Source organism: Halobacillus sp. B23F22_1 (assembly GCF_043497005.1).
Lineage (GTDB): Bacteria > Bacillota > Bacilli > Bacillales > Halobacillaceae > Halobacillus_A.
This window is the reverse complement of sequence record NZ_JBIEKE010000001.1, coordinates 1,268,076-1,325,746: the sequence shown is the minus strand read 5'-3', so window position 1 is coordinate 1,325,746 and position 57,671 is coordinate 1,268,076. Positions and strand designations below refer to the sequence as shown.

General features: G+C 39.2%; 55 protein-coding genes and 1 riboswitch (1 of these 56 only partly in view). Of the genes, 12 read left to right on the top strand and 43 right to left on the bottom strand.

Going from position 1 to position 57,671, the window contains the following annotated elements; all coding sequences use genetic code 11:
* Positions 1-133: 133 nt before the first annotated feature.
* The 13 genes from ACGTNH_RS06695 to hpf all read right to left on the bottom strand — a co-directional run bounded on the left by ACGTNH_RS06695 (position 134) and on the right by hpf (position 13,151).
* Positions 134-1,546, bottom strand: coding sequence for a murein hydrolase activator EnvC family protein (locus tag ACGTNH_RS06695; RefSeq protein WP_394585882.1), 1,413 nt, complete (start codon positions 1,544-1,546; stop codon positions 134-136).
* Between the two features lie 26 nt (positions 1,547-1,572).
* The gene (ftsX, locus tag ACGTNH_RS06690) at positions 1,573-2,466 is read right to left on the bottom strand and encodes a permease-like cell division protein FtsX (RefSeq protein ID WP_394585880.1); all 894 of its coding nucleotides are present in this window, start codon (positions 2,464-2,466) and stop codon (positions 1,573-1,575) included.
* Positions 2,456-3,142, bottom strand: coding sequence for a cell division ATP-binding protein FtsE (gene ftsE, locus ACGTNH_RS06685; RefSeq protein WP_394585878.1), 687 nt, complete (start codon positions 3,140-3,142; stop codon positions 2,456-2,458). The genes ftsX and ftsE overlap by 11 nt, the downstream gene beginning before the upstream one ends.
* 409 nt (positions 3,143-3,551) lie before the next feature.
* Positions 3,552-3,917: a cytochrome c551 gene (gene cccB / locus ACGTNH_RS06680; RefSeq protein ID WP_394585877.1), complete on the bottom strand. Its 366-nt coding sequence runs from the start codon at positions 3,915-3,917 to the stop codon at positions 3,552-3,554.
* Between the two features lie 53 nt (positions 3,918-3,970).
* Positions 3,971-4,810 (bottom strand): YitT family protein, encoded by an 840-nt coding sequence (locus tag ACGTNH_RS06675; protein ID WP_394586149.1) that lies wholly within the window; start codon positions 4,808-4,810, stop codon positions 3,971-3,973.
* 132 nt (positions 4,811-4,942) lie between these two features.
* The gene (gene galU / locus ACGTNH_RS06670; RefSeq protein ID WP_394586148.1) at positions 4,943-5,827 is read right to left on the bottom strand and encodes a UTP--glucose-1-phosphate uridylyltransferase GalU; all 885 of its coding nucleotides are present in this window, start codon (positions 5,825-5,827) and stop codon (positions 4,943-4,945) included.
* Between the two features lie 113 nt (positions 5,828-5,940).
* Complete coding sequence (locus ACGTNH_RS06665; RefSeq protein WP_394585876.1) at positions 5,941-6,315, bottom strand: hypothetical protein; 375 nt, start codon at positions 6,313-6,315, stop codon at positions 5,941-5,943.
* Positions 6,287-6,847 carry an acyl-CoA thioesterase gene (locus tag ACGTNH_RS06660; RefSeq protein ID WP_394585875.1) on the bottom strand — a complete coding sequence of 187 codons (561 nt, stop codon included), beginning with the start codon at positions 6,845-6,847 and terminating at the stop codon, positions 6,287-6,289. The genes ACGTNH_RS06665 and ACGTNH_RS06660 overlap by 29 nt, the downstream gene beginning before the upstream one ends.
* 164 nt (positions 6,848-7,011) lie before the next feature.
* Positions 7,012-7,908: a cidABC operon transcriptional activator CidR gene (gene cidR, locus ACGTNH_RS06655; RefSeq protein ID WP_394585874.1), complete on the bottom strand. Its 897-nt coding sequence runs from the start codon at positions 7,906-7,908 to the stop codon at positions 7,012-7,014.
* Positions 7,909-8,296: 388 nt separating this feature from the next.
* Positions 8,297-9,398, bottom strand: a protein-coding gene (gene prfB, locus ACGTNH_RS06650; protein ID WP_394585873.1) for a peptide chain release factor 2 whose coding sequence is annotated in 2 segments (ribosomal slippage) — positions 8,297-9,325 and positions 9,327-9,398 — 1,101 coding nt in all. Because the reading frame shifts where the segments join, the coding sequence is not laid out codon by codon here.
* Between the two features lie 75 nt (positions 9,399-9,473).
* Positions 9,474-11,987, bottom strand: coding sequence for a preprotein translocase subunit SecA (gene secA / locus ACGTNH_RS06645; protein ID WP_394585872.1), 2,514 nt, complete (start codon positions 11,985-11,987; stop codon positions 9,474-9,476).
* Positions 11,988-12,161: 174 nt separating this feature from the next.
* Complete coding sequence (locus ACGTNH_RS06640) at positions 12,162-12,362, bottom strand: hypothetical protein (protein ID WP_394585871.1); 201 nt, start codon at positions 12,360-12,362, stop codon at positions 12,162-12,164.
* A 225-nt stretch (positions 12,363-12,587) separates the two neighbouring features.
* Positions 12,588-13,151, bottom strand: coding sequence for a ribosome hibernation-promoting factor, HPF/YfiA family (gene hpf, locus ACGTNH_RS06635; protein ID WP_394585870.1), 564 nt, complete (start codon positions 13,149-13,151; stop codon positions 12,588-12,590).
* Between the two features lie 371 nt (positions 13,152-13,522).
* Here hpf and ACGTNH_RS06630 point away from each other — a divergent pair, with 371 nt between their 5' ends.
* The 4 genes from ACGTNH_RS06630 to ACGTNH_RS06615 all read left to right on the top strand — a co-directional run bounded on the left by ACGTNH_RS06630 (position 13,523) and on the right by ACGTNH_RS06615 (position 17,603).
* Positions 13,523-14,650: an acyltransferase gene (locus ACGTNH_RS06630; protein WP_394585869.1), complete on the top strand. Its 1,128-nt coding sequence runs from the start codon at positions 13,523-13,525 to the stop codon at positions 14,648-14,650.
* 397 nt (positions 14,651-15,047) lie between these two features.
* Positions 15,048-15,842 carry an ABC transporter ATP-binding protein gene (locus ACGTNH_RS06625; protein ID WP_394585867.1) on the top strand — a complete coding sequence of 265 codons (795 nt, stop codon included), beginning with the start codon at positions 15,048-15,050 and terminating at the stop codon, positions 15,840-15,842.
* Positions 15,820-16,578, top strand: a complete 759-nt coding sequence (locus tag ACGTNH_RS06620; RefSeq protein ID WP_394585866.1) for an ABC transporter permease — start codon at positions 15,820-15,822, stop codon at positions 16,576-16,578. Before ACGTNH_RS06625 ends, ACGTNH_RS06620 begins: the two co-directional genes overlap by 23 nt.
* A 20-nt stretch (positions 16,579-16,598) precedes the next feature.
* Positions 16,599-17,603: an aliphatic sulfonate ABC transporter substrate-binding protein gene (locus ACGTNH_RS06615; RefSeq protein WP_394585865.1), complete on the top strand. Its 1,005-nt coding sequence runs from the start codon at positions 16,599-16,601 to the stop codon at positions 17,601-17,603.
* A gap of 153 nt (positions 17,604-17,756) precedes the next feature.
* Here ACGTNH_RS06615 and fliT read toward each other — a convergent pair whose 3' ends face one another.
* From fliT to ACGTNH_RS06525, 18 genes are all read right to left on the bottom strand, one after another.
* Entirely contained in the window at positions 17,757-18,170 is a 414-nt protein-coding gene (gene fliT / locus ACGTNH_RS06610; protein ID WP_394585864.1) for a flagellar protein FliT, read from the bottom strand.
* The gene (gene fliS, locus ACGTNH_RS06605) at positions 18,110-18,499 is read right to left on the bottom strand and encodes a flagellar export chaperone FliS (RefSeq protein WP_394585863.1); all 390 of its coding nucleotides are present in this window, start codon (positions 18,497-18,499) and stop codon (positions 18,110-18,112) included. The genes fliT and fliS overlap by 61 nt, the downstream gene beginning before the upstream one ends.
* Positions 18,500-18,523: 24 nt before the next feature.
* Positions 18,524-19,999: a flagellar hook-associated protein 2 gene (locus tag ACGTNH_RS06600; protein ID WP_394585862.1), complete on the bottom strand. Its 1,476-nt coding sequence runs from the start codon at positions 19,997-19,999 to the stop codon at positions 18,524-18,526.
* 11 nt (positions 20,000-20,010) lie between these two features.
* Entirely contained in the window at positions 20,011-20,379 is a 369-nt protein-coding gene (flaG, locus tag ACGTNH_RS06595) for a flagellar protein FlaG (RefSeq protein ID WP_394585861.1), read from the bottom strand.
* 516 nt (positions 20,380-20,895) lie between these two features.
* Positions 20,896-21,918 (bottom strand): flagellin N-terminal helical domain-containing protein, encoded by a 1,023-nt coding sequence (locus ACGTNH_RS06590; RefSeq protein ID WP_394585860.1) that lies wholly within the window; start codon positions 21,916-21,918, stop codon positions 20,896-20,898.
* Positions 21,919-22,044: 126 nt separating this feature from the next.
* A complete protein-coding gene (gene csrA / locus ACGTNH_RS06585) occupies positions 22,045-22,272 on the bottom strand; it encodes a carbon storage regulator CsrA (RefSeq protein ID WP_394585859.1) in 228 nt (75 codons plus the stop codon).
* Complete coding sequence (gene fliW, locus ACGTNH_RS06580; protein WP_394585858.1) at positions 22,259-22,711, bottom strand: flagellar assembly protein FliW; 453 nt, start codon at positions 22,709-22,711, stop codon at positions 22,259-22,261. The genes csrA and fliW overlap by 14 nt, the downstream gene beginning before the upstream one ends.
* 15 nt (positions 22,712-22,726) lie before the next feature.
* Positions 22,727-23,278, bottom strand: a complete 552-nt coding sequence (locus tag ACGTNH_RS06575) for a DUF6470 family protein (protein ID WP_394585857.1) — start codon at positions 23,276-23,278, stop codon at positions 22,727-22,729.
* A gap of 58 nt (positions 23,279-23,336) precedes the next feature.
* A complete protein-coding gene (gene flgL, locus ACGTNH_RS06570) occupies positions 23,337-24,212 on the bottom strand; it encodes a flagellar hook-associated protein FlgL (protein WP_394585856.1) in 876 nt (291 codons plus the stop codon).
* Between the two features lie 11 nt (positions 24,213-24,223).
* Positions 24,224-25,762, bottom strand: a complete 1,539-nt coding sequence (flgK, locus tag ACGTNH_RS06565; RefSeq protein WP_394585854.1) for a flagellar hook-associated protein FlgK — start codon at positions 25,760-25,762, stop codon at positions 24,224-24,226.
* Positions 25,763-25,780: 18 nt separating this feature from the next.
* Positions 25,781-26,275, bottom strand: coding sequence for a flagellar protein FlgN (locus ACGTNH_RS06560; RefSeq protein WP_394585853.1), 495 nt, complete (start codon positions 26,273-26,275; stop codon positions 25,781-25,783).
* Positions 26,272-26,547, bottom strand: a complete 276-nt coding sequence (gene flgM / locus ACGTNH_RS06555) for a flagellar biosynthesis anti-sigma factor FlgM (protein ID WP_394585852.1) — start codon at positions 26,545-26,547, stop codon at positions 26,272-26,274. Before flgM ends, ACGTNH_RS06560 begins: the two co-directional genes overlap by 4 nt.
* A 63-nt stretch (positions 26,548-26,610) precedes the next feature.
* Positions 26,611-27,033, bottom strand: a complete 423-nt coding sequence (locus tag ACGTNH_RS06550) for a TIGR03826 family flagellar region protein (RefSeq protein WP_394585851.1) — start codon at positions 27,031-27,033, stop codon at positions 26,611-26,613.
* A 65-nt stretch (positions 27,034-27,098) separates the two neighbouring features.
* Complete coding sequence (locus ACGTNH_RS06545) at positions 27,099-27,770, bottom strand: ComF family protein (RefSeq protein WP_394585849.1); 672 nt, start codon at positions 27,768-27,770, stop codon at positions 27,099-27,101.
* Positions 27,767-29,194: an ATP-dependent helicase ComFA gene (locus ACGTNH_RS06540; RefSeq protein WP_394585848.1), complete on the bottom strand. Its 1,428-nt coding sequence runs from the start codon at positions 29,192-29,194 to the stop codon at positions 27,767-27,769. The genes ACGTNH_RS06545 and ACGTNH_RS06540 overlap by 4 nt, the downstream gene beginning before the upstream one ends.
* Before the next feature lie 43 nt (positions 29,195-29,237).
* Complete coding sequence (gene fakB, locus ACGTNH_RS06535; protein WP_394585847.1) at positions 29,238-30,083, bottom strand: DegV family protein; 846 nt, start codon at positions 30,081-30,083, stop codon at positions 29,238-29,240.
* A 281-nt stretch (positions 30,084-30,364) separates the two neighbouring features.
* On the bottom strand, positions 30,365-31,039 hold the full coding sequence (locus tag ACGTNH_RS06530; RefSeq protein ID WP_188378606.1) for a response regulator: 675 nt from the start codon (positions 31,037-31,039) through the stop codon (positions 30,365-30,367).
* 151 nt (positions 31,040-31,190) lie between these two features.
* Positions 31,191-32,321 (bottom strand): sensor histidine kinase, encoded by a 1,131-nt coding sequence (locus ACGTNH_RS06525; RefSeq protein WP_394585846.1) that lies wholly within the window; start codon positions 32,319-32,321, stop codon positions 31,191-31,193.
* Between the two features lie 159 nt (positions 32,322-32,480).
* Between ACGTNH_RS06525 and ACGTNH_RS06520 the strand changes: the two genes are divergently transcribed.
* The 3 genes from ACGTNH_RS06520 to ACGTNH_RS06510 all read left to right on the top strand — a co-directional run bounded on the left by ACGTNH_RS06520 (position 32,481) and on the right by ACGTNH_RS06510 (position 35,882).
* The gene (locus tag ACGTNH_RS06520) at positions 32,481-33,119 is read left to right on the top strand and encodes a YigZ family protein (protein ID WP_394585845.1); all 639 of its coding nucleotides are present in this window, start codon (positions 32,481-32,483) and stop codon (positions 33,117-33,119) included.
* Between the two features lie 49 nt (positions 33,120-33,168).
* Positions 33,169-34,209: an LCP family protein gene (locus tag ACGTNH_RS06515; RefSeq protein WP_394585843.1), complete on the top strand. Its 1,041-nt coding sequence runs from the start codon at positions 33,169-33,171 to the stop codon at positions 34,207-34,209.
* A gap of 212 nt (positions 34,210-34,421) precedes the next feature.
* A complete protein-coding gene (locus tag ACGTNH_RS06510) occupies positions 34,422-35,882 on the top strand; it encodes an APC family permease (protein ID WP_394585842.1) in 1,461 nt (486 codons plus the stop codon).
* Positions 35,883-36,159: 277 nt separating this feature from the next.
* On the opposite strand, the gene ACGTNH_RS06505 is transcribed toward ACGTNH_RS06510, so the two are convergent.
* The 8 genes from ACGTNH_RS06505 to ACGTNH_RS06470 all read right to left on the bottom strand — a co-directional run bounded on the left by ACGTNH_RS06505 (position 36,160) and on the right by ACGTNH_RS06470 (position 43,109).
* On the bottom strand, positions 36,160-37,419 hold the full coding sequence (locus ACGTNH_RS06505) for a YvbJ-related protein (protein ID WP_394585841.1): 1,260 nt from the start codon (positions 37,417-37,419) through the stop codon (positions 36,160-36,162).
* A gap of 128 nt (positions 37,420-37,547) precedes the next feature.
* Entirely contained in the window at positions 37,548-37,691 is a 144-nt protein-coding gene (locus ACGTNH_RS06500) for an anti-repressor SinI family protein (RefSeq protein WP_394585840.1), read from the bottom strand.
* 25 nt (positions 37,692-37,716) lie between these two features.
* A riboswitch (cyclic di-GMP riboswitch) is annotated at positions 37,717-37,803 on the bottom strand.
* A 65-nt stretch (positions 37,804-37,868) separates the two neighbouring features.
* Complete coding sequence (locus ACGTNH_RS06495) at positions 37,869-38,075, bottom strand: YkvS family protein (RefSeq protein WP_188378599.1); 207 nt, start codon at positions 38,073-38,075, stop codon at positions 37,869-37,871.
* Between the two features lie 467 nt (positions 38,076-38,542).
* Positions 38,543-39,244: a CpsD/CapB family tyrosine-protein kinase gene (locus ACGTNH_RS06490; protein ID WP_394585839.1), complete on the bottom strand. Its 702-nt coding sequence runs from the start codon at positions 39,242-39,244 to the stop codon at positions 38,543-38,545.
* A complete protein-coding gene (locus ACGTNH_RS06485) occupies positions 39,234-39,992 on the bottom strand; it encodes a YveK family protein (protein ID WP_394585838.1) in 759 nt (252 codons plus the stop codon). The genes ACGTNH_RS06490 and ACGTNH_RS06485 overlap by 11 nt, the downstream gene beginning before the upstream one ends.
* 132 nt (positions 39,993-40,124) lie before the next feature.
* The gene (locus tag ACGTNH_RS06480) at positions 40,125-41,171 is read right to left on the bottom strand and encodes a glycosyltransferase family 4 protein (protein WP_394585837.1); all 1,047 of its coding nucleotides are present in this window, start codon (positions 41,169-41,171) and stop codon (positions 40,125-40,127) included.
* Positions 41,172-41,217: 46 nt separating this feature from the next.
* The gene (locus ACGTNH_RS06475; RefSeq protein ID WP_394585836.1) at positions 41,218-42,336 is read right to left on the bottom strand and encodes a glycosyltransferase family 4 protein; all 1,119 of its coding nucleotides are present in this window, start codon (positions 42,334-42,336) and stop codon (positions 41,218-41,220) included.
* Positions 42,337-42,377: 41 nt separating this feature from the next.
* Positions 42,378-43,109: a WecB/TagA/CpsF family glycosyltransferase gene (locus tag ACGTNH_RS06470; RefSeq protein ID WP_394585834.1), complete on the bottom strand. Its 732-nt coding sequence runs from the start codon at positions 43,107-43,109 to the stop codon at positions 42,378-42,380.
* A gap of 132 nt (positions 43,110-43,241) precedes the next feature.
* On the opposite strand from ACGTNH_RS06470, the gene ACGTNH_RS06465 reads away from it, so the two are divergent.
* The 3 genes from ACGTNH_RS06465 to ACGTNH_RS06455 are packed head-to-tail and all read left to right on the top strand — an operon-like array spanning position 43,242 to position 47,390.
* Positions 43,242-44,705, top strand: a complete 1,464-nt coding sequence (locus tag ACGTNH_RS06465; protein ID WP_394585832.1) for an O-antigen ligase family protein — start codon at positions 43,242-43,244, stop codon at positions 44,703-44,705.
* Complete coding sequence (murJ, locus tag ACGTNH_RS06460) at positions 44,692-46,203, top strand: murein biosynthesis integral membrane protein MurJ (protein WP_394585830.1); 1,512 nt, start codon at positions 44,692-44,694, stop codon at positions 46,201-46,203. Before ACGTNH_RS06465 ends, murJ begins: the two co-directional genes overlap by 14 nt.
* On the top strand, positions 46,200-47,390 hold the full coding sequence (locus ACGTNH_RS06455; protein WP_394585829.1) for a glycosyltransferase family 4 protein: 1,191 nt from the start codon (positions 46,200-46,202) through the stop codon (positions 47,388-47,390). The genes murJ and ACGTNH_RS06455 overlap by 4 nt, the downstream gene beginning before the upstream one ends.
* Before the next feature lie 14 nt (positions 47,391-47,404).
* On the opposite strand, the gene tagH is transcribed toward ACGTNH_RS06455, so the two are convergent.
* The 4 genes from tagH to ACGTNH_RS06435 form a co-directional block, all read right to left on the bottom strand.
* Positions 47,405-48,211: a teichoic acids export ABC transporter ATP-binding subunit TagH gene (gene tagH, locus ACGTNH_RS06450; RefSeq protein WP_394585828.1), complete on the bottom strand. Its 807-nt coding sequence runs from the start codon at positions 48,209-48,211 to the stop codon at positions 47,405-47,407.
* Positions 48,212-48,228: 17 nt separating this feature from the next.
* Positions 48,229-49,044, bottom strand: a complete 816-nt coding sequence (locus ACGTNH_RS06445) for an ABC transporter permease (RefSeq protein WP_394585827.1) — start codon at positions 49,042-49,044, stop codon at positions 48,229-48,231.
* Between the two features lie 80 nt (positions 49,045-49,124).
* Entirely contained in the window at positions 49,125-51,170 is a 2,046-nt protein-coding gene (locus tag ACGTNH_RS06440; protein ID WP_394585826.1) for a CDP-glycerol glycerophosphotransferase family protein, read from the bottom strand.
* 34 nt (positions 51,171-51,204) lie between these two features.
* Positions 51,205-54,051 (bottom strand): CDP-glycerol glycerophosphotransferase family protein, encoded by a 2,847-nt coding sequence (locus tag ACGTNH_RS06435; protein WP_394585825.1) that lies wholly within the window; start codon positions 54,049-54,051, stop codon positions 51,205-51,207.
* Between the two features lie 492 nt (positions 54,052-54,543).
* On the opposite strand from ACGTNH_RS06435, the gene ACGTNH_RS06430 reads away from it, so the two are divergent.
* Entirely contained in the window at positions 54,544-57,117 is a 2,574-nt protein-coding gene (locus ACGTNH_RS06430) for an SH3 domain-containing protein (protein WP_394585824.1), read from the top strand.
* Between the two features lie 378 nt (positions 57,118-57,495).
* Positions 57,496-57,671, top strand: the 5' end (the start) of a protein-coding gene (gene tagD / locus ACGTNH_RS06425; protein WP_394585823.1) for a glycerol-3-phosphate cytidylyltransferase. Its footprint extends 223 nt past the window's final position; 176 of the gene's 399 nt are visible here — the first part of the coding sequence; the start codon lies at positions 57,496-57,498; its stop codon lies off the right edge, out of view.

Below are 57,671 nucleotides of genomic sequence, written 5' to 3'. Positions count from 1 at the left end.
CTCTATTTATTTATAACAAAAAACAAAGAAGGAAGCTATCCTGATTATTTACAATTCACTGACACTTGTAAAAGCTGTGTTGAACTCATAAAAAACGCACCTTGAGCAACTCAAAGTGCGTTTTACCAATAGATTAAAAGTTTACATGTTTTCTAGGGTTAACAGCGTTCCCCTTATCAGCTGTCCACGGACCTTCGTGTACTTCAAAGTGAAGGTGAGGACCAGTAGAGCGTCCTGTGTTACCCATAAGACCTAACTGCTGACCTTTAGTTACAGAATCACCAGAGCTCACCTGACGATTTTGCATGTGGGCATACACGGTAGTAAATACTTGTCCATCAATATAGTGAGTGATATAAACAACATTTCCATAAGTACTAGAATAATAGGATCTTAGTACTTCTCCAGAAGCTGCAGCAACAATTGGAGTTCCGTTTCCTCCAATGTCAATTCCTGCGTGCGTACTTCCCCAGCGTGCGCCCATCTCAGAAGTTACCGGTCCGCTTGCAGGACGCATAAACTTACCGCCAGAGGTTGGCTCAGGTACAGGTGCTGCTGTACTGCTGGCAGAACTGCTGGAACTTTCTGAGCTGCTTGAGTTTGAACTGCTGGAAGAGCTGCTGGAACTTTGCTGTTCTTTCTCAGCCGCTTCTTGCTTGGCAGCTTCTTCTTCTTTCTGTTTCTGAAGCTCACGCTCACGCTGCTTTTCTAATTCTTTCTGTCTTTCAATTTCAGCTTGGATATTTGCTTCTTCATTTTCAGCATTCTTCATGGCTTCTTGAATAGAAGCTTCTTGGCTTTGCAGCAATTCTTCTTCCTCTTCAAGCTCCATTTTATGATCGTGAAGCTGTTCTTCTTGTAACTCAAGTTCTTCCATCAGCTTTTCCTTTTCAGCTAACTGGTCATCAAGATCTGCCTTAATTCCCTCAAGATCTGCTTTCTGCTGCTCAAGCTCTTCCATTTTTTCTTCTAATTCAACTTGCTTTTCTTCCAATAACTGCTTCTCTTCCATATGCGTATCCATGATATCTTTATCCTGGTCCATTATGGTAGTTACAGCTGAAGCCCGATCTAAGAAATCACCAAAGCTTTGGGCTCCCATTAAAACTTCTAAGTACTGAACATCGCCACCGCTTTTTTGCAATGCTCGTAAACGTTCAGTTAAAAGTTCTTCACGTTCCTCAATTCTTTTTTTCAAATCAGCAATATCTTCTTTCAGCTGAGTGATCTCGTCTTCGGTTTCTGCAATTTCGTTTTCTTTAACACGAAGTTTTTCTTGTGTTTCGCTCAGTTTGTTATCAAGCTCTTCCATTTGATTCTTAGTTTCTTCTTGCTCTTTTTCATTTTCAGCTATGTCATCTTCCGTGCTGCTTTTATCATCTGAAACTTCATTCTTTTTTTCGTCGACATTACCTTGTTCTTCTTCTAATTCATTTAATTCTTCACGTACTTCGTCAAGTTCTGAGTTAGCACTCGCTGTTAAAGGCGTCAGCAAAGTGCCGGCTGCGAGTAATGCAATAAGTGGTGCATTGTAAAACTTTCTCATTTATTCAACTTCCTCCCCTTATTCAATTAAACTCTTAAGAATTTACGAACACTCATCACGCTTCCCCAAACGCCTATGAATGCTCCAATTGCTAAAATCAATCCTGCAAGTTGAAAAGCAAACGGATAGAACGGAAGCAATTGAATGAAATCAAATTGAATCCTGTCTTGAAGGTTGTAATACAAGTAGTAATATCCGCTTAGAACCGCTGCAATAGGAATGATGGATCCAAGAACTCCAAGTAACAATCCTTCCACAAAGAACGGCCAGCGAATAAATGCGTTTGTCGCACCTACAAGCTTCATAATTCCAATTTCCTTCTTACGGGCAATGATCGTGATTTTAATCGTGTTCGAAATTAAGAAAATAGCAGTAAAAACTAATCCTACAATTAGGCCTAAACCTATATATCTCGCATATTCATTAAACTGAAACAACCGTTGAACAATTTCTTCGCCAAAATCTACTTCTTCGACCTGCTCCATAGATTCCGCTTGATCAGCAATGGCTAAAGCTTCTACCGGATCATTTGGTTCTATAATGAACGCGTCATTTAACGGGTTACTCTGTTCAAACAATTCAAAAGCTTTCCCTTGGTCGCCTAGACTATCAATCAATTCATCTAACTCTTCTTCCTTAGAAGAATAACTTAGATCTCCCACCTCAGGGATCGATTCTAGTTCATTTTCTAAAGCGGATACCTGCTCTTCATCCGCTGTTAACTCCACGAGAACTTTCACTTCAACATCATCTTCAATATTTCCTGCGATTTCGTTTAAATTCAGCATGAGTGCTAGAAAAACACCGACAAGTAATAATGTGGTCGTAACTGCACCTACAGCTGAAACGGTCATCCAACCATTACGCCAAACACTTTTTCCACCTTCACGAGTATGTCTTCCGAGGGTTCTAAATTTCATAACCATATTCCCCCCGTGCCTCGTCACGTGCGATTTGGCCATCTTCTATAGCAATCACTCGTCTGCGAATCGTGTTTACAATCTCTTGACTATGGGTAGCCATTAATACAGTAGTACCAGTGGCGTTAATCTCCTCGAGGATATGCATAATTTCCCATGAAGTATCAGGATCGAGGTTACCCGTAGGCTCATCAGCAATTAACAGCTTTGGATGGTTCACAATGGCACGTGCGATAGAAACTCGCTGCTGTTCTCCTCCTGAGAGCTCATCTGGAATAAAGCGGGCTTTATTCTTTAAACGCACCTGATCTAATACATCCATAACACGACGTCGTATTTGGTTTGGAGATTCTTCTATAACCTCTAAAGCAAATGCGACGTTCTCATACACTGTTAGTCTTGGAAGTAAACGGAAATCTTGATAAACGACACCTACATGGCGACGCATGTATGGTACGTGACGTTCTTTGATGGTCGACAAATTATAATCATTTACCTTTACTGAACCTTTGGTTGCTTTTTCTTCCCTAAACATCAGCTTCGTGAACGTTGACTTGCCAGCGCCACTTGGACCAACTACATATACAAATTCACCTTGATCAATATGTACATCAATTCCATTTAACGCAGTGACACCGTTCGGATAAGTCTTGTAGACTCCCTTCATGTCTATCATATAGTAATCACCTTAACTCCTTTGTTGTAGTACTTCTATGCTGCTATAATAAGCAATTTATTAATCTATCGTCTTAAGTCCTCGTACATTATAACATCTACTTTCGAGTTTTTAAGACAAAAAAATATTACATTTTTGTTTCAAACTATTCGACTTATAGATAATATTCGACAAAATTCTCAAATGTCCTTCATTGATTAGGGATGTTATAAAAGTTAGTAAACGGCATGATACCAAGCACTTATACTTGAATTTTGTTTAAGAAAAAAGTTATTTTTGTCTTATGTAAATACCATATAAAACAATATATTATTAACATGCTTTTTTAAGAAAATAGTGAAAAAGACCTCTAACTTTTTATAAACATAAAAAAACCTGACGTTTTATCGTCAGGTTTTTCAGTATACAATTATTCCATTGAGGAAAGCCAATTTGCTACGAGCTCAGCGTCGCCTTCTTCAACACTTTGTGCTTGCATTGAACCTTTACCATTATGGATAATATCCTGTATTTCTTCAGAGGAATATTTAGATCCAATTTCATTAAGAGCCGGACCTACGTTCCCTTCTAAATCTCCGCCGTGACAACTGGCACAGTTTTGTTCAAACACCTGTTCAGCAGCAGCTACATCCACATCCTCAGAACCATTTTCTTCGTTTGCTGATTCTTCAGTATCGGTATCTCCGCCATTTTCTCCTTCTTCATCTCCACCGCCTCCGCAGGCACCTAAGATGAAAACAAGACTGAGTAAAGCAGCCCATAATAATTTCTTCATTCATCATCCCTCAAATCATTTCATTTTAAAAGATATAAATTATTATAACCTAACTATGTCGTTTTAAAACCCTCCCCCAGAACCTCTGTAGCATTCATAGCTACTACAAATGCACCAGGATCAATCGTTTTCACTGTTTGTGTCAATTTGATGAATTCATTCTGCTGAACCACACACATAATGACTTGACGTTCCCGGTCTGTATAGCCGCCAGAGCCTTGCAGCACAGTAACTCCACGATCAATTTCATTTAATATTGCTGCTCGTACTTCTTCCACATTCTCTGTTATGATCATCACGTTTTTCGATGTATTTAAACCCACTTGAACAAAATCAATCGTACGACTAGTGGCAAATAAACCAATTAAAGCGTATAGACCTTCTTCTACAGAAAATACAAGCGCGGAAGTTAAGACAATTATTCCGTCCAGTATCGCTACACTAATTCCTAACGGCAGATGGGTGAACTTATGGAGTACTTGGGCAGCTAAGTCAATGCCTCCTGTTGAAGCACGTCCTCTAAAGACGATGCCCAGTCCTAAACCTACACCCATCCCGCCAAAAATAGCACCAAGTAAGGGATTAGGCGTAGCAGGTTCGAAGTTATTCGTAAGAAGTACAAATAAAGGAAGAACCATGGTTCCTACAAAAGATTTGAGGCCAAAGTTTTTCCCTAAGAGAACAATTCCCATAATAAATAAAGGTACGTTAAGAATAGCCTGCACAATTCCAGGTTCCCAGCCAAAAACGCCTTTAGTGATCGTACTTATGCCTGCTACGCCGCCTGAGGCAATATTATTAGGAAGTAAAAAAACATTGAATGCTAAAGCTACAAAAAAAGACCCCAAAATAACAAGACTATATTCAATCATATGTTTAATTACCGGGGGCATCGGTTCTCGACGATATTTTTTTGCCATCATCATAAGCGCTTTCCTCCTGCGTCAGTAAACTACCGTAGGAGTATAACACTGCCCTTATCCCCTGTAAACGCGGCTCAGATAACGCATTAACACACTAAAGAGTTACTGATTTTTCGTTGATTCCTCATGTACGATAGTGCGGATTACCTGTAATACGTCTTCCCGCATATCTTCTCGCTTTAATGCCATGGAAATTGTCGTTTCAATAAAACCTAATTGGTCACCTACATCATAGCGATCTCCTTCAAACTCATAACCATACACAGATTGGGATTGATTCAAACGTTCAATCGCATCAGTAAGCTGGATCTCTCCGCCTGCTCCTTGTGTTTGGTCATTTAACAAATCCATAATTTCCGGTGTTAAAATATATCGGCCCATGATCGCTAAATTCGATGGGGCTTCTCCCTGCTTTGGCTTTTCTACAAAGTGATCTACTTGATATCTTCTGCCTTGTTGATCAATGGGTGAAATGATACCGTAACGAGAGGTTTCATCTTCCGGTACTTGTTTTACTCCAATAATCGATGCTTTTGTTTCTTCATGCTGCTTCATCAGCTGTTTTAAACACGGAGTTTCAGATTCAACGATGTCATCTCCTAGTAAAACCGCAAAAGGTTCTTCTCCAATGAATTTTCTTGCACACCAAACCGCGTGCCCTAACCCTTTAGGCTCCTTTTGACGAATATAATGAATATCAACAGATCCCGGCTGCTTCACTTTTTCTAAAAGATCAAACTTTTCCTTTTTATATAAGTTTTCTTCCAACTCAAAAGAATGATCAAAATGATCTTCAATCGCTCGTTTTCCTTTACCTGTAACGATAATAATATCCTCAATCCCTGAAGCAATCGCTTCTTCCACTATGTATTGGATGGTCGGCTTATCAACTATAGGAAGCATTTCTTTCGGCATAGCTTTTGTAGCTGGTAAAAACCGAGTACCTAGACCCGCTGCAGGAATGATTGCTTTTTTAACCGTCATTATGATCGCCTCGCTTATTGTGGTTTACCTTTAGAATAGCAGAATTACGAGGCTATGGGTAGAACGATGAGAATAAGAAAAAGCAGTACCTTTTTAAAAGATACTGCTAAACTCTTTTATTTAATTATTGTTGATCCCTGCAGCATTTCAGGCTTTGCTCCAAGAATTAAAAGAAACAGTTTGGGATCCCCTACTTTACTATGCTTCTTCATTAGTGATTTAGCTTCCATAAAGTCAGGGTGATCTTTTAATTTCTGCACTTCTCTCTGATAAAGAGAAAGGATTGATTCTCTTACAAATTGGGGGCGGAATTTCGGAAGGTCTTCATCTCTTAATAAAGAACCCATATATCCGTATTTGATTTGCAGCTGTCTTGTTAAACTAACCACATGATGCAGCTGTTCATAAAGTTCTGGATGCTGCAGCTTGAGTTCTTCTAATTCTTCTTTTGCTCTGTAAATATCATTTAACCCCGCTAACATCGTATTCATTCTCGATCTCTCCCTTTTCCCATGGTTTTTCTAATTCAATCATCTTTGTTAATTCCTTACTGTGTTTTCTCCGTATTCTCCGCGTTTCTGCGCGCTCCTTACCGGACTCATAAAGAAATCTTTCTTCTTCCGATTCCGGTGATATTTCCGCCACTTTAATCGGCTTTTTATTTTCGTCCAACGCAACAAACGTTAGAAAAGCTGTCGCCGCCATCCGACGTTCACCGGAAATCATATCTTCAGCAATGACCTTACAAAAGATCTCCATAGATTTATCTCCTGTATAAGAAACAAATGATTCAACACATACGGAATCTGACTGCGTGATCGGGTACAAGAAGTCAATTGAATCTGTCGAAGCCGTTACGCATTCTTTTACTCTTGCATGACGACGAGCCGATAATGTTGCATTGTTATCTAGTTTTTTCATTAATACTCCACCAAATAAGGTATTGTAATTATTTAAATCATTGATCATGACTTGATCTGTATTTACAATTAAACTTTCTTTCGGACTCTTTGTATTAGGCATATGATGTATCCTTTCCAATTAATTTGTAATTCAAGTGTAAGAGTCATTTACCTATATGTGAAATGGTTATTCATCATAGTCAGCATAGACAATATCTATGCAAATGCTTCCAACCATGCCAAAGTAGCATATTAATAGTGAATTCTATATAAAAAAAGCACCTCTTACGTAGAGATGCTTCCAACCGTCAATCGATCTTGAATAAATTTGAGCCACTCTTTCGTGGCATAAGATAAGTAATGGTTTCTGCGCCAGATTATAGCAAGATCCCATTCTATCATCGGCTTAACCACTTTAATTGTTTGCACCTCCTCTTTTAAAAGTTTTGAAACGCTGTAAGGTAATATCGAAACCCCCAGCTTCGAAGCGATCATTTTTCCAATAAAATCCCACTGAGAGCTTTCGGCTACCACTTTAGGCTTAAATCCAGCTTCTTTACAAGCTCCAGTGATGCGATCATTTAACGCGAAATCTTTATTAAAAAGTATGAGTTGCTCTTCTTCTAGCTCTTCCAGCTTGATTTGTTTTCTACTCGCTAATGGATGCGTCGGGGGCACAACCACCCGCAGTTCTTCCTTCATAAAAGAGAAGTAGTGGAATTCCTCCTCTTCGGTTGGCAGAACCGTTATTCCGACATCCAGATTCTCCTGCAAAATATCTTCTTCGATTTTCTTAGCTCCATTTTCTAAGAGCTGAAAAGTAATATTAGGATAAAGCTGATGAAAGTCGCCAAGAATCTTGATAAAATGTTCCGCATCCATAATGGGCGGAAGCCCAATACGGATGTGGCCTTTTTGCAGTCCCAGTAAATCATCAAGTTCCGTCTGCAGATTGTTAAAGGCTTTATCAATCGTCTCGGCTTGGTCCAAAATCACCCGTCCTGCATCCGTTAAAACGAGCTGTTTTCTTGATCGTTCAAACAGTTCAACTCCGAGCTCAGCTTCTAAATTTTTGATCATTTTACTGATGGTCGGCTGAGTTACAAATAAATGATCGGCTGCTCTAGTAAAACTTTTAAATTTTGATACTTCTATAAAATACTTGAGGTGCCTGATATCCATACGTTCACCTTTTCTACGAATTAGTTACCCTATACTTTAACACTTTTACTGTTTATTCCATAATCAAAAAAGCTTCTCTTTAAAAGTAGAGAAAAGCTCGCAGCTTGTAGAAAACCCCCTGTTTTAGATCACTGAAAAAATAAAGGTCGATGAAAAACAGAATTTTAAAAAGCGTCCTGCGTGAAATTTAATATCCACACAAGACGCTTGTCTTCTAACTATTAAGGGATTTGTACCTTCTATTCCTACCTAAGGTTAACGATTCGTTTTCACATTAGTGATTTAGCCAGACAACGTGTTGATGACACGAGGAGCGTTCGATAGATAGAGCTTTTTATTGACCTCAAATACCACTCGTTTTCCGCGGACGGATTCAGAAGCTGATTGACTAATCCATTTGTGAGCGCAAATAAGCATTAATAAATTTATCGAGTTCGCCGTCCATGACAGATTGAGTATTTCCAATCTCCATATTGGTACGATGGTCTTTCACCATGGAATACGGGTGAAAGACGTAAGAACGAATCTGACTGCCCCAGCCAATTTCTTTTTGTTCCCCGCGTATCTCATCGAGTTCGGCTTGCTGACGTTCAATTTCTAGTTGATAAAGCTTTGATTTCAACATTTTCATAGCCTGATCACGGTTTTTCAGCTGTGAACGCTCAGACTGGCACGTTACCACCGTATTTGTTGGCAGGTGAGTAATCCGCACGGCTGAATCTGTGGTGTTTACGTGCTGTCCGCCTGCACCACTTGAACGATACGTATCGATTTTCAGGTCTTCTGTCTTTACGTCAATTTCAACTTCATCGTTAAATTCAGGCATCGTTTCGCATGATACAAATGACGTATGCCGACGACCTGAAGAATCAAATGGCGAAATTCTTACAAGCCGGTGTACGCCTTTTTCCGCTTTTAAATAACCATATGCATTGTGACCTTTGATAAGAAGGGTCACACTTTTCACCCCGGCTTCCTCTCCAGGCAGGTAATCCATCGTTTGGACAGAAAAGCCTTTCTTCTCAGCCCAGCGTGTATACATACGCAGCAGCATGCTCGCCCAGTCTTGAGACTCTGTTCCACCTGCGCCTGGGTGAAGTTCTAAAATCGCATTATTTTTATCATACGGCTCGCTAAGTAAGATGTTTAGTTCGAACTCGTTTAAATCATCTAATAATTGGGTCACTTCTTCTTCAAGCTCGGTACGAAGATCTTCATCCTCTTCCTCTTTGACAAGTTCATAGGACACTTCTAAGTTTTCATGAGTTTCTTCGTGCTTTTCAAGCGTATGAACGAGTCCTTTAAGACCATTGACTTCATTAATTACTTTTTGAGCAGTATCTTGATCGTCCCAAAATCCCGGCTCTGTCATTTCTTCTTCTAATTCTGCTATACGAGTCTTCTTTTGATCGACGTCAAAGAGACCCCCTGAAGTCCGCTAAACGTTTAGCTGTATTATCTAATTGGTGGCGAATGTCTGCCATATCCATAATTCCATCACTCCTATTAAAATGGTACGAAACACAAGGTAAGACACCTCCGTTAAGGAAGTGTCTCTTCTTCTATCACCCGTGGCAGTTCTTATACTTTTTACCACTGCCGCAAGGGCAAGGGTCATTTCGTCCTACCGTATCTTTTTTCACATAAGGTGTCTTTTTCTTGCTTTCTTTACTTTCCTCTCCGCTTCCTGAAACCGCCTTTGCTCCTTGAGCTACTTCCTGGCGCTGCAGGTTATTACGGATTTGTGCTTTCATCACATACTTAGCGACTTCTTCATCAATGGTTTGAACCATTTTTTCAAACATGCTGAAACCTTCAAACTGATACTCACGCAGAGGATCGTTTTGACCGTAGGCACGCAGGTGAATACCTTGTCGAAGTTGATCCATTTGGTCGATGTGATCCATCCATTTCTGGTCGACGGTACGAAGCAGAATTACTTTTTCAAATTCACGCATCTGTCCTTCTTCCATCTCTGCTTCTTTCTCGTCATAGCGCTGCTTCACTTTTTGTAAAATCAGTTCTGCCATTTCTTCTGGATCTTTTCCTTTTAAGTCTTCCACTTTAACGTCGCCTTCTTGCAAGAGGTTTGCTCTGCAATATTCAACGATCGCTTCAAGGTCCCACTCTTCATCCAGCTCTTCTGTTGTATGAGCTTGAACCGTCTGCTGAACAACTCGCTCAATCATTTGTTCAATGATATCACGTAAATTTTCTGACGTGAGCACGTCGTAACGCTGCTTATAAATAACTTCACGCTGCTGACGTAATACATCATCATACGAAAGGATCGTTTTACGTGCATCGAAGTTATTCCCTTCTACACGCTTTTGAGCAGACTCGACAGCGCGGGAAATCATTTTACTTTCAATCGGCTGTGAATCATCCATACCTAAACGTTCCATCATATTACGCATGTTATCAGAAGCGAAGCGACGCATTAACTCATCATCCGTTGCTAGATAGAACTGCGACATACCCGGATCTCCTTGACGGCCGGAACGTCCACGCAGCTGATTATCAATCCGACGTGACTCATGCCGTTCTGTCCCTAGTACTGCCAGGCCGCCAAGATCACGGACACCATCACCAAGTTTAATGTCGGTACCACGACCTGCCATGTTTGTGGCAATCGTAACTGCACCTTTTTGACCGGCATTTTCGATAATCTCTGCTTCACGGAAGTGATTTTTCGCGTTCAGTACGTTATGAGGTACTTTTGCCTTATCTAAATAACGTGAAATGATTTCAGATGTTTCCACTGCTACGGTACCTACTAAAACAGGCTGTCCTTTTTGGTAACGTTCTTTAATGTCCTCAACTACTGCTTTAAACTTCCCATCCATTGTTTTATAGACAAGGTCTGGCCGGTCATCCCGAACGATCGGTTTGTTTGTTGGTATTGAGATGACGCGCATATTGTAAATGTTAAGAAATTCTTCTTCTTCCGTCTTAGCGGTACCTGTCATTCCGGACAGCTTCTCGTACATACGGAACAAGTTCTGGAAGGTAATAGAAGCAAGCGTCATGCTTTCGTTTTGAATCCGTAAACCTTCTTTGGCTTCAATTGCCTGGTGAAGGCCATCACTGTATCGGCGGCCTTTCATTAGACGTCCTGTAAATTGGTCGACAATCACTACTTCATCTTCTTCCACCACATAATCTGTATCCCGCTGCATTGTTGTATGAGCTTTTAACGCCTGATTAATATGGTGAATTAACGATACATTAGAAAGATCGAAGAGGTTTTCAATTTTAAAGTATTTTTCAGCCTTATTTATGCCTTCTTCTGTTAATTGAACGTTTTTCGTTTTCTCGTCAAACGTAAACTCGTCATCCTGTCTAAGCAGGCGCACGAATGCGTTAGCCGATTGATATAAATCCGCTGATTTGGACGCAGTACCTGAAATAATTAACGGCGTACGGGCTTCATCAATTAAGATAGAGTCGACCTCATCGATGATCGCGTAATGAAGCGGGCGCTGCACCATTTGTTCTTTGTATAAAACCATGTTGTCGCGTAAATAATCAAAACCGAACTCATTGTTTGTTCCATAGGTGATATCGGCGAGATATGCTTCACGTTTTTCATCCTTAGACATGCCGTTAAGGTTTAACCCAACGGTTAGTCCAAGAAATTGAAAAAGCTCTCCCATCTCTGTGGAGTCACGGCTTGCTAAATAGTCATTGACTGTGATGATGTGAACACCTTTACCTGTAATAGCATTAAGATAAGCCGGCATCGTAGAAGCCAGTGTTTTACCTTCCCCCGTTTTCATTTCGGCAATGTTACCTTCATGAAGGGCGACAGCGCCCACTATCTGTACATCAAACGGACGCATGCCTAAAACACGTTTTGATGCTTCTCGAACAACGGCAAAAGCTTCCACCATCATATCATCCAGTTTTTCACCTTTTTCGTAGCGTTTCTTAAATTCCTCTGTCTTTTTACGTAAGCCGTCATCGGACAGCTTAGCTATATCTGTCTCTAAATCATTCACTTTATCAGTGATTTTTTCTAAGCTTTTCAGTTGGCGAGAGTTTCCATCACCAAATATTTTCTTAAGCGTTCCAATCATTGCAACCGCTCCTCTTTAATTTCCTATCTTCGGTTGAACATAGTTTAATCCAACCATTATCATAACACTAAAGAGAGCGAGGTGACAACAAATCCCCGCGTGATGAGCACTCTAAAAAGGAAGAAAAAGACGAACCAGCAGCCCGAGGGTGAGCTGCTCATTCGATGGAGGCGATTATGGGGATAAGGAAGGGGCCAAGCGGGGTTGATACTCACGTATTAGTTGATGCTCCATCTTCAATTGCCGTTGATCTACTTCATAAATACGACGGTTGGCAGCACCAATGATTTCAACGAGTTGAGCAATCGTTTCTTCCTGCTGCTTCATCCTCTGACAAAGGTGAAGACAGTCAGTGCAAGTATAAGTATAGGTCATCATTTCGCCTCCCATGGCAGGAATATTGCTATTTCTTTATACCATGACTGTTAAAAGAAAAGAAAAACGCAGTTTTGCCATTTTTAAACTTTCAAACTCATAGAAAATTAGTCTTCACTTAGCTATAAATAAATAATTGATCATAATAGGCTGGCGACCTAATTGGGTTTCATAGTTATAAAAAAAAGAACAGCCCCGGTTTAAGGGACTGCTCTACTTTAGTTATCACGTTTCTATCAATCCGTAACGTCCGTCACGTCGTTTATAGACAATGTTCGTCTCGTCTGTATCCGCATTCGTAAATACGTAAAACGCGTGACCAAGTAAATCCATCTGCAAGGCAGCTTCTTCACTATCCATCGGCTTTAAGTCAAAACGCTTAGTTCTAACAATTTCAATATCATTCTCATCATTATTATAGTTCTCTTCTCGCTGTTCCTGCGCTTCTCTTTCAAGTTCAGCAAACACATATTTCGGTGCGCCTTCCTGACGGGATCTGCGATTCACTTTTGTTTTGTACTTTCGAATTTGTCTTTCCAATTTATCTACCACAAGGTCGATGGCAGCGTATAAGTCTGTATTGTGTTCTTCTGCGCGAAGAAGTAGATTCTTCATCGGGATTGTGACCTCGATTGTCTGCTCATCATTATAGACACTTAAATTAACGTGTACTTCTGATGACGGGGGAGTTTCAAAGTAGCGCTCCAGTTTGCCCACCTTTTTCTCCACATAATCCTTAATTGGATCCGTCACCTCTAAGTTTTCACCACGAATGTTGTAAGTTAACATTTAGAAGTGTCCTCCTTTCATCCTTATGTAGTTTATATTCTACCATACCCTTACCTATTCCTGCATAAACTTACGGAATCTTTTGACTATTATGTGTCGGTAATTGCTGGAATTGTTATTTAAAAGGCGTTATAAGCCGAAATGACGCACAAACTAATCAAAGTACTAAAATCCATACAAAAAAGAGGTTTTCGTTTCATTAATTTCGGAAAATAACGAGAGGGATGGTTTTTGGCCATTCTTATCCCCGAATCCCTTCATTTTCACTTTATTAAAATACCATTTTAAAAAGTAACGAAGAACGGACAAAGAATTTGAAAAAAACCTAACATTATAATGGACAACTAGAACACACATGAGGATGATTGGTTTTGGAAAAAAAATATTTGTACGAAATTAACTTTGTACGTGCCATCGCCTGCCTATTAGTAGTAATGGTGCACGTAGGTGCTCGTTTCTACGGTGCTTATGATGGAAGTCATACAACACTCACCAATTTTTTTAACCAGATATCACGAATTGGAACACCTCTTTTTGCAGTGATGAGCGGCTTCCTTCTCTACAATCAAATGGCTAAGAAGCATTTTAAAGTTTCTCAGTTCCTAAAAAGCCGTATGGTTAAAATTATTTCACCATTTGTGGTTTGGAGTTTATTTTATTTAGCTTTCGATTACTTCAACGGTATAGAAGTCTTCCCTGATTGGTCCATTTCCTCAGAAGTGACAGACTTTACGTTCCAATTTATCACTGGAGAATCGTATTTTCACCTATACTTTATAAGCTTAGTCATTCAATTTTATTTTTTATTTCTATTGATTCGGAAGTGGATGAATTTAAAAACGATTACATTTGCAACGATCCTTTCCATTTATGTAAATTATCTATTTGTAACTAATCATTTTGAAGTAAATAACGAGTACTTAAACTCATTCATTAACAGCCGTACGTTTTTACTGCAATGGATTTACTACTTTATGCTCGGTGCCTTATTAGTAAAACTCTGGCCTTACATTCATCGCTATTTATTAAAAAAATCAAATCAAATATTCACACTAATTACAGGTCTATTCGTCCTTATTTTTAGCGTGTTAGATTACCACTCCCACCAGCAAATTATAAATTCAAATGAGAACTTATTACATTTTATTACTATACCTATCGCTTTTATTGTTCTTATTAGCTTATACTATCAGCTAATCTTCTGGAAAGACTTTATAATGGAAGGATTTATAAAGTTAGGAAATATGTCAATGGGAATTTACCTCATTCATCCTTTTGTCATTACCATGTATCAGTGGTATGCGCCTTATGATGTTTTTGCAGAACCGATCTATATCATCCCTTTTCACTTTATGGTGATTTTACTCTGTATTGTTCTTCTGAAAATCATCTCATTTTTACCGTTTAGTCAATACATCGTAACTTTAGTCAAATCGAATCGGAAAAATATACAATATAATATGGAGGAAAGCCGAAATCTAATTCGTTCTTCTAATTAATGGGGCTGGGACATAACTAAATAAAACATAAAATAATCCGAACGATCATGGAGAAATCTGTTCGGATTATTTTATGTTAATGAGACTCTACACCATCGCTCCGTCAAAACACTCCGCTTTCCGCGAGCACGGCCTCAGCTTCCTCGGTAAGCAAAGAGCGCTTACCTGCTGGATCTTCGACTCGCGCTGTTCCCACAGGAGTCTGCGTGTTTTGACTACGCTAATGATCTGAGTATGTACAATCGTTCGTTTTATGACATCCTGCTTTGGTTATGTCCCGAGCTAATTTTTTAAATATTTTTAAAAGTATTGCACAGGACATGAAAGAACTGTATAATCATAAACTATACTAAAACCAACTAATTCAATAGGAATTATAAATAAAGGAGGGATTTACATGTTTCTTGAACTAAACCAAGTCGGAAAAACGTTTATAGATAAAGAACAAGGCGAGTTCGAAGTTTTTGCCGACATTGATTTATCCATCGAGAAAAAGGAATTTGTTTCATTATTAGGTCCCTCAGGCTGTGGTAAATCGACCCTTCTGTCAATGGTTGCCGGACTTGAACACGCGACGACCGGCTCGATGTCGCTTGAAGGAAAAGAGATTAAACAAGCTGGCCCGGAACGCGGGATGGTCTTTCAGCAAGCTTCTTTATTCCCCTGGTTGAACGTAAAAGACAATGTGATGTTCCCGCTGAAATCTACAATGAGTAAGAAGGAAGCGGAAGAACGAGCGGACCACTTCTTAAAAATGGTGCATTTAAGCCGATTTAAAAAACATTATACGTATGAGCTTTCTGGAGGCATGCAGCAGCGAGTAGCCATTGCACGCGCACTGGCTATGGACCCAAAGGTGCTGCTCATGGATGAACCTTTTGGAGCTTTAGATGAACAGACCCGTCATATTCTCCACGATGAACTCATTAAAGTGTGGCAGGAAACCCAGAAGACAATTCTATTTGTGACTCACAGTATTCAAGAAGCCATTAAATTGAGTGACCGAATCATCGTGATGGGAACGCGCCCAGGCCGCATCATTGCTGACTTTAACGTTGATATCCCTCGCCCTCGCAGCCGTTCAGACGAGCGTGTCATTCAGTTTGAAGATGAAGTAATGAACTTGCTTAAAGGAGAAATCAATAAAGTATTAAAGGAAGAATTGACCGATGAAATTGAATATTCTTATTAAACGGATCTTATTTCTAGTGGCGGTTCTCGGTATCTGGCAGCTGATTTTCTCACTAGGTATTCTTGAAGAAATTATTTTCCCCTCTCCAACAAGTGTAGGAGAAGCTCTTTATAACGGATTTACACGTGGTGATTTTGTAGGTGCTCTTGGAGCAAGCTTTAAGCACTTATTTATAGGATTATTTATGGCGATTACCTTTGGCACTGTTCTCGGTGTAATTTTAGGTAAATCCAAACAAGCAGATGAAACAGCCGGCATGTATTTAATCGCAATGCAAAGTATTCCAAGTATTGTCTGGGTACCTTTAGCGATTATGCTGTTTGGCTTCTCAGAATTTGCCGTTATTTTTGTCGTCGTTCTAGGCGGTACATTTGTTATGGCACTTAACGTCAGAACAGCCATACAAAGCGTTCCTCCGCAATTTATACGTGCTGCTAAAACTATGGGCACAAGCGGATTTCGAATGTTCTTTAGAGTTGAAGTTCCCTCGAGCGTTCCTTATTTTATGACGGGGCTTCGTCTGGCTTGGGCTTTTAGCTGGAGAGCACTTATGGCTGGTGAACTGTTAAGTAACGGTCCTGGTCTTGGCTACTCTTTAGCCTACGCTCAAGATTATGCACGTATGGATCAAGTCGTTGCCATCATCGTCATTATTGGCGTGATTGGGGCATTTGCCGATCAATTAGTTTTTTCTAAACTAGAGAAAAATGTAAGAAGTCGTTGGGGATTAGCTTAAATGATGAAAGGGAGATTATATTGAAGAAAATTATTTCTATCTTTAGTTTAGTCGTGTTGGCAGGTATATTGGCTGCATGTGGCAGTGAATCTGGATCAAGCAGCGGCTCAAGTTCTGATGATTCGGTAACGATTGGGTACTTCCCAAATATTGACCACGCGGCAGGAATGGTAGCAGAAGAAAAAGGTTTCTATGAAGATACATTACCAGATGGTACTGAAGTGAACTATCAATACTTTCCAGATGGTTCAGCCTTTATGACAGCCATTGAAACAGGAGAAATTGAAGGCGGAATTGTAGGACCTGGTCCAGCAATGAATCACTTCACAAGCGGTGCAGATATTAACATCGTCGGTGCAGGTGCTACAGGCGGCACCGTGATTATGAAGCGAAACGGGGCTGACATTGAATCCGCTGAAGATATTAAAGGAAAAACATTCATCTCCCCTCGCGTAGGCTGCACACACGACGTACAGTTTGAGACGTTGATGAAAAATGAATTCGGCATTACGTCTGATCGTTTAGACGGTGAAATGAAGCACGTTACTGGAAAACCAGCCACTTACAGCAGCATGTTTGAATCCGGTAAAGTAGACGTCGCAGCTGTTCCAGAGCCATGGGCTGCTTATATTGAAGCAGAAGGCACAGGAGAAGTGATGTTTCAGAACGATGAGGTGGCTCACAACGCTGACATGCCGGCTTCTGTATTCGTAACGTCTGAAAAGTTAAAAGAGAAAGACCCGGGACTTATCCAAAACTTAGTCGATGCTCACAAAAATGCTACAGACTATGTAAATGAGAACCCTGAAGAATCAAAAGAAATTGCAATTGAAAAGATTGAAGAAATTACAGATCAGAAGCTATCAAAAGAAGTAGTCGACAGCTCCTGGGAGCGCATGAACTTCACTTATGTAGTGGATGAGAAAGAAATTCAAATGTTCGCAGATTCTTCTTATGAACTGCAGTTTCTTGAGGAAAAACCAAACTTAAATGGATTAGTGGATACAACATTTATTGAAGAATAAGTTAACGAAGAGCCTTCCATACCGGAAGGCTCTTCGTTTGTAAAGTAAATCTATGTTTTTATTGGGTGGACCTTCGGGTGAATCCCATACCATCTCCACGGAAAAACGACCAATCCTCCTAGCGAACACCACGCCCCGGGGGTTTTCTGATGTTTATTTTTTTCGATCCATAAACATACCATCATAAGAAGCCACGCTTTGGTATGGATTCGTATACTTTTGATTGCTCGACTTTTGTCTCTTCATGTTACGCATTTCTTCTTTTAACCCGTTAAAAAGAATTTCGAGCTTCTGGTTAATATCAACGTCCAAGTTCTTTACTTTTGCTACTTTTGCTTTCTCCTCTTCGTTTTCAGGGTGAGGCAGCTGTGGTAGAAGCTTAGAGCGTACCGTAAGCAGCTGCTGAACCTTCTGAATGACCTCTGTTCTATTGTCATCTGTAACCTTTTGATTAACCTGCTGTGATAGTTCCACTGTATGCTGTAAGAAAACAGACCAGCTGCTCATTAAGCCGTGCCGCCCGTTCCATACTGGGCTTTTCTCGCCTGCAGCAGTACTTGCTTCCACGTATCACGAAACTCCGTAACTAGCCCTTCCACTTCATCTAGAATTGCTGCGTCGTTTTTTGTATTAGCCTCAACCAGACGGTTCAACATATACTCATACAACGGCAGTACATCATTCGCTACGGCGTAATCCTGGTTCATCGTCACCATAAGCTCACGAATAATTGCCTGTGCTTTTTGAATCACTTCATTTTTCTTCGGATAATCCTTCTGTTCCAAAGCTTTCTTACCACCCCGGATAAATTTAATACACCCATTGTATAGCATAAGCGTAAGCTCTCCAGGTGAAGCGGTCTCTACTGAATTATTTTGATAGGCTTGAATAGACATCTAATCAAACACTCCTTTTAAAAATTACATCATGAAGTTCTGTTGAATATAGGAGGACTGTGAGTTCATTTCCTGAATTGCTTTTTCCATAGCACCGAATTCCGCCCAGTAGCGGTCCTCGATTTGAGTTAAACGATCTTGAAACTTAAGCATACGGCCGTCCAGATTAACAATCTCCCGCCCTAGCGTAAACGACTGGTTTAAGCTCGTATCTTTACCTGCTTTTCGCTCAATCGACTGACGAGTATTTGAAATCGTATCCTCAATCTGGCGGACAATCCCTTTACTCTCCCCTTCCCCATCATTAGAAAACAGCCTCTTAACAGAATCAGCATCCTCTGTTAAAGCGGCGCGAAGCTTATCTTCATCCACCTCTAATTTACCTCTGTCACGGTAGTTAGATGAGGTTTCAATTCCAATTTGAGATAAATGATTAAATGCACCATCATTCTCAACTTTATTGTACCAACTGCCTCTCATTTGAGAGAGCGCACCCGAAATAACGGAATCTCCTTGAAGCAGTCCTTTTTTCGCTTCCTCTTCCCACTTCTCGATTTCATCATCTTCCATGGCATCTTTTTGATCTTCAGTTAATGGATCATAATCGCGATTCTTCCGCTCGTTTAATTTTTCACCAAGTTCTTCAATGATTTCATTGTATTTATTAACAAAGTCAGTGATTTTTTCTAAAGCGCCGTCAACGTTATTCGTCACGTTTACCGTCGAAGAACCCGTTTCGTGAAACGTAAGGTCTAAACCGTTTACTGTATAGTTATTATCGTGGGAAGTGATTTCAAAGTCACCATCACCATAATTAAAAACAGCATCAGCGCCCCCTCTTTCATTATTCAATCCAAGGGTATCGGTTAAAAAAGCTGCGCCGTCACCTGTAAACGACATCTCATCGCCATCCACGCGATCCCCGGTCTCCGAACGCTCCAACATTACTTTATCCGCACTTTCATCATAAAATGCTCGAACCCCGATGCCAGCGCCACTTATATCTTTTAACACATCGTTTAACGAATCATCACTATCAAACGTAAACTCATGCTCTCCTTCACTCGTAGTGATCGTAAAAGAGCCGCCATCCGCCCATTCTGCAAACTGAGTACCAATGTCATCGTTGGGATCTAATTTTTCACTTCGATCAGCGGACAGCTTACTCTCACTTATGTTGTAAGCAGCAGAAGCGAGCTGCGTAACTTCTACATTATACCTGCCTTCCCCGGCATTCGAACTAGCCTCAGCCGTAACGGCTGAACCCGTAGCGGAAGCTTCCTTTGATTGGTATGTACGATCAAGCTTCATATCAAGCGCTAAATTATCAAGCTCAAGAAACTGCTTATTCACATCACGATAAGCATCCCGTTCCCATTCAATTTTCGTTTTATCCTGCTCCATTTTATTCAGCGGCTGACGTTCCGCTTTCATAAGGTCACTTACGATTTGATCAATATCCATTCCCGTCGCATTTCCAGCTACGCGCATTCCACTCATACGATCACCTCTTATATTTTGTCATCGACAATAAAACCAAGAAACTCAGCCATCGCTCCATAATAATCCAGCATCTTCTTCGGAGGAATCTCTTTTACTACTTCATTTGTTTTCATATCTACGACCGTCACGTAATATTTATCAAGCTTATCATGAAGCTGAAAACGGAGCGAAGTAGGTTCATAATCGAGCAATTCATTCATTTTATCTATAATTTCAGCTGCATGTAGTTTGTCGGGCGCCCCTCCTAAATGAGGTTTGGCCTTATTCGTCTCTCTCTGTAATTCTTTCAAATTCTCCTGAACGGCTGCGATATCATTATGATGTGTCGTGTTTCTCTGCAGAAGCTGTGATTGGGTCATGCTCTTCTTGACATCCACCTTCAACAACTCCCCATACTATTCGGTTTCTTTTTATATCGGTATTTGTTGTGAAAAGTTGAGTCATTTAGCAGGATAAAACGGGGGATTTAATAAAGAGGGATTATTACATTAAAAACAAAAGGATGACACTTAGTGCCATCCTTTTAAATTAAACTTATTGTAGAAGTTGTAGAACTCCTTGTGGTTGTTGATTGGCTTGCTTCGCCGCTGTGTCTTTCAATCACAGAATAGACTATATCTTCACCCTTTTCAGGGGCTGGGCACTTCGGACGTTCGTCCTACGGATTTCATCACCATGGCTTTCGCTTTAGATGGTCTATCCTAGTCGTTGAACCTTCTCCACTTTTTCAAGACAGGAGCTTGGCTGCTGATTATCCATTGCAATATCTTCTTCATTTTCAAACCTTCACGCTTACCGTTTCCAGTTACGCAGTGGTTGAAGAAGCTTTAGGAAGTTCCAGCAATTCACCCAGTGATCCTCTTACTCGTTGCCAAGTAAGACGCCCTCCATCGTTACTGAAGAAGTTGTAAAACTCCCTGTGATAACTGATTGGATTGAGCCAACATCGCTTGAGATGCTTGTCCAAGAATTGAATTCTTCGTTTGGTTCATCATTTCTTCCGCCATGTCTACGTCGCGAATACGAGATTCAGCAGCAGTTAGGTTTTCAGATGATGTTCCAAGGTTGTTGATTGTGTGGTCTAAACGATTTTGTACGGCACCCAGTTTAGAACGTTCAGCTGATACATCCTGAATAGCATCATCTAGTGTTGCAATCGATGAATTTGCATCCTCTTGAGTAGAAATATTAATTCCACCATAGCTGTCGTCTTCAGCACCTTCAAATGCTTCAGCTCCTGATTTAGCAGCAAATGTATCAGTATCATATTCCACATCGTCTATGGCATACATAGTTCCATCTACATCAACAGCAACAACATTACCATTCACTGATAGAGCATCACCTGTGAATTCTTCACCGTCGATTTCTAAATCTCCAGATGTTAAAGTTTCAGCTGTTAATGTTCCCGCTACGCCAAGAGACTCTGCTCCCATATCATTAATTGAAATATCAATATTCTGACCTTCATTCGAGCCTATTTGAAGAGTTCCTTCAAATCCACCATCTAAGAGCTTTTGTGTATTAAACTCAGTATCATCAGAAATACGAGTCAATTCTTCAGAAAGCTGATCTACTTCTTTTTGAAGCTCTTCACGATCTGTATCAGTGTTAGTATCGTTCGCAGACTGAACAGATAATTCACGCATACGTTGAAGAATATCATGAGTCTCGTTCAAAGCCCCTTCAGCAGTCTGAATCATAGAAATACCATCCTGAGAGTTACGAGATGCTTGATCAAGACCGCGAATCTGCCCACGCATTTTCTCAGAGATCGCAAGACCAGCTGCATCGTCTCCAGCTTTGTTAATACGAAGACCAGAAGATAACTTCTCCATAGAGTTCTGTTGCCCTTTGTTTGCTTCGCCCATTTGACGGTGCGTGTTTAACGCCGCAATGTTGTGATTAATTCTCATTTTATAATTCCTCCTTGAATGTGTAAGTCATTTCACGTCCTTGTGAAATTCTTAAGTACAAAACAAATAGCCGGCCGACTTTTGTAATGCGTTACATTACTTATATCGACCGACTAGTATGATAGTTTAATTGTTTTTTGTATTTTTTAGCATATCCAGTATATTTTCGTTAAAAACTGCCGCTTCCGCATTCTCTTCTTTAATTGATACATACACTTCCTGACGATGAATGTCGACATGTTTAGGCGCTTCTATTCCAAGCTTCACCTGTCCGCCTTCTACAGAAACAATTTTCACTGAAATTTCATCACCGATTCGTACAGATTCTCCAGACTTGCGGTTAAGGACGAGCATGAGCTTCACCGCCTTGCGCTTGCAGTAGAGGATGCTTCGTTTGATAGTCTGTGTCGTGTAAAATGACTTGCTTACCTAGTTTCTTCTCCACATTGACTACAATCGGAGCCTGTAAATTGAGTGTAGAGTCTGCAAATGGTTCTTTTAACGTAATTACACTATAAACAGCGACATCTTCGGGTTTGTTGATCTCTAAATCCGATAGTGATTTTTCGCCTAATTCAAACTCATACTGTTTATAAAAAAGATAAGGGTTCGTCACAATTAAAGCCACTGCCGCTTCCTCCACCGACTGCAATGCTAAATAAAGTCCTTCCTCATCCACCGGCAGCAGGACAAAGGAATGATAGCTTTCAAATCCGGGAAGTCCCTGCGTAAAGTCTAAGAACTCTTCTTTCATTACATCCATCTCGCCAAAATATTTCGTATGTATTTTCATTGTCTTCTCCTTTCCTTACACTTTCCAATCAATTTTCAAATCTGGATACTGCTCCACATAACTGCTTACATTTCCAGGTGAAAAAGAAGTTTCAGGGTCCTGCTTCACGGTATTAATAATGGGCTCCCGCGGCTCTACATTAATTTCTGCCTCCCCCGGCTGATAGGAAAGGTCAACAAGATCATAACTCGGGCGTCCGCCGGGCTGAATATCAAATTCAAAGCCTGCATTCCTTTCGGCTTGAGCAGCAATCGGGTTGCCGCCCTGCTCAATCCTCATCAGCTCATCTCCTTCAGAAGCCATCCGCGCTAATCCTTCCATCCACTTCTGTTCCCCGACCTGAGCTGTTTCCTCAGTTCGCAGAGCTATACTTTTTAAATCAATATTATGCCAGGCCTTCGTTTGATCAATCGTCAGCTGGCCGGGCCGCTGTTTAATCGTCATCTCCGCCTGTGGCTGCTGTATCGACTGCTGGGCCTGCGGCTGGCGGATTGTCTGCTTTCCTTTATTAATAGTTAGTCCAAGCCTGGCCGGTGTTGATTGAATTTGTATTTGAGGTACATTCATAAGAAAACCTCCTCAAAGGAAAAAATCCAGCTTGCACTGGATTCTCCTGTTCTCTTTATTACTTCAGAAAGTCCATCAATGATGGCTGCATTATGCGGGCGCCGACACCCATTGCGGCCCGGTGGATACTTTCCTGCGTTTTTAAATCAGTGATCACTTTTTCAATTTCGGCATCTTCGTTATCTGACATCATACGCTTTGCACTTTCTTCCTGAGTACCTAAACGATCTTCAATCAGCTCCACACGGTTCATTCTTGCACCTAAGTCGGCCCGCTCACCGACGAAGCTGCTTACGTGCTCATCAAATTGACTGAGGCTGCTTCCTAACTCGTCTTCGCTTGCCCCGTTTTCTAAATCCGAAGCAAATTTTTCAATATCAGCAAATAAATCATCGTTAAAAACAGAACTCGGCGTTACATTAGCCTGCAGCTTCACTCCGGGGGAAACTTCCAGCTCTACAGGAGAATCATTCGAATTAATCGTAAAATCATCCATATTCACAGGTTTTTCGGTTGTATTTTCTCCGTTAAAAATATATTTACCGTTTACCTCAGTATTGGCAATTTCACCTAAGTGCTCCTTCAACTGACGCACTTCTTTCGCGACATCCGCCCGTTCACTGTCACTATATGTACCGTTACTTGCCTGGACATTTAATTCACGAATCCTTTGAATTGCCTGCGTTCCTTCGTCTAAAGCCGAGTCGCTGTTATCCATCCAGTTATGAACCTCGCCAATGTTACGCTGAAACTGCTCCACCTGTCCGACCTGGGAACGATAATTCATTCCCTTCATCGCGACGACTGGATCCTGGGATGGCTTACTGATTTTTTTACCCGTAGACAGCTGCTCCTGGTACTTTCCCAGTTCTCCGTAGCTGTTGCTTAAGTTCCGCAGCATATTATTTGAAAGCATTCCTTGTGTTACCCGCATAACGCGTTCACCTACCTTCCGACTACACCCATTTGGTTAATAATTCGATCAAGCATTTCGTCCACTACTGTAATATTTCGAGCAGATGCGTTGTAAGCATGTTGAAACTTAATCATATTCGTCATTTCCTCATCCAGTGAAACAGCACTGACGGAATCACGCTGTTCCTGTGCCGAATCCTTCAGCGTCTCTGCATTCCCCTTCATTCGATTCGCTTCCTGCGCTTCAACAGCCATCGATCCTACTAACGATTCGTAGTAATCATCGAGTGACGTTTCTTCTCCCAGCAAGTCATTCGCCTGATTTTGTACGCCTGCTAATTCACTTGCATTATCCCCGTCTCCTGCATAAGGATCTTTCGCAGCTGCAATATGATCTGTATCTTCTTTAATTTCATCAGTAATGTCAATGGAAGCAGCAAGTCCTTCAATGACACCATCTTCATTAGCATCTCCTTCGACTAAAAAGAAGTCTGGGACATCGGTGCCCTCTTCCATACTGTTCAATGACTGACCGCTTCTATGTACTTCGTTAAAAGCTTCCGCAAATGCTGTAGCCATTTTATCTAAGTCGTAAAGCATATTCTCAAACGTTCCATCCGGATTTCCTTCTTCATTTACAAACCCGCCTGAATCAAGAAGTCCTTTTAACTTCCCGCTTGAAGAGAACTGAGACATGGAAAATTCCTCATCGCCTACATTCACACTTTCAGCTAGAGAATCATCATTGTAATTTACGTGCAGTTCATTCGTTGAATTTGTGGAAGCATCCACAAGCCGCGGCTCCATAGCATTTCCATTTTCATCCACCAATGAAATGTTTGCTTTTCCTGTCGCCATCGCATCAGCAGAAGAGGCCGGGTCTTCGTAAGAAACGTCAATGTTCACTTGTTCAGACAGCTTATCAATTAAGTTATCCCGCGCATCATACAAATCATTTGGCACCTGCCCGTGCGGCTCAACCTCAGCTATTTGCTCATTCAAACGATTTATCTGTGCAGCCATCGAATTAATATCCTTCGTTGTCACATCAACTTCCTTGGCAAGATCTCCCTGCACACTTTGTAATTTATTGGACAAATAATTAAACGTCTCCGCTACAGCTTGTCCACGCTGCCTTACCACCGAGCGTGCTCCTGAATCTTCTGGATCTACTGATAAATCCTGAAGCGAATCCCAGAAGCGGTCCATCGTTTTAGATAATCCATCTTCAGAAGGCTCATTCATAATGTTTTCAAGACGTCCTAAAGCATCCGACCTTGAATCATAATAGCCAGTTTTATTGTTTTCCGCTCGATACTGGTCATCTAAGTAGCCTTCACGGATTCGCTCAATCGCGCCTGCCGTAACACCTCCGCCAATCTGTCCTGGAATCTCCGGACGATTCCTCGATGAAGGTGGATATGGGCCAGCCTGTTCAAAATTGACACGCTGCCTCGTATATCCTTCCGTATTTGCATTTGCAATATTATGACCCGTCGTTTTCAATGCTGATTGTTGAGCAAACAATCCGCTCTTTGCAATTTCTAATCCTCCAAAAGTTGACCCCATCGTACCCCTCCTCTTTCCTTAAGCCTGTGAATCAAATACGGAACGTTTGGGTCCACTTGTCTGCAGAGAGCCCCCATAATTTACGTTTTCAAGTGTCGGCTGAAACAAATCCAGCGACATATTCACAAACTGCAGCGACTGTCTCGTTAAATCCGCATTCAACACTTCCTGCTGCTTTAACTCAGCAAGGACTAGAATAAAAGATTCATAGACACACTCAAGCTGCTGTCGTTCAGACCAATCGACCCATTCAATGATTTCAGACACCGTCGGATTTTCTCCATTAAAATCAGGCTCACTCGCAGCCCAATCACTAACCGCAGCAATCCGCTTCTTCTCTAACGCTTCAATCGCTGACACATGTTTCCGCTCCTGAGTTAAGCAATTACGAAGGGAGTCGATCTCATTATTTTTCAAAGCCTCCGTCTTTTTTTTCGATAAAGTAAGAAGACTTTCATGCAACTGCTTCAACCTGTCCAAGTAGTCAATAATTTGTCTGATCGTCACACTCATTCTCCTCTATGATCCGTAAAGAAATCGACTAGATTTTTCGCTGCCTGGTTAGAATCTACCTTATAGCTTCCATCTTCAATCTGAGCTTTAATCTCATCAATGTACTTCTGACGTTCCTCGCTCGTCCTATCCGCACCCTGGAGGGCTTTTCCATGATCCGAAATCTCAACCTTATCCTGCTGCTGTTTTGAACTGTTTTTCAAATTGTTCTGTTGATTGATTTGCTTTTGATATGGATTAAAATTCGTATGATTCGGTCCATTAATCTTCACAGCCATCACCTCTTTCTGCACTGTCTACCTTTACTTCATATATCGACTTGCCTGCTTTATCGTTTAGCGCTCTTTACCCTTAATAGAATAATAAGTCACAGGTCCTGCGTCTTCTTTCTCATTTCTCTCTAGAGCATTTTGAATCTCTTCCTGCTTTTGGATGACTCGCTGAAGATCAACTGCACAAGCTTCACAAATCCGTCCCTCTTGGATATCAGCCCCGCATTTCTCACAGCTGTATGCAAGCGCAGGAAACTGAGAAGGGTGCAGCCGCTTCGCCTTGACAAAATCACGAATCTTATATTCTGCCACGCCCGTCTCACGAACAATTTCAGGAACGGTTGCCGTTCTATTTTTCTTCTGCCTTACAAATGCATATACCGTTTGAAACTCTTCTTCCTCCTGCTTTACACAATCCCGGCAGACCGTTGCCTGCCCCTTCATAAATAAAGAATTGCACCTCGGACAATTCGCTAATTCAGCCATCATAAATCCTCCATTAACACTCTTTTTCTATTATATCGGCAATACAAACGAAATCAAAAGAGAACCTAACGAAAAAGTGTGAACGAATAGACAGCAGGACACCCCGCTTCACGCAAAAGAGAAGCCATATGACGCACCGTCATGCCCGTCGTATAAATATCATCCACCAGCACAACAGGCCGATCCGTCGGTTGAACGAGTACAAAAGGATTCTCTCTATTCATACGTTCAGTCCGGCCTTTCTTCGACTGTTTCTCACTCCCCCTTCTAGTAAAAAAGCGATGAGGAGACGAACCGAGCTGAGAAACCAGCGCCTCCGATTGATTAAACCCCCGCTCCATTAACCGTTCCTTACTTAATGGAATTGCGACAAGATCAGCTTTCAACCTATGAAAGTGGTTTTTATACTTCGTCTGGACAGCTTCAGCGAACGCCTCAATGAGTGTAAAGTCCCCACGATACTTCCAGCGGGCTACAAGCTCTCTGGCGAAATCATTATATGAAAACACCGATATATTTTTCGTTAAAACACCCTGATACGCTGAACCCTCCCATCGTTCGCAGTCATAGCAGGTTCCGTTACTGTCTGTCCGTCCACACAAAGGGCAGCCCGGCTCTATAATTACATCAAACTTTTCAAAGCAAGTGGTACAAATCTTTACTTTCTTTTGCACGTGCAGAAAGTTCGTCCAATTGACCTCCGGCAGAACAAAGTCAAAACAAATGACGCATCTCATTGTTTTTTTGCCTTACGATTCATTTGATGGATCGCTTCCTGGGCTTCTAGCATTGCATTCGTTTTTCCTCCATGGAAAAAGATTACATCTCCATACGGATCTTCATGACTTCTTCCAGCCCGCCCCGCGATTTGCACAAGAGCAGCTTCATCAAAAACTTGGTGGCCAGCATCTATGACGTACACATCAACCGAAGGAAAAGTTACGCCTCGCTCCAAAATGGTCGTCGTAACTAATACATCCAGTTCCCTGTTACGAAATGCCAGAATTTTATCCGCTCGATCAGGATCTTCTGCATGCACGGAAGCAACTAAAAATCGTCTTGATAAAATTTCCTGAATTTGCTCTGCATGTGGGATGGTAGAAACAAAAATCAATAATTGGCGTCTGCCTGTTTGCTGGGTATAGATGCGTTGGAGGATGGAAGTTGGGAGCGTGCCTTTTGAAAGCCGAGAACGTAATGTAGGGATTAACTTAAGTGTGGGAACTGGAAGGGGATAGCCGTGGAAACGCAAGGGAATAAAGACAGCGGGTAACTGCTTGTGACGTATACGGCGCTTTTCTTTTTTGCGCGGAGTGGCCGTTAAATAAATGCGTGCAGCTTCACCCTTAGCTGCACGTTGAGCTGCTCCCTTTAGAGAGTCGTCATTGTGAAAAGGAAAAGCATCAATTTCATCAATAATCATGACATCAAACGCTTGGGAATATCGGTAAAGCTGATGGGTTGTAGCAATTAAAAGCTGAGCAGAACCGCTTTTCTCTTCACTATCACCATACAACGCTTGAATTTTCACCTCCGGAAAAGATGACGTTAAACGCGGAAACAGTTCACGTACTACATCTGTCCGAGGAGTAGCTAAGCATACTCTCAGTCCCTGTTTGAGTGCATAGGTCAGCCCGGGAAACAGCATCTCTGTCTTCCCTGCTCCACATACCGCCCACACAAGCAGTTCTTCTCTTTTCTCGATGGCTGAAATGATGCGTCGTGCGGCATTTGATTGAGCATGCGTCAGCTCTCCTTCCCACTGACAGGGAGAATGATGTTTCTTCCATATGGCTAAAGGACTAAACCAATATAACGGCTCACATTCCATCACGCGCCCCATCATAATGCAGTTCCGGCAGTATACACATTCTTTCCGGCAAGCTGCATGCGGAAAGCGCGCAAAGAAATAAGGCAGATACGTTCCACAGCGATGGCATTGCCAGGTCCCTCGAGATTGAGTGAGTGATGTCAGCTTTACAACGAGGGATTGCTCTTCTAATTGCTCCAGTTCTTTAACAGGTATGGGGAGTTCAGTTGAGGTAAGAATTTTTCCAGAAAGGAATTGATGAGGGGATTCTTCAGCAAAGGATCGAAATGAGGGAAAGTTACTCAATGTTTTTTTCTTAAATCGTTTCAGCATAGCAGCACCTGCTTTCATAAAATGAGCGCCTGCTTGAGTCTCACAAACAGGCGCTCATGCCTTATGATTGGCGATACCAACCCAGTCCGACCGCACCTTCTCCCAGATGTGTACCGATAACAGGCCCGAAGTAGCTGACCGTCACTTCAACATTTGAAAACTCTGACTCGATTTCGCGCTTAATTTGTTCCGCTTCCTCCGGCTGATTCGCATGAATAACACTCGCTTTGTAACGCCCGTTTTCGTTAATAGACTCTTCAAATAACGTTAATATTCGTTTCAAAGCCTTCTTACGCGTACGGATCTTTTCAAACGGAACAATCTTTGTATCTACAAAATGAAGCACAGGCTTTACCTGCAGCAGGCTCCCGACAAAAGCCTGGGCTCCATTTAAGCGGCCGCCGCGCTGAAGATGGGACAAATCATCCACCATGAAATAGGCCTGCATCGATTGTTTCATCTCTTCAAGTCTTGTTAATATTTGCTCTGTGAGCGCGCCGTTTCCGGCAAGGTCAGCAGCTTCCAGGGCATAGAAACCTTGCATCAGACAGCTGATTTCAGAATCAAAAACATGCACATCGATATCCTCCACCATTTCTCCAGCCGTAATCATTCCTTGATACGTGCCACTAATTCCGCTGGATAAATGAATAGCTATGACGGCGTCGTAATCTTTAGCCAGCTCCTTAAGCTTCTCGGTCATTAAACCAATTGAGGGCTGGGACGTCTTTGGCAAATCTTTATTTTCTTTAACCATATCGTAAAAGTCATCGACTGTTATGTCCATTTCTTCCTGATAAGATTCCTCTCCAAAAACAACATTTAAAGGAACCATATGTATCTTCTTAGATTGGCGTACTTTTTTAGGGAGATAAGCTGTGCTATCTGTAAGTATCGCTGTTTTCATAGGATCAGACTCCTTATTTTCTCATTTACACACTTTATGTATAAGCTTCATCAATACGCTTTGATTATTATTTTACATGAAGGGCTATAGGATTGCACCAGAAGATTATAGATTAGAAGAATTGCTCTTTCCTGACATTTCTAGCTCTATTTCTGACATTTGGTATGTTTTTTCTGACATTTCGAGGCCTATTTCTGACATTTGGCGCAGTTATTCTGACATTTTAACTGACCAGCAGCAAAAAAATCTCCCTAACTATTACTAGTTAGAGAGATTCATGACTATATGACTTCTACCCAGCCGTTTTTAATAGCTGTTACAACAGCTTGAGTACGATCATTTACATTCATTTTTTGTAAAATATTACTCACGTGGTTTTTAACTGTTTTCTCACTAATAAACAGCGATTCTGCCACACCGCGGTTGCTTTGACCGTCTGCCAGTAACTGAAGTACTTCGCATTCGCGTCGCGTCAGCAGGTGCAGCGGTTTACGGTATTCAATCGTTCGAAAAGCTTCATTCGAGCTTGTGTCGGATAAGCGGCGGTATTCAGCGACAAGATTGTGAGTTACTTTAGGATGAAGATATGAACCCCCGTTTCCTACAACTTTAATCGCTTCAATTAAAGCATCGGAATCCATCTCTTTTAAAAGGTAACCTTGTGCTCCTGTTTTTAATGCATGAGTCACATAGTTCTCATCATCATGTATAGATAGAATGATTACTTTTAAATTCGGATAGCGTTGTGTAATTTCTGCTGTAGCCTCTACCCCATTCATACTAGGCATGTTGATATCCATGAGAACGATATCAGGGTTATGTGTTTCAATTAGGTCTAAAGCAGCGGATCCATCGTCTCCTTCTGCAACTACTTCAAAGCTGGATTCGAAGTCTAAGATACGTTTTACACCTTCACGAAATAGTTTGTGGTCATCAATCAAAACGATTCTGGTCATTTTTGAGCCTACCTCCTAAATTTTTCATCCGATTATTTATTTTGTTTCGGATGATCTGTTTGTCTCTTTATCTGTAACTTTAGTCGATCGACCCTAATCCTAATTCCTATTATAAACGATTCATGCCTTTTTACATAGTTTTTCTCTATTTTCACTCATTTAAGGGCAAATGAATCGTGACGATGGTCCCTTTTCCTGGAGAGGATTGAATATGTAGTTCACCATTAACCATATCGACTCGCTCTCGCATTCCCATTAATCCGAATGATTTTTCTCTTTTTAAACTCGGATCAAATCCTTTCCCATCATCTTCAATGACAATTTTCGTCATTTTTTTTCTTAATTCAAACTTAACATCAATCGAACTTGCTTCTGCATGTTTCACTGCGTTTTGGACAGCTTCCTGAATGAGTCTGAAGATCGCTACTTCATACTTGCTTTCCAATCTTCTTTTCTCACCCAGTGATGCAAAATGAATGTGGAGCTGATTATACTCTTCCACTGTAGCTAAATATTTTTTTAATGTAGGAACTAACCCTAAATCATCCAGCGCCATAGGACGCAGGTCATAAATAATACGTCTGACGTCATAGAGGGCGGAACGCACTAATTTTCTTACGTTACGCATCTCCGATAAAGCTTCTTCAATACCTCGTTCCTTAAAGGTACGCTCTACCAAATCTGAACGCAGCATCACATTAGCCAGGGATTGGGCTGGCCCGTCATGAATTTCACGAGAAAGACGTCTTCGTTCTTCTTCTTGAGCCTCAATAATCTGCAGTCCGAACTCTTGTTTTTCTTTAGCGGTTTCAAGTGTTTGCGACACATTCTTGAAATCCTCTGTTAAATAATTCAAAACGACAGAGATCTTACCTGAAAGAGCCTCAGCTCGTTCAATCGTCGCATCTAAATTCCGCAAGCGCATTTCAATTTCATCACGCCGCTCCCGGAGCTGCTTCTCTTTCTCTCTCGTCATCGACAGGTCCATTTGCAGTTCATGAGTCTGCTCATACACTTTTCGAATATCCTCTTCAGAATATTGTCTAAATTGCTTACTTACTTGTGAGAGCCTTATTCTCGAGGATCGAACTTTCCTTTCTAATTCGTCTCCGTCTTCAATCAGGTTACCCACTTGCTCTTTGATGGATTCGAGCTCTTTATCTAATTTCTCAAACTCTACTCTGGAATCCTCGCCAATCTGGAAAATTTCATCTTTACTATTGGATACGGTAGACACCATATCTTTAATAATGTAATCAAGTGCTTTGTTCCCAGATTTCATACTAAGTCTCCTCCATCGATGTTCACGATAATCATTCGTCGGACCCATGTCTATTTATGGGGGTGAATTGATAATCACTTATATTTATACAATTCTCGTCTTAAGTTGCCCCATTTGCACTACCCATTATATAATAAAAATTTAGGAGGTTAAATGTCGATGCTAGAATGTTATACAACTGTAAAAAAACAAGGTGAAAATGAAATAAATATACAAAAATCCCGTTTCATAGGTTACGTCAAACGCTGTGAAACAGAAGAAGAAGCTCAAGCTTTTATTCAATCGATAAAGAAAAAGCACCATGATGCTACTCATAATTGCTCGGCTTATATGATTGGCGAACATGATTTAATTCAAAAAGCTAATGATGATGGTGAACCCAGCGGCACAGCTGGTGTTCCTATGCTTGAAGTATTAAAGAAAATGAAAATAAAAGACACGGCTGTAGTAGTGACAAGGTATTTTGGAGGAATTAAATTAGGTAGCGGCGGTTTAATTCGGGCATACTCAAGTGCAACTTCTGAGGCCATTCGAGCCACCGGGGTCGTCAAACGCGAACTAATGCAGGAAGTGATTGTTCATATCGAATACACCTTACTCGGAAAGCTTGAAAATGAACTTAGAAATTCCATCTACCATATTAAAAAGGTTCATTACTTAGAAAACGTGGAAATAGAAGTATATGTAGTGAAAAATCAAGTAAAGGAATTTGAAAGTTGGATAACTAATTTAACGAGTGGACAAGCTGCCATCACCCACGGAAGCCAAGAGTATATGGAATCACCAGTGGAGATTTAAAGAAATCTTAAAAGAGAGAAACAAGAATAATGACAAGGAGATTACACGGATGAAACGGAGTAAATTAAAAATAGCTTTATGGAGCCTGGCATTTGTTTTATTGCTGACGATCGGTGCCACTGCCGGATATGCTGCATTTTTAACAGATAAAGCTAGAGATACAGCAGATGCTTCTCATGAATCATTAGATCGCGGGGGCAAATCTGATAAAAGAGATGAAATTGTGACTCCTGATTTAAATTCAACTTCCGTATTATTTATAGGTGTAGATGATAGTGAAACGAGAGACAGCTATGAGGCTGGAGGACGCAGTTTATCTGATGCACTCGTGCTAGCCACTTTCAACGATGAAGATAAATCCGTTAAACTCGTGAGCATTCCCCGTGACTCTTATACGTATATTCCTGAAGTAGGCTATAACGATAAAATTACACATGCTCACTCTTTCGGGGGGACTGATGCTACGATAGAAACGGTAGAAAACCTGTTTAATGTTCCGGTGGATTATTATGTTCGTCTAAACTTTAACTCATTTGTAGATGTAGTCGATTCTATTAATGGTGTAGAGTTTGATGTCCCCTTTGACTTAGCTGAGCAGAATAGTGAAGATGCCAAATCTGCTATTAAATTAGAAAAAGGTCGTCAAGTTGTAAATGGCGAAGAAGCTTTAGCTTTAGTGCGGTCCAGACAATATGATAGTGATCTTGCACGGGGGGAACGTCAAATGGAGATGATTGAAGCGATCGTGGACAAGGCAGCTTCCGTAGGATCGATCTCAAATTATGGAAACATAATAGACTCTATCGGTGATAATATGAAGACGAACTTAACCTTTAGCCAGATGACTTCTTATAAAGACTACGTATTAAGTGAAGACGGATTGAACTTCGATGAAATGCAGTTAGAAGGTGAAGGGGATTATATGGACAATGGGATTTGGTATTTTCAAATTGACGAAAACAGTCTAATGAATATCCAAAGTTCGCTTCGTACTCACTTAGATTTGGAAGAACAGTCTGAACCAAGTTCCTTCGCCGGAGAAGAACAAAGCTCTATAAATTCAGATTATGATGATCAGTACCGATATTAGTCGTATTTCCCAGGAAATACTCGAATACGTTTAAAAGTATAAAGCTTGTAGAAACCTCGATGGTTTTCTACAAGCTTTTTTGCCTTTAGAACCACATCCATTATCTTTATGAAAACGATAAGTTTATTTTGGTGGATGATATTTGTACTACAACCACACAATAAGTAGAATAGTTCTTGCACGTCAATTTTAGTAGGAGGCTTTATAGGTTCATGGCAGAACTTGAAAGAAGACAACTTAAGAAATCTTTAAAACCTCATTGGGTTTGGGCGATTGCTTTTGGCTCAGCAATTGGGTGGGGAGCTTTTGTACTTCCAACAGATTGGATTGGGGATGCAGGTCCATTCGGTGTCGTCATCGGTATTCTTTTAGGCGCAGTCCTTATGATGATCATAGGAGTAAGTTATGGTTTTCTTATTAAAAAATTCCCGGTGACTGGCGGGGAGTTTTCCTATGCCTACATTGGATTCGGCCGTAAATTCGCATTCTTTGCTGGCTGGTTTTTAACGTTAGGATACATATGTATCGTTGCATTGAATGCCTCGGCACTGGCTTTATTAGCTAAGTTCTTATTTCCTCAATTCGCAGCAATAGGAACTTTATATAGTGTGGCAGGCTATGAGGTATCTATCATCCAAATTCTAATCGCCAGTTTCGTACTCATCTTATTTGCCTTTTTAAATATTCGAGGAACAAGTTTTTCTGGAAAGACGCAATTTATTTTCAGTATTATTCTTATATTAGGCATTCTAATGCTTGCTGTAAGTGCTATATTTGCTGAAGGGCCGAGTGTCAAAAATATAACACCTGCTTTTGAACCCTCTCAACCAGCGCTTGCCTCCATTCTTGCAATTTTAGCAGTTGCACCTTTTGCTTATGTAGGATTTGATAATATTCCCCAGGCGGCGGAAGAATTCCAATTTGAATCAAGAAAAGCATTTGGATTGATTATTTGGTCATTGATCGCAGCGGGGCTTGCTTATTCCTTTATGATTATTATTACCGCAAGTACGATGCCATGGCAGGAACTCTTAACCCAGATCAACGAGCAAAATTCGGTCTGGGGAACAGGCGATGCCATAGAGAGTTATATGGGACGTGCAGGTGTATTTATTATTGCTCTTGCCATTTGCATGGGAATCTTCACTGGACTCAATGGATTTTACCTTTCAGCCAGCCGGCTTACTTTCGCTATGGGGCGCGCCAGAATTTTACCCAACGCTTTCAGGGCATTACACCGTAAATACCATACCCCTTATGTAGGGATTCTATTTACTATGGCAGTTTGTTTAATTGCTCCGTGGTTTGGCCGCGAGGCGTTACTTTGGGTAGTCGATATGTCATCAACAGGAGTTGCGATTGCTTACTTTTTCTGTACAGCTACTGCGTATAAAATTTTCAAATGGTCGGAACAAAGTAAAACAATGAATAACGCAAGCATCGTGGCGCCCGGAAAGAAACTATTATCTTTATTAGGGATGATCAGCTCCATCATTTTCTTAGTTCTGCTATTAATTCCCGGCTCACCTGCAGCACTAGGAAAAGAATCTTTAATTGCTTTAGGGATATGGGCCTTGTTAGGAATATTATTCTATATCTTTAATTCGCACCGTTACAACAAATTAACGGACAAAGAGTTGAACTACCTGATTTTGGGTAAAGAAAAGATTTAGGATAAGAAATCCAGACTTGGGAAAAGTTGAATAAGTATAAAATAATCCGAACGATTCAAAAGAATCAGTTCGGATTATTTATTACGAGACTTCACACCAACGCTCCGTCAAAATACTTGGCTTTCCCTGGGCACGGCCTCAGCTTCCCCGGAAAGCAAAGTGCGGGATCTTCGACTCTCTCTTCTACCACAGGAGGCTGCGTATTTTGAATACGCTCATGTTCTGCGTTTATCCGGATGTTCGTTTTATTAACAACCCTGCTTACATATTCTTTCAATTACTCAAATTCTTTTACTTCAAGTTCATCAGTTTCAAACATTGCCATCGGCGTGCCGGAAGTGATCACCCACGACTTTTCTTCCTCCTCAAAAGCGAATTCGTAGTTCCAGGAATAAGTATTTTCGTTACTAAGCATATGATCTGGATCGTCACCTTCCAAATAATAACCTGCATCAAGTACAAAGGAAACAATGATGGAAGAAGTAAATAAATCTGAAGTTTCATCTCGTTCCAATTCCAAGCTCCCTATGTCATAGGTGATGGATTTTATTTCTCCTGAAAAGTTCTTTCCTAATTCATCCATTTCTTGAATATTAGCTTCTGTATCCTGCAGGTACGAGTCATTCTTCATCACTTGAAACGCATTGATGTCTTTATCTTCATATGCTTCAACATATTCATTCACATGATTTTCAACTGCCGTTTTTATGTCATCCTCTAACCTTTTTTCTAAAGAAGCTTGGAGAACTTCCGGTGATAATTCTTCAAATTCTATTTCTATTGGATTATCTTTATTTTCATATGTATTAACTGACATAATGTGATCATATCGATCTCCCTTAACTTCAACCTCACCTTTTACAACATGCTCTCCAGGAGTAACACCTTTTAACTCATATATACCTTCTGATAACTCTCCAACCTCATCACCATTTAAATATAAATTTACGTTCTCTTGAGATGTTTGAATATTAATTCCAGCTGGGTCAAGTTTTATTTTATATTGATCGAATAATAGCCATTTGGTTCCTAAACGATTAACATGCATGTTCTGTGATTCATCTTCTTCCGCTCCATCAGCTGATGCTCTTAAGTAACCTATTAAAGCGAGGAACTCACCAGGGCTTTCTTTAAAATAATGAATCATATGTTCAGCTTGTGACTTGTTGAACCCAGTTGACGTGTGTTCAAATGATATAAGTTGGACAAGCCGCTCAGCATCACTGTTTTTTACAGCTTTCTCAAATTCTTGTACCGTATGCTTTGCTGAAGTTACTTTATTTAAATAGGCCCATCCTGTAGCTGCAAATCCTAGTAATAAGAGCACAGTTATAATAGACGCAAAGATTTTTCTCCAATTTCTCTTTTTATGGGAATTTTGTTCATCTTGATATTCTTCGTAATATCGGCTGGCATTTAACCATTCATCACTTCGAGCAAAATCTGCCGGCTGCTTAACGTTTTGGTTTGACTGACAATCATTACAATATCTTTGTGAACGAACAGTGTTATTCCCACATGATTGACATTCCCCCATGAAAATCTTCCCCCTTTTTTCTACAAAAACTACTTATATTCTACCATATTTAACAATATTTCTATTCATATTTTTCCAATCTTCTCAATAAAAAGAGACATAAAAAAGCTTCTCAAATTTTGAGAAGCTCAAACTCTTACCTTATAATTAATATTTCTAGTGAGGGATAAAAATTGATGGACTTCTTCTTTTGTTAGTCCTTGCCTCTTGGCTTCTTTCATAAGGGCTACCCATTCCGCGTCCAGCTTCTTATCATCATTTAGCTTTTTCAATGAATGATCCCCTCCACCATTCACCTTAGACGACCCGGCGGTCCTAACCTGTAGTGGTCTTAGACCCGTAGTTTTGCGTCCTTATTTTTCAATAAGTTTGCCTTTTTACAAGGAGAAGTTGTTATAAACATCATTATAATACTCTAATTTTATTTTAACAATAGTTTTGTCAGAAAATTATGACAAAACACGATAATTTTCATGGGCTACAACTGTACGATCATATTCAAAATCTATTTCATCTAAGTTATCCATAATCGTAAGGTCAACAATGACGGATCTTTGACACTGACTCGGGATAACTTTACCTTTAAACATCGTTTCATTTCTTTCAAATTCTATAATGTTTCCTGGACTAGCTACCTTTGTATCTGGTGTAAACACAATAATGACCCCTTTCAACATATACAATTTAAAATAAAGGATAATGGAATTTTCTAGAGAAGGCAAGTAATTTCCAGTGATTTTCATAGAAAATTTTGATTATTTAAGGTGAAATTGTGTCCGCTTTCATAATCAGCACAAAAAATGTGGGTGCAGCTCCCCCGCCTCATCCCAGCAAAACCAGCCTGCTGCCCTCCCCTTTTTCTCATCTTAAATGACCAGCCACCCATCTATAATATGAAATATTTCTCTTCCCTTAGAGCGGAAGGTGCTACATTTTATGTTCGTTATCATAAGAATTTACGATACCTGACATGTTAAGAGCTAACTGTCGATCGCTGCCTCACCGGCTTACTATTCTCCCCTACTAACTTTTATTCGAGCAAGGTCCCTTAGTATTCCTACTTCTTTTTTGTAAAGTATCTTTTTGGAGAATTAAAAAAAACAGAGCGATATCCGCTCTGTTCTTATCCGTTTCCGTAATAATAATAATAATTGCTATTTTTCTTTTCTCTATCGTTTAGTACAACGCCGAGTAAATTAGCTCTGGATTGTTCAAGTAACTCTTTTGCACGCTCCGCTGCAGAAAATTCAGTCTGCCCACTTCTGATAACCAACATAACACCATCTACATCACTAGCTAAAACCTGGGAATCAGAAACGGCTAACACAGGAGGCGTATCAAAGATAACAAGATCGTAATTTTGTCTTGCTTCCAGCATTAACTTATTCATTGCTTTGGATCCTAATAATTCGGATGGGTTTGGCGGAATAGGACCGCTTGTCAATACTTCCAAATTGTCAACACCTGTATGTTGAATGATTTCTTTTAGCCCTTCTCTGCCGACAAGAAAATTACTTAATCCTCTAGTATTCGTTAATCGAAACGTATGGTGGACAGTTGGTTTTCTCAAATCAGCATCAACTAGCAGGACCTTTTTCCCTTGTTGTGCAAAAACAGCAGCCATGTTAGCAGAGGTCATAGACTTCCCTTCGGACGGCCCAGAAGAAGTAATCAAAAGAGATTGCAGCTCATGATCGACAGAGGCAAACTGTAAATTAGCTCTAATTGTACGATATTGTTCAGCTATTGGTGATTTAGGATTGTCGTTTGCAATTATTTTTCTCGCTTTCAAAGCAGCTTGTTTCATTCTTGATTTACGTACCAACAGATTCACCTCTTACTTTCGATGCACGACTCGGTTGTCTATTCATCGTTTCAGGCCCCAAGTCTTCTTCTGAAATTGTAGAAATTACTCCCATCAAAGGAACACCAAGTGTTTTTTCAACATCTTGCTCAGTTTTAATTGTGTTATCCAGATATTCAAGTAAGAATGCTAAACCTACTCCTACCATTAAGCCGACAACAATCGCAATGGCAATGTTTAGTAATGGTTTAGGGCTTACTGGGGAAGCGTCTACTCTTTCAACTGCTGGAGATAAGATATTAACATTATCGACGTTCATTAATGATGGAATTTCTTGTTGAAAAGTTTCTACCGTACCGTTTGCGATTTCTACGGCCATAGACTGGCTTTCATCTGTAACCGTAACGTTTACCACTTGAGATTCTTCCGCACTTGATACTTGAATCTTATTACTTAACTGTTCTGCGGATAGTTGTAGATTCAATGAATCTATTACCTCGTCTAATATCGCTGGGCTCTTAATAATTACATTGTATGTACTAATCAATTCTACATTGGTACGAATATCATTGACATCATAGGCTGAATCTTGGTCCATAGCCTCTGATTGATTTACAATAAATTCCGATGATGCTTCGTAAGTAGGTGTTAAAATAAAAAATGTTACAATTGCACTAATAATTGCAGCGCCAGCTGTCACTGCAAGAATCATCCAAATTCTCTTTTTTAAAACTTCAAAAATTTCTCTGAGAGAAATAGTCTCTTCCATGCATGTACCCCCAACTATGTAAAATATTCAAAAAGATAACAACATTATATCACAAACTGTTTTATTTTGTAGGTTCAAACAAAATTTTCCCAATAAAAATACAAAGAGTGAGAATTTTCGACATTACATGACTCACTCTTTGCTGCGGGGTGATACCAATCGATTTAACAACGGGCGATATTTCTCACCCGCAATTTGCGATATTTCAACCATGATTTCGGTACTGAAAATGAGGATCGTTACCACCATTAAGGAATTAAGAAGGGTAGCCTGTGAAAAAAGTACGGCCGCTAAACTAAATAGCGCACTAAGGGTGTAAATCATAATAACCGTCTGCGGATGACTGCATCCCAGCTTTAATAAATTATGGTGTAAGTGAGCAAAGTCGGCTTTCATAATCGGCTGATCGTGCAGCATTCGGCGAACAATGGTAATTATGGTATCAGAGATTGGTACTCCAAGTATAAGAATTGGAATAATAAATGAAAATAACGTTACATTTTTAAATCCGAGCAGGGAAAGTACACTGATCATAAAGCCTAAAAACATAGCTCCTGTATCTCCCATAAAGATTTTAGCGGGGTAAAAATTAAAAACTAAAAATCCCAATGCAGCTCCTAATACGATTAACCCCATATACATCACAAATTCATTGCCAATCATAATAGCCATACTCGTGATCGTTAATAAAGCAATCGAAGAGATGCCTGCCGCAAGCCCGTCCAATCCGTCCACTAAATTAATCGCATTTGTAATTCCAATGATCCAGAATAACGTAATAGGAATACTTAAAAATCCAAATTCAATAGGAGAGCCAAAAGGGAGGTTTATAAATTCAATCTTCACTCCGCTGGCAATGACAACAAGCGCTGCAAGAGATTGTCCGCCCAGCTTGTACAATGGAGGAAGACTAAAGATATCATCTAAAAATCCAGTAATTGCAATAATGACTCCACCTATAAGGAGGGGGTACAAATAGGGGTGATAAGGAGTAAAATAAACCATCCCAAATATAACACTTACAAAAATAGCTAAGCCGCCCAGCCTTGGCATTTGTTTAGTATGAACCTTTCGATGGTCAGGTTGGTCTGTAGCTCCTATATAAACTGCAAATTTGATAATCAATGGAGTAAGTGCAACCGCCAGTAAAAAACAAAAAAGAAGCGCTTGAAGTTCCATAGTGCACCTCCTTTCTGTTAACTCTATGGTGTAGGGACAAGCTGCACTATACGTGTGATTCGACTTCTATAGGTGATTTATACATAATGTCATAAATTTTAGTTACTTGTTGGGCAAGGTGATTGGAAGAGTACCGACTTCGTGCAAAATGGTAAAAGCGGTCTCCCATTACTTGACGTTCGTCTTTGTTTTTCTCATAAGCTAAATGTAAAGTGGTAGTAAGTTCCTCACACTCCGTCACCCACCCGTATTTATTAGAAGGAACAAGTTGAGGAACACCGCCTACATTTGTAGTAATAACAGGAACTCGTGCTCTCGCAGATTCTAATAAAACTAGAGGAAAACTTTCACTTTTAGAAGTAAGTAACGTAACATCCATCAAGGGTAAAATCGAAGAAACATCTTCTCTATGACCGAAAAAATGAACATGACGGTCAAGATTACTGTCTGAACATAAGCGTTTTAACTCCCGTTCTCTTGATCCGTTTCCAATCAAAACTAAATGGGAATTAGGATTCTTTTTATTCAACTCTGCAAACGCTTGAATGGCAAGCTCGTGCTGCTTCACCGGTTCTAACCTGGCAACCATCCCAATGAGGAAGTCAGAATCTGCAAATCCAAAGTCCTCTCTAAAGCTATTTTGATTAGGAAGTACGTTGAAATCAATCCCATTATAAATGGTCGAGATTTTCTCCTTAGCTACCCCGATATTATGCAGCAGATTTTTAAAGCTTTCCGATATAGCCATGCAATGATCAGCTTGTCGAATAGCACATTTATGAAGCTTTGCAAACATACTGCCTTTAACACCATGCCCCATAAAATCATCATCGGGATTACTATGAAGAGTAAGAATCCATGGAATGGATAAGGAAGTCTTTAATATGTTCATTAATACATTAGCACGTGGACCGTGGGTATGCACCATATCAATGTTTTCATTCTCAATGTAACGCTTGATATGAAATAAAACGGATAAATCATAAGGGAAACTCTGTTTGAAATTTACTGTGTCAATTGATAGTTCACGCGCCTTATGAAACATTTCGCCATCTTCCAATACACCTAAAACGACTTCGTCATGATCCAGCATATTTAATAAAGAAAGAATGTGACTCATTCCGCCGCCCGTTTCATTACCTGCGTTTAAATGAAGAATTTTCACTTGAAGATCCCCTCATTTCTACCGTTGTTGCTTTTAGACTGCTACTTTTTTAATAAAATATGCCAAATGAATCTTGGCAATTGTAGCATTCGTTTCCAGCGACTCGGTTGTTTTATTAATCGATAAAGCCATTCCACATTAAGTTTCCGCCAAAATTCTGGTGCCCGCTTCACGTGTCCTGCCCATCCGTCAAAGCTTCCGCCTACTCCCATAAATAATCCATGAGAAAATTCATTACGAAATTGATGTATCCACTTTTCTTGATTAGGAAATCCTAATCCTACAAATACGATATCCGGCTCTGCTTCCTTTACATTATTAACAACATTTGCATCTTTTAAATCAAAATAACCATGATGTTGACCTGCTACAATGAGTTTTGGAAATTTTTGCTTGATTTGATTTACCGCCTCATAGAGCACAGCTTCTTTTGCACCGAGGAAGTAGCATCGTAATTGGTCACGATTCGCTTTTTTCAACAGATCTTCCATAACATCAAAGCCGGCGATACGCTCGGGGAGTGGTTTCTTCATAAGCTTAGAACCAATCACAACTCCTATGCCATCGGCAATGACATAATCGGCTTCACGTAATATATTGCTGTACTCAAGATCACGCTCGGCTTCCATAACAATTTCAGGATTTGCGGTTACTAAAAAAATGTTCCTTTGTTCCTTTAGGGCAGGATATAAATGCTGTGTTAGTAATTCGTAATGAGTTGTGTTAAAAAAAGGAATTCCTTTAATTTCAACATACGCTTCATTTGTTCTCATCTCAAGACACCTTCCTATTATTTTACAAAGATTAAAAATATATTAATAAAGTCCTTACATGAAAGGGATGGTTTATATAGGTAAATTAGGAGTATGATATAAGGAAGGCAACATTTTATCAGGAGTGGTTCAATGAACGACTTTAAATATTGGCTGTTCACCTTACATATATTACTCATTGCATTCGGACTCATCTTACCTTCTGAGCTGTTCGGATATATCATTACCATCATTATTGTAGGCTTTACTATTTTTTACTCGAAAAATGGGCTGCTGCTGTTATTTGTTATCTTTCCTGTCCGTCCTTTTTTAGTTGAAATAAACGGCGGATATATTCTTTTAGCTGACCTTATTCTTCTAACAGCTGTATGCATAGCAGTCTATCAACGGTCTCAGCCTATTTCATATTGGATCAAAGAATATAAATGGGCCGGGCTTTTTCTTTCTATCTTAATAGTCGGCTTATTATCGGGACTTCATACAGGCATATCTGTCCCCGCCGGCCTGTTTCAAATTCGAGCTTTACTAATTACGTTTTTGGTCATTATTTTTGTAAAAGAATCTCATTGGCAGCGAACAGAACTAGACAGAATAATCGGCATATCTATTGCGACAGCCCTATTCGTATGCGTTCATGGCTGGGTGGAAAAAATAAGCTCACGTCACTGGCTTTTGCCAGCTGAATGGCGGGACTGGAATCTCGCATCAGCAAATGAAATGCGCATATATGGCTTACTTGCTAATCCGAATGTGCTTGCTACTTATTTGCTCATTGTATTTTTCAGTACCTTTTTATTAAAAAATACTAATTCAAGAAATAAACCTTTAATGATCATTCGAATTTTATTAGCCGGTACCTCCTTACTCACTTATTCTAGAGGAACATTGCTGGCATTCGCAGCTGGGGCTGTCGTTTTTATTATACTTAGAAAAGCGTGGAAGCAAGTACTGCCTTTATTTCTATATGCTGTCGTCAGTTTTTCTCTCATCTATTACCCAATGGATCGCGTATCAGAAATGATCGACGAATCAGGATATTTTAACACAACGGAGGAAGAAAGACCTCCTGATCAAGTTCAAGAAGAACCAGCTTCTCCTATTATAAAAGAAAATAATGTGCTGATCGAAAGGTTTAAAGAAATGTTCTCGGATCAGACCATTCAAGCAAGTGCTGAATGGGGAAGAATTTATGTCGTTTTAAAAGGTCTTGAAATATTTCAAGACTACCCTTTGACTGGAAGCGGCTTTGCCACTTATGGAGATGCCGCGTCCCAAAGCTATTCCTCCCCTATTTACGAGAGGTACGGCATTCCTAATAACCTATACACCGACAATCAATACATCTCTCTATTAGTAAGTACAGGGATAATTGGAACGCTTCTTTTTCTCACTCTTTGCTTTTTGATGATTAAAAGAGTATGGCAGTTAAAAAATAACTTTTGGCGAAGTATAAGTCTCAGTGCTATAGCCACTCTATTAGTATCTGGACTTTTTTACAATATTCTTGAAGATAAGACGTTCACCCTTTACTTCTATTTCATAATAGGTTACGTATTAAACAAAGAAAAATTGGAGAAGTATTATGAAATGGATTAAATTATTTGGAATGATAACCATCCTTTCCGGTATCGGTAAAATATTAGGTTTTTTTAGAGAAGCATTAATTGCTTCTCTCTTTGGAGCAAGTGAAACCGCAGATGTATTCTTTGTCGCTTATTTAATACCGACCATTTTATTTACTGCTTTAGGAACAGGGATTCAAGCGGGAATTATTCCTCTCTACATTCAAAAAAAACAAAGCACTCCTAATGAAGCGAACATGTTATTAAATAAACTGGCCACTCTGTTTTTACTTGTTTCCCTAAGTCTCACTGTTATAGCCATGGTGGCAGTCAAGCCACTAGTTTTCTTAATTGCTCCAGGGTTTAGTGCAGACCAATCAAGTTTAGCTGCCGGTCTTACTTTGATCATGATGCCATCGTTATTATTTATGACTGCGCAATCGTTCACACAGGGTATATTACATGCTAAAGAAACATTTGGTCCACCAGCCTTGGCCCCTATTGTAAACAATGTGGGGATCATCGTAAGCATGTTTCTTCTATATCAATGGCTGGGAATCTACGGATTAGCTGTGGGAGTACTTGCAGGAAGTATTCTTCAACTATTGGTTCAATGGCCTTTTCTACCTTTAAAGGACTTCAAGTTTTATTGGCCATGGCAAGAATGGCAAAGTCTTAAAACCATTATTAAACCTTTCTGGCCAATCATTCTTGCTTCTTTAGTTGTTCAATTTAACAGTGTGGTAGACAGAGTAGTTGCTTCTTTTTTAATAGACGGAAGCGTTTCTGCCTTAAATTACGGAAATCGCTTATTGTGGCTGCCTCTTAGTATTTTGTTAATGCCTATTTCAACTATTCTTTATCCCCAATTAGCTAAACAAGCTGTTAATCAATTTTATTCTTTTATTGAGCTTGTTCAAAGAGGAATGACGATCATTATTCTCTTTTCCATCCCGTTAATGACCGTCATGATTGTCGAAGCAGAAACTCTAGTTTCCTTAGCTTTTGAACGAGGAGCTTTTGACCATAAAGCTGCTGCATTAACGACCATGGCTTTTGTATTTTATACGACAGCACTGCCGTTTTTCGCGCTGCGTGATTATTTAATGAACAGCGTCTATGCCTATCATTCCAATCATACAGCATTAAAATCCTGTCTGATTGGTGTAGCGTTAAATATGATGTTAAGTTTTTCTCTAGCTCCTTTTTTCGGTGTTGGCGGGGTCGCTATTGCAACGAGTTTATCCATGGTGGTTCAATCCGTTTATTTATACAAGAAGGTTATGAATATAAAACAAGTAAGAAAAACTGTTTACACAAAAGATTGGCAAAAATGCTTGCTGATTGTCTTACTTATCCTTCCAGCAGCATGGATACTTTCTCAGTCTATTGCCCCTTTGAACATGTGGCTGAAACTTTTTCTCGTTACCCTCTTAATCTTTAGCAGTTACGCAGGTTTATTATGGGTATTTAACGTCGAATCTTTTAAAAAAGAATGCCGTAAAATCTTAAAGAGAGGGGAATCATCTTGAACATCTTAATAACTACAATTTTTAATTATCCCCATGAAGGGGGACTCTCCTCCCATATAACAACACTAAAAAAAGGATTAGAAAAAGAAGGTCATTTAGTTGATGTTCTTTCATTTTCAGATCTGCCAAATTGGAAAAGAAAATTATTCGCACAGGGACCGGGATACGTTATGAACAGAATTAAACACGGTAAAGGCCAGCTTCATAACGATTTACAAAGAAAATCGCTTCTTTCAAACATCATTCTGGAAAAGGCGCCTTCCTATGATGTCATTAATTCACAGGATATCTTTGCTACGCTTGCTTCTTTAGAATGTGGTTTACCTGTAGTCGCCACTGTTCATGGTTATTACGCATATGAAGCAATCAGCAGAGGTGCCATTCACCCAAATACAGATGAAGCAGAAAAAATAAAGAGATTCGAACAACAAGCTTATAATGGTGTCCAATTAAACGTAACTGTTGACAAAAGGATTTGCGGTTATGTTAAAGAAACATCTGGAGTTGAAGCTCAAATCATTCGTAATTTCATTGATACTGAGCAGTTCAACCATTATTCACGTCCTGAACTAACACGTTCTAAATACCATCTCCCACAGGACGCTTTCATGTTATTCGTTCCAAGAAGACTGACAGAAAAGAACGGCGTGGTCTACCCGTTACTCGCTTTAAAACAAATACACGATCTTTACCCTAATGTCATTCTTGTATATGCCGGCACTGGAGAGCAGCTGTCAGCTTTAAAGAAGAAGACGGAAGAATTTAATCTTCAGAACTATGTTTATTTTCTAGGTTCCGTGCCACACCAAGATATGGTCGAGCTTTATCAAACCTCCCAGATTGTACTCATTCCAAGTGTACATTCCCATGGAGTAGAAGAAGCAACTTCGATCTCTGCCATTGAAGCGATGGGGTCAGGAACTCCTGTCATTGCTGGATCAATTGGAGGGCTAAAAGAATTGATTACTCACGACGTTGATGGGTTATTGTTTGGTGACCGGGATGAAAAAATGTTAAGTGATTTTATTCGATATCTTGTGGAAAACCCTGAAATCGGGAAAACGTTGGCTAAACGTGCCAAACAAAAAGTCATTTCTAACTTTTCTCATATCACAGCCGCCAAAAAGTTTGAGGGCTTATACTCACAGGCGATACAAAAAAGAGCATCTACTTCCCTTAAGGAATAGATGCTCTTAGCGCATTAAGTAGCGGCCTGTTTGCTGCTCCGTTCTTTCATAACTTTCTCTTGATATTCCTGCTTTTGTTTTTTAGACATTTTCTTGTAGTCTTTTAAAAACTCATCGTAATGATCCAGTACTTCGGAAGAAGGACCATATTCTTTCACTTGTCCAAATTCAAGCCAGACCACCTTTTCACAGAACTTTCTCATTTGTCCGATGGAATGACTGACGAAAAACATCGTCTTTCCTTTTTCTTTAAATTCGTACATTTTGCTTAAGCTTTTTTCTGCAAAAGCTTTATCCCCTACAGACAGAGCTTCATCAATTAATAGAACATCAGGATCAACATTTACTGAAATGGCAAAACCTAAACGGGATTTCATCCCGCTAGAGTATGACTTAACGGGCTGATCAATGAATTTCTCCAACTCAGCAAATTCAATAATTCCCTCTTCCAATTCATCAATTTCTGCCTGACTAAATCCCAGCATAAGAAGTTTCAACTTAATATTTTCTCTACCTGATAACTTACCATCAAGTCCAGAGTTTACAGCTATCAACGCAGCCTGCCCCTTGACTTCCACTGAGCCCGTCGTTTCCGGAACTACACCTGCGATAATATTCGATAACGTGGACTTACCTGAACCATTGACCCCAATAAATCCAACGATATCTCCCTCATCCACATCAAAACTGACATTTTGAAGCGCATAGAAGTCTTCTCCATATGATTTACCGGGCACCACTAAATCAAGCAGTCGCTCACGCGGATTAGAAAACAATTTATATTTTTTTGAAACGTCACGTACGATGACGGATTTACCCATAGAATCACTTCCGTTTTTTATAGAAAATCTATGAAATGTCTTCGGAACTTAACATGAAGAGCCGCTCCAATAATAAAGAGCACAGCAATAACACCAACAAAATAAAGTGTGTACTGCCATTCTTCAATAAAATACCAACCTTGTCCCAGCAAAGAGGTACGGTAAGACTCCACTACATAGTAAAAAGGATTAATCTTCATTAGTATTTTCAACCAATTTAAATCTTCACCAAATTGACTGACGTCCCACAAAATAGGCGAAAGGTAAAGCAGCATCCTTAATGTCGACTGGAGAAACATTTGAACATCCCGCACGATAGTGGCCAGCGTTGACGTTATTAAAGAAATAGCATACAACAACGCCAGCACACCAATCATATATAAAGGCAGCTGAATGTAATAGATACTGATAGTAAAGCCCATCGCGTTAAGGATGACCATCACTAACGCTAAAAGAGTCAAATGAGGGTAGAACTTCGAGAAAATAACATAACTCGGAATTACGCTCATCGGAAAATTCATTTTCGATAACATTTTTATTTTTTTAAAGATGGATTTTGAAGCTTCTATAAGTCCCTGGTTAATCAAAAACCAAACGACTATCCCTGACAGCATCCATGGGAAGAAGTCCATTCCACCCTCGCCTACACGGTTACGAATTCCAAAGCCGAATACAAACCAATAAATTGAAATTTGTATCGCTGGGTTTATTAATTCCCAAAGCATCCCTAAATAATTATTCATGTTCGAGCTTTTGATTTCGTATAAAGATAACCGTCTGACTAAATAGAAGTAATTCACTTGTTCTTTTATTACGGTTAAAGCAGACTTCATAATGGTACCTTCCTTAATCATTCAAAGATCGTAACACCCGTCAAATTATACTAAGGTTTTCTTAGAAACACAACAAGTGATTATTTAAATACAGTTTCTACTACACGCTTAGATGATTCTCCCTTTTCCCAAGAGCAAAAGCGATCATAAAAAGCTTCAAATGATTCCCCTAATTCATAATTATTACGTTCAAACTCTTTAATAGAATCGATGACTTCGTTTGTCGTTTTTGCTAATGGTCCTGGAGCTTCCTTCTCCAAATCAAGATAGAATCCACGTAAACTATCACGATACTCATCAATGTCATACACATAAAAAATGATAGGTCTTCTTAAATTGGCATAATCAAAAAACACAGATGAATAATCCGTTATTAAGATATCTGAGATTAAATAAAGGTCTCTTATATCTTCGTGTTTAGAGAAATCATACGCAAAACCTTCAAAAGGGCCTAAATCAAAATTCTCAGCGATTAAGTAGTGCATCCGGAGCACGACTACATATTCTTCACCAAGGTCTTCTCTCATTTTCTGCAAATCCAAACTTAAATCAAATTTGTATTTACCTCTTTGGTAAAATTGATTATCTCTCCAAGTTGGTGCATATAAAACAACTTTCTTATCTAGAGGGAGATTGAGGCTCTCTTTAATGTGATCAATGGCCTCTTGATTATTTTCTTGATATAAATAATCATTTCGTGGATAGCCTGACTCAATCATGTTTTTGCTAAACAAGAAAGCACTTCTAAAAATGTTACTGGAGTACTCATTAGGTGCTACTAAGTAATCCCATTTGTTTGCTTCCTTTATAAAGTTACTTTTATACTTAAGTGTGTTAGTTCCCGGCATATGAACTTCTTCCATGTCAGCAGCTAATCGTTTTAAAGGCGTCCCGTGCCACGTTTGTACATATTCTGTTTCTTTGGGTTTAGGCAGCCAATTGGGTAATCTAGTGTTCGTTACCCAATATTTTGCTCGTGTCATAACAAGCAGCCATTTCAAGGAAAATCGCCTAACAACTGGCAGCCCTCTTTCTAAAAACTCCTCATAGTGTCTGCGGTCGGCACTCCAAATAAGGCTGTAAGACGGATAATTCTTATCCATATATTCGTATATAGCTCTCGGGCTGTCGCTATATTGTTTTCCGTGGAAACTTTCAAATACAACTAAGTTTCGTTTTCTTGGTAAGTAACTAACAAGTTGGAAAACATTTTTATAAAAGTTTAAAGCCCGCTTCCCTCTTCGTGCTTTTACGATATTGTTTTCAACTTTATGAGCATATTCTTTAATAAGACTATCTTCTAAGAAATGTATGGTTAAAAAATTCATGACTTTACTTGTGGAAATTTTAAATTTTATATCATGGTTGTTAACTTTTGTCACAACACTTTCATCTAAAGGTTCCTTCCCATAGTATTTCAAGCGAGGGCTTTCCCTCCACATGGTTTGATTTCCGTCGAAGGTCTCTAGTTCAATGGATACCTTTAAATAATTAGGCAACTCTTCTTTTACAGTTTCCCCCAGCTCAATTTCAGAGGTAAAACTATAAAAATCCGCTTCTTCCTGCCTAGTGATCTGCACGGGAAATCTGGACTCTATATTAAAAGCATCATTCACTAACAAGTTAGCATCTGTCACATTCTCTAAATCAACTTTTTCTAATGAGCCTTCAATAAGTAATTGGCTTTCTTCTGCAACTCTCACCTGATTAATGCCTGCAAAAAAATCAATTTCACTATAGCGGAAGGAAACATTTCCTTTCTTTGTCAAATAAGGATGAAATGTTATCCCACTCTCTTCTTCTTTAATTCTTACATATTCAATCGAACGTTTTGTGGTACGAAGTCTGTGGTTGCCATCTCCATTTTGCAAATACAGATCCCAAAATTTACCATTCAACAATTTTCTTTCCCAGTATTTATAATCCAGATGTCCATATAAGAGCCTCAACTCGTTGTTAACATCCTTCTCTTGTAACGGAAGGTTTATCTCTTCAGATGATTGGCGATTAATGAGAATTAGTCTGTTAATTCTGTCATCTTCTTTAGAAATTGGGATAAAAATTGAAATTCGACCATCTTGATGCAGTTTAATATCTGCTACGCTTGGTTTTAAATGTTTTTTCATCTCAGTTATGGCTCCTTTAGCTAATCAAAATTATCTAAATCTCTAGAATACGATTGTACACTCTTTGACAGTTATTTTTGTCTATTTCAGAAAAGATCAAATGTTTTTTAGTCGCAACCTCTTCCTTTTCAGTAAAATCATTTTTAATATATACCGCAATTTGATTAACTAACTCATCTTCAGAATAGCATATATCCCCTAGGAAAGTTTCTTCAACTGGTCTTAAAATGCCTTTTCTAAAAAAAGAGTCACGATCAAAATGATAAAACACTACAGGTTTTGACATATAGTTAAAATCAAAGGAAACAGATGAATAATCTGTGATCATTAAATTATTTTCTAATAAAAGTTCTTGTACCGCTTTGTCCCCTAATTTGAGGACATTAATATTATCATTATTAATTTCAAAGTGGTCTACAAATGGCTGCATCCGATAGTGTGGAAAGAAATTCAACTCAACATTATTTTCTTTTAACACCTCATGGAGTCTTTCATTTTGCAACATCCCTTTGTACCTTTTGTAGTATTCAGATTCCAGAAAATCATTTTCGTTCAATAACCAGTCTCGCCAAGTTGGAATAAATAAAATTGATTTTTTACTGATATTATTATTATTAAGTAATGAGTCAAAACGAGTTAACCCGGTAATTTCAACTTCATCCTTATTATACCCTAGTTTTTTCTCCACTAAATTCTTCTCTGGCCAAGAACTTACACAAAACAAATCAAAAGGATACTTATAGTAGTCTTTATGATATTCGACGTTTTTTCTTCCTAATACACCGTGTTGTAAAAAAACTTTCTTTCCTTGCTTATATGAATTAAATTCAATTCCTTTTGCTGGAAGAAAATATTCTAAATCATGAGAACCTATAAAAGCTGTAGCAGATGAGGCAATCTTATAGTGTTCAATCGAACCAATATTTACTACATTCCCTAGTGATTCAATACGCGTTCGATCTTCAGCGTGTGAATCAATAGCATAATATACTTGCTTTTCGGGATAGTTTTCTCTGCAGAATTTAAAGAAGTGATAACCAGTATCTTGAGCTGTGTTTGATCTTTCTCCTATTAACCAAATGTCATCCAGGCACTCTTCACTAGAGCCATTACTTTCATAAGACAAATATGAGAGAGCTTCTGAAGGGATGCAATTCGTTTCAATCTTCAAATTTCCACTTGGCGTGTAAGTTAGATAATTAATTTCGTAATTATCTTCTCTAGATATAACAACTCTATCAAGCACATCATCTTTGTAGTAAGTGAATTCTTCACAACCAAGTCTTCTCTCTTTTGTGATCCCTTTGTAATTAAATTGGACATAGAGATCAAAAATTTTTTTCCTCTCTTTGGATAAAGAAAGTAAAGAACCTAAATTAATTTGGACGTCAAACCCGCTAAAGTGATAACGATAACCAAACTTTTCAAGGTTATTGTATTTGCCTTCCAGTGGAAGAACACTTTCCTGTTCTGTTTCTCTCTCTCTAAGAATTAAATTCCTTACAACCTCTTTCTCAGATATCCATTCAACGGTGTCTAAATAAGCATGGCCACTTAAATTCAACTCATGATTAGAGAATTTAAAGCTTTCAACATTTCGCTCAATACTTAAATCCTTTATTACTATGGAGAGTTGTTTATTAACAGTGGGATACATATACACTTGATTAATTTTTTCTTTCCCTAACTCTATTCTAGATTGATAGGCTAGCGCTTCTGCATCTAATTTAAATCTATAGACTGCTTTATCCTCATGGTAAGGAATTCGCAAATAAACATCCCATCTATATTCTCCACCGTCCTGTGAAATGATCTCTAAATAGTTTAATAGAAAATTAAATCGCAAAGTACTGTTTTCGTCTATACTTAAATCAATTGAACTTAAGTGCGACTTGCCAGTATTTCGTTGTTCAACAACCACTTTCGCTTGATCAATTTTATGATTCTTATCCAAAACAACTCCGTCTAATGTGCCACTGCACTTAACAGTATAGTTATCAACAACTTTTGCTTGAACATCAAGCATTTGTACTGTAGCTGATTTTATTTTAGAAGATAAAGCTCCATTCTTAGTCATATAAAAGGTATTCCATCTTGACTCTCTGTTCGTCTGATAAGTTTGCGCCTCTATGTGCTCTGTTATGTTATTATCTTCGATTAGGATACGATAGTTTTTCTTCTCATTTACTTTTAAGTAATAATCCCAGGTTCCTTTTGAAGGTTGGAAAGAAGGCAGATCAACAACTGCCTGCCATTCATTTTTTAATACAGTAGTTGGCAGTTGATATATTAAATTTGAACCTCTTTTCTTCATTATTATTTTACAATTTAATTTAGTTTCATTATCTGCGAACAACCAGCCTTTTATTATTGGTTGCTTGGTGTGGTATTGAATATCCAATAGTCCATGCGGCAGATCTTTTGTATGATTTAATGTGAATCTTTCAATAACTTTTATACTGAAATTTCCTTTTATTGTAGTATATGGAACTAATAAGTAGTCCTCTAATTCGTGTGTGTGTGAATAATCCTTAAGATTAGAAGATAATGAAGTTAAAGGTTTCAATCGAGTTTCTTCCTCATTAATACGCAAGTAAAATGCACATTTATCATAATCTAATAAGTAGTGGTCTTTTAAATTAATTTTCGCTCTATTTTCGTCGATAATCCCTACTTCACTAATTTCTTCACTATTTTTCATATCTTTTATTACGATCTTCGCCTGAGCTTTCTTTATAGTAACTCTTTCTGATAAAGTCAAAAGCACAAGATTCCGATCAAATTGCACATCTTTGATTTTAATATCCATGGTATTTATATCGCTTTCTTCTGAAGAAATCTCTTCTTTAATTTTATGAAAAAATGATTTTATGCGCTTCATTGCTGTTCCCCCCAATTTTACCCATCAGTCCATTTAATAAAAAACTCCATAAAGACTATTTTAAACATTATTAAATAGCTCATCAACTAAGTTGTGCTTTTATTAAACAGCTTTATGTTACAAATATTTCAGCCAATAAATTCACCTCCCCCATTTTCCCATATAATAGTAAATATACTTGTAAACTTATAGGTTAATACTACTTTTTTTTACAAAATTCTTTAAAAACCTTTATTTTATTTGAGTAAATAGTATGTTTTTTTGTCATATTTCGTTCATTTTTTTGTAATGTGATGTTATACTATGTCCATAATAATGAACAACAAGAAAATAATGGAAGTATTTTAATAGTTTTGTATGATACAGATTTCCTTAGTATCACCTAATTTACTACACATTGCTTTTAAATACTTTTGAGAGGGTGAGGCCTATGCAGAAATCTTCTTAAAAGTAATGTTTATTTAAATAAGTAATTAGGAGGTACAAATGTAAATGCAGTCTAGCTTTCCAAGATTATTATTGGCTTTTTTATTCTTAGTTCCATTACTTGTTTATATTCCAGGGGTTGAACACTCTGTAATAGCAGAGGAAGAAATAAGAGGAGTTGCATTGAAGGATTCAACTACTGTATTTAGTGAGACGAGCAAAAACTCTAAATCTCTTAAACAGTACGATAAAGGATCTATTCTCAGGTACCGTCAACATACTAGTAATTGGTACATTGCAACGGTCTATTTAAATTATAAAGCCCATACTGGATATATACATAAAGATGACGTTGAGAATGCTGCAGCTTCCCAAGATTCATTAGAGGGAAGAGCCAACAACAGTATAGTAAGTGTTTATGAAGATGCTAACACCAGTTCGAGAGCATTAAAATCCTACGGGCAAGGTTCTATTCTAAAGTATAAAACTTTTTCTGAGAATTGGTATGAAGCTACTGTCTACTTGAATTATGAACCGCATACCGGCTATATACATAAGAGTCATGTTGAAACTGCCATTGAGAATCAAGAGGATTTATCAGGGATAGCCCTTGCTCAATCCACTAATGTATATTCAAAGGCTGCCAAAGATTCCAAAGTATTAAAGTCCTACTCTAACGGGAAGATTTTAAAGTATAAGTCTTACTTAGGTGATTGGTACGAAGCTACTGTGTACTTAAACCATGAAGCTCACACCGGCTATATACATAAAGATGATGTAGAAACTGGTCAAGCTAATGGTCAAAAAGGATCTGGAGTTTCCCTTCTAAACCCTACAAAAGTATACGCTGATGCTACTACTAACTCAAAAGCATTAAAATCCTACTCACCCGGTTCAATTATTAATTACAAAAGGTATTCAAGTAGCTGGCACATTGTAGAAATTACAGTTAATGGCAACAAAGAGATTGGTTATATTCACAAAGACCACCTTGAACAAGCTGCTGATACTACTAGTGAGTATCGGGGGATAGGATTACAGTCCCCTACCCGTGTTTTTGAAGCAGCTTCCACTAATTCAAAGGCACTAAAGTCTTATAGTAAGGGGAAAATTTTGCAATATAGAGATTTCTCATCAAATTGGTATGAAGCCACTGTTTATTTAAATCACAAAGCCTATACCGGTTACATCCATAAATCTCATGTAGAAAACCTCCCGAGTGATCAAGAAGCAGTAAGAGGATTAGCAGCTGTTAACAATACTACCATGCACCAGTATGCTTCCAAAAATTCTACTACTCTTGAATCTTTCGATAGAAACGACATTTTAGACTTAAAAACTTTTAGTACCAATTGGTATGAAGCCGAAGCTTACATCAACGACAAGAAGCGTACAGGTTACATCCATAAAGATCAAGTCAGTATCGAAAATTTAGTCTATGACACTACTAACTATGGCCATCACTTTGAAGATGTTCTGGATATTCAAATGACAAGAACTCCTAAAGCAGATGGGGCAGGTAAAGTAGGTGCAAGCAGAGAACAAGTTGCCTATTATTTAAACCCTGAAAATTTTGATAAAAACTCTAGCAGCTTTTATCAGTTTTTGAAGTTATCTCAGCCTGCTGGGTTAGATTCTTCTGAAATAAACCAAAAAGTTTTATATAACTCAGGTATTTTACAAGGAACGGCCTCTTCTTTTATAGAAGCTGGGAAAATTCATGATATAAATGAAGCTTACCTCATTTCGCATGCTATTCATGAGACTGGACATGGCACATCTACCCTAGCAAAAGGTGTTCCTGTTGATGGTAACGGAAATGTTGTTTCAGAGAATAATAAGGTGCACACTGTTTATAATATTTATGGGATAGGGGCTGTTGATAACGCTCCCGTTTCAGGGGGGGCCAAACGAGCCTTTAATGAGGGTTGGTTCTCACCGGAAGAAGCAATTATTGGAGGAGCACGCTTTGTCTCAGTGAATTATGTTCACCGAGGACAAGACACTCTGTATAAAATGCGCTGGAACCCTGATAGTCCTGGACATCACCAATACGCTACCCACGTAGCTTGGGCAGATATCCAAACAAGAACAATCGCTAACATCTACGATGCTATTGATAACTATGTATTAGTATATGATGTACCTTCATATACTGGACAGCCTTCTTCTGCGCCTGAACCAGAACCAGAGGATCCTAACGGTACTTATATTGACTACCCAGAGAACATTAAAGGGGAAGTTGTAGTACAATCAGGATCAAACCTAAACTTAAGAAGCGGTCCATCTACTGATGATTCAATAGCAGGTTCTATCCCAAGTGGCGCTAAGATTGATATTATCGGCACCAATGGTTCTTGGTATGAAGTATCTTTCAACGGGTCCAAAGGATGGGTTAGCGGCGAATTTATTAAATTGCTAAACCTTTTAGAGGTAACTGCTACGAATTTAAATGTTCGATCAGGTCCTTCCACTAGTAATGGCTCTGTAGGGAAGCTACAGTCAAGTGATTATGTGGCTGGTGTACTAGACAGTAATTACCGTTTAGTAACCAATAATGAATGGTACAAGATCTATTATAACGGAACAGAAGCCTGGTCAAGTAGTGGTACAAATAATAATTATATTATTGAAAAATAAAATATAGTACTGAGAAGGATTACTTCCACTCGCAGTGGAAGTAATCCTTTTTTCTGATACAACTTAAAACATATGAAAATTCATGCAATAAAGTAACCTTTTTATGAGAGGGAGCTTCATCGTCTTACCTAACATCAAATTACTTGTAAGAGCCGCTTTTACTTATAGAAAGCTGCTCATTATGGTAGATATGGGAAAATTATCAATGAAAAGCTTGTTGTTTTAATTTGTAATTTCTTGTAGTATTAATACATGCACGTATAATTCTAGTATACTCGCCCTTTTTTATAAATTTGTAAATTGAATGTTTTATTTCTGTAAAATAAGAGGTATATACTCTATAGTGGAATGTTAGAGCATCCAAGGAGGAAATTATTAATGAAAAAAGTAATCACTTATGGAACCTTTGATTTGTTGCATTGGGGTCATATTAACTTATTAAAAAGAGCTAAAGATTTAGGAGATTATTTAATTGTAGCAATCTCCTCTGATGAATTTAACGAAATTAAAAACAAAGAAGCTTACCACAGCTTTGAGAATCGTAAAATGATTTT

Coding starts and splice junctions, on each gene's coding strand:
- ACGTNH_RS06695 (WP_394585882.1), bottom strand. CDS start 1,546: ATGAGAAAGTTTTACAATGCACCACTTATTGCATTACTCGCAGCCGGC.
- ftsX (WP_394585880.1), bottom strand. CDS start 2,466: ATGAAATTTAGAACCCTCGGAAGACATACTCGTGAAGGTGGAAAAAGT.
- ftsE (WP_394585878.1), bottom strand. CDS start 3,142: ATGATAGACATGAAGGGAGTCTACAAGACTTATCCGAACGGTGTCACT.
- cccB (WP_394585877.1), bottom strand. CDS start 3,917: ATGAAGAAATTATTATGGGCTGCTTTACTCAGTCTTGTTTTCATCTTA.
- ACGTNH_RS06675 (WP_394586149.1), bottom strand. CDS start 4,810: ATGCCCCCGGTAATTAAACATATGATTGAATATAGTCTTGTTATTTTG.
- ACGTNH_RS06665 (WP_394585876.1), bottom strand. CDS start 6,315: ATGAATACGATGTTAGCGGGGTTAAATGATATTTACAGAGCAAAAGAA.
- ACGTNH_RS06660 (WP_394585875.1), bottom strand. CDS start 6,847: ATGCCTAATACAAAGAGTCCGAAAGAAAGTTTAATTGTAAATACAGAT.
- cidR (WP_394585874.1), bottom strand. CDS start 7,908: ATGGATATCAGGCACCTCAAGTATTTTATAGAAGTATCAAAATTTAAA.
- secA (WP_394585872.1), bottom strand. CDS start 11,987: ATGATTGGAACGCTTAAGAAAATATTTGGTGATGGAAACTCTCGCCAA.
- ACGTNH_RS06640 (WP_394585871.1), bottom strand. CDS start 12,362: ATGACCTATACTTATACTTGCACTGACTGTCTTCACCTTTGTCAGAGG.
- hpf (WP_394585870.1), bottom strand. CDS start 13,151: ATGTTAACTTACAACATTCGTGGTGAAAACTTAGAGGTGACGGATCCA.
- ACGTNH_RS06625 (WP_394585867.1), top strand. CDS start 15,048: ATGTTTCTTGAACTAAACCAAGTCGGAAAAACGTTTATAGATAAAGAA.
- ACGTNH_RS06620 (WP_394585866.1), top strand. CDS start 15,820: ATGAAATTGAATATTCTTATTAAACGGATCTTATTTCTAGTGGCGGTT.
- fliS (WP_394585863.1), bottom strand. CDS start 18,499: ATGTCTATTCAAGCCTATCAAAATAATTCAGTAGAGACCGCTTCACCT.
- ACGTNH_RS06600 (WP_394585862.1), bottom strand. CDS start 19,999: ATGAGTGGAATGCGCGTAGCTGGAAATGCGACGGGAATGGATATTGAT.
- ACGTNH_RS06590 (WP_394585860.1), bottom strand. CDS start 21,918: ATGAGAATTAATCACAACATTGCGGCGTTAAACACGCACCGTCAAATG.
- csrA (WP_394585859.1), bottom strand. CDS start 22,272: ATGCTCGTCCTTAACCGCAAGTCTGGAGAATCTGTACGAATCGGTGAT.
- fliW (WP_394585858.1), bottom strand. CDS start 22,711: ATGAAAATACATACGAAATATTTTGGCGAGATGGATGTAATGAAAGAA.
- ACGTNH_RS06575 (WP_394585857.1), bottom strand. CDS start 23,278: ATGAATGTACCTCAAATACAAATTCAATCAACACCGGCCAGGCTTGGA.
- flgL (WP_394585856.1), bottom strand. CDS start 24,212: ATGCGGGTAACACAAGGAATGCTTTCAAATAATATGCTGCGGAACTTA.
- flgK (WP_394585854.1), bottom strand. CDS start 25,762: ATGGGGTCAACTTTTGGAGGATTAGAAATTGCAAAGAGCGGATTGTTT.
- ACGTNH_RS06560 (WP_394585853.1), bottom strand. CDS start 26,275: ATGAGTGTGACGATCAGACAAATTATTGACTACTTGGACAGGTTGAAG.
- ACGTNH_RS06550 (WP_394585851.1), bottom strand. CDS start 27,033: ATGGCTGAATTAGCGAATTGTCCGAGGTGCAATTCTTTATTTATGAAG.
- ACGTNH_RS06545 (WP_394585849.1), bottom strand. CDS start 27,770: ATGAGATGCGTCATTTGTTTTGACTTTGTTCTGCCGGAGGTCAATTGG.
- ACGTNH_RS06540 (WP_394585848.1), bottom strand. CDS start 29,194: ATGAAAGCAGGTGCTGCTATGCTGAAACGATTTAAGAAAAAAACATTG.
- fakB (WP_394585847.1), bottom strand. CDS start 30,083: ATGAAAACAGCGATACTTACAGATAGCACAGCTTATCTCCCTAAAAAA.
- ACGTNH_RS06530 (WP_188378606.1), bottom strand. CDS start 31,039: ATGACCAGAATCGTTTTGATTGATGACCACAAACTATTTCGTGAAGGT.
- ACGTNH_RS06525 (WP_394585846.1), bottom strand. CDS start 32,321: ATGAAATCTGGGAACAAAGCACTTGATTACATTATTAAAGATATGGTG.
- ACGTNH_RS06520 (WP_394585845.1), top strand. CDS start 32,481: ATGCTAGAATGTTATACAACTGTAAAAAAACAAGGTGAAAATGAAATA.
- ACGTNH_RS06515 (WP_394585843.1), top strand. CDS start 33,169: ATGAAACGGAGTAAATTAAAAATAGCTTTATGGAGCCTGGCATTTGTT.
- ACGTNH_RS06510 (WP_394585842.1), top strand. CDS start 34,422: ATGGCAGAACTTGAAAGAAGACAACTTAAGAAATCTTTAAAACCTCAT.
- ACGTNH_RS06505 (WP_394585841.1), bottom strand. CDS start 37,419: ATGGGGGAATGTCAATCATGTGGGAATAACACTGTTCGTTCACAAAGA.
- ACGTNH_RS06485 (WP_394585838.1), bottom strand. CDS start 39,992: ATGGAAGAGACTATTTCTCTCAGAGAAATTTTTGAAGTTTTAAAAAAG.
- ACGTNH_RS06480 (WP_394585837.1), bottom strand. CDS start 41,171: ATGGAACTTCAAGCGCTTCTTTTTTGTTTTTTACTGGCGGTTGCACTT.
- ACGTNH_RS06470 (WP_394585834.1), bottom strand. CDS start 43,109: ATGAGAACAAATGAAGCGTATGTTGAAATTAAAGGAATTCCTTTTTTT.
- ACGTNH_RS06465 (WP_394585832.1), top strand. CDS start 43,242: ATGAACGACTTTAAATATTGGCTGTTCACCTTACATATATTACTCATT.
- murJ (WP_394585830.1), top strand. CDS start 44,692: ATGAAATGGATTAAATTATTTGGAATGATAACCATCCTTTCCGGTATC.
- tagH (WP_394585828.1), bottom strand. CDS start 48,211: ATGGGTAAATCCGTCATCGTACGTGACGTTTCAAAAAAATATAAATTG.
- ACGTNH_RS06445 (WP_394585827.1), bottom strand. CDS start 49,044: ATGAAGTCTGCTTTAACCGTAATAAAAGAACAAGTGAATTACTTCTAT.
- ACGTNH_RS06440 (WP_394585826.1), bottom strand. CDS start 51,170: ATGAAAAAACATTTAAAACCAAGCGTAGCAGATATTAAACTGCATCAA.
- ACGTNH_RS06435 (WP_394585825.1), bottom strand. CDS start 54,051: ATGAAGCGCATAAAATCATTTTTTCATAAAATTAAAGAAGAGATTTCT.
- ACGTNH_RS06430 (WP_394585824.1), top strand. CDS start 54,544: ATGCAGTCTAGCTTTCCAAGATTATTATTGGCTTTTTTATTCTTAGTT.